Origin of the sequence: Streptosporangium sp. NPDC051022 (genome assembly GCF_040683035.1) — a bacterium.
GTDB lineage: Bacteria > Actinomycetota > Actinomycetes > Streptosporangiales > Streptosporangiaceae > Streptosporangium.
The window spans coordinates 17,200-74,344 of the sequence record NZ_JBFBCF010000020.1; the positions used below are offsets into that span (position 1 = coordinate 17,200).

At 69.2% G+C, this 57,145-nt stretch carries 52 protein-coding genes and 1 tRNA gene (1 of these 53 cut by a window edge); 21 read left to right on the forward strand and 32 right to left on the reverse strand.

Translation table 11 applies throughout. The features are described from left to right. From AB0N02_RS28390 to AB0N02_RS28425, 8 genes are all read right to left on the reverse strand, one after another. Positions 1-533: hypothetical protein (locus AB0N02_RS28390; protein WP_363952619.1), on the reverse strand; the 533-nt coding region annotated here is incomplete at its 3' end. A gap of 816 nt (positions 534-1,349) precedes the next feature. Continuing rightward, complete coding sequence (locus tag AB0N02_RS28395; protein ID WP_363952621.1) at positions 1,350-1,556, reverse strand: DUF397 domain-containing protein; 207 nt, start codon at positions 1,554-1,556, stop codon at positions 1,350-1,352. Then, positions 1,547-2,377: a helix-turn-helix transcriptional regulator gene (locus AB0N02_RS28400; protein WP_363952623.1), complete on the reverse strand. Its 831-nt coding sequence runs from the start codon at positions 2,375-2,377 to the stop codon at positions 1,547-1,549. Before AB0N02_RS28400 ends, AB0N02_RS28395 begins: the two co-directional genes overlap by 10 nt. Before the next feature lie 492 nt (positions 2,378-2,869). After that, on the reverse strand, positions 2,870-3,436 hold the full coding sequence (locus tag AB0N02_RS28405) for a cysteine hydrolase family protein (protein WP_363952625.1): 567 nt from the start codon (positions 3,434-3,436) through the stop codon (positions 2,870-2,872). Positions 3,437-3,554: 118 nt separating this feature from the next. Then, the gene (gene bla, locus AB0N02_RS28410) at positions 3,555-4,574 is read right to left on the reverse strand and encodes a class A beta-lactamase (RefSeq protein ID WP_363952627.1); all 1,020 of its coding nucleotides are present in this window, start codon (positions 4,572-4,574) and stop codon (positions 3,555-3,557) included. A gap of 341 nt (positions 4,575-4,915) precedes the next feature. Then, the gene (locus AB0N02_RS28415) at positions 4,916-5,878 is read right to left on the reverse strand and encodes a CU044_5270 family protein (protein ID WP_363952629.1); all 963 of its coding nucleotides are present in this window, start codon (positions 5,876-5,878) and stop codon (positions 4,916-4,918) included. Then, complete coding sequence (locus AB0N02_RS28420; RefSeq protein ID WP_363952631.1) at positions 5,875-6,447, reverse strand: RNA polymerase sigma factor; 573 nt, start codon at positions 6,445-6,447, stop codon at positions 5,875-5,877. Before AB0N02_RS28420 ends, AB0N02_RS28415 begins: the two co-directional genes overlap by 4 nt. 223 nt (positions 6,448-6,670) lie before the next feature. Then, positions 6,671-8,479, reverse strand: coding sequence for a glycoside hydrolase family 15 protein (locus AB0N02_RS28425; RefSeq protein ID WP_363952633.1), 1,809 nt, complete (start codon positions 8,477-8,479; stop codon positions 6,671-6,673). Between the two features lie 1,119 nt (positions 8,480-9,598). Here AB0N02_RS28425 and fxsT point away from each other — a divergent pair. Then, positions 9,599-12,016, forward strand: coding sequence for an FxSxx-COOH system tetratricopeptide repeat protein (gene fxsT / locus AB0N02_RS28430; RefSeq protein WP_363952635.1), 2,418 nt, complete (start codon positions 9,599-9,601; stop codon positions 12,014-12,016). A gap of 214 nt (positions 12,017-12,230) precedes the next feature. Here fxsT and AB0N02_RS28435 read toward each other — a convergent pair whose 3' ends face one another. The 4 genes from AB0N02_RS28435 to AB0N02_RS28450 form a co-directional block, all read right to left on the reverse strand. Beyond that, positions 12,231-12,422, reverse strand: a complete 192-nt coding sequence (locus AB0N02_RS28435; RefSeq protein WP_363952637.1) for a hypothetical protein — start codon at positions 12,420-12,422, stop codon at positions 12,231-12,233. Between the two features lie 421 nt (positions 12,423-12,843). Then, positions 12,844-12,917: transfer RNA gene (locus AB0N02_RS28440), tRNA-Lys, on the reverse strand. 229 nt (positions 12,918-13,146) lie between these two features. Then, positions 13,147-13,908 (reverse strand): nuclease-related domain-containing protein, encoded by a 762-nt coding sequence (locus AB0N02_RS28445; RefSeq protein ID WP_363952639.1) that lies wholly within the window; start codon positions 13,906-13,908, stop codon positions 13,147-13,149. 306 nt (positions 13,909-14,214) lie between these two features. Next, entirely contained in the window at positions 14,215-15,048 is an 834-nt protein-coding gene (locus tag AB0N02_RS28450) for an SDR family oxidoreductase (protein ID WP_363952641.1), read from the reverse strand. A gap of 113 nt (positions 15,049-15,161) precedes the next feature. On the opposite strand from AB0N02_RS28450, the gene AB0N02_RS28455 reads away from it, so the two are divergent. Both AB0N02_RS28455 and AB0N02_RS28460 read left to right on the forward strand, forming a co-directional pair. Then, on the forward strand, positions 15,162-15,785 hold the full coding sequence (locus tag AB0N02_RS28455; protein ID WP_363952643.1) for a helix-turn-helix domain-containing protein: 624 nt from the start codon (positions 15,162-15,164) through the stop codon (positions 15,783-15,785). Positions 15,786-15,879: 94 nt separating this feature from the next. After that, the gene (locus AB0N02_RS28460; RefSeq protein WP_363952645.1) at positions 15,880-16,476 is read left to right on the forward strand and encodes a GNAT family protein; all 597 of its coding nucleotides are present in this window, start codon (positions 15,880-15,882) and stop codon (positions 16,474-16,476) included. A gap of 19 nt (positions 16,477-16,495) precedes the next feature. On the opposite strand, the gene AB0N02_RS28465 is transcribed toward AB0N02_RS28460, so the two are convergent. Beyond that, a complete protein-coding gene (locus AB0N02_RS28465) occupies positions 16,496-17,092 on the reverse strand; it encodes a TetR/AcrR family transcriptional regulator (RefSeq protein ID WP_363952647.1) in 597 nt (198 codons plus the stop codon). 89 nt (positions 17,093-17,181) lie between these two features. Here AB0N02_RS28465 and AB0N02_RS28470 point away from each other — a divergent pair, with 89 nt between their 5' ends. After that, positions 17,182-18,315 carry an FAD-dependent oxidoreductase gene (locus tag AB0N02_RS28470; protein WP_363952649.1) on the forward strand — a complete coding sequence of 378 codons (1,134 nt, stop codon included), beginning with the start codon at positions 17,182-17,184 and terminating at the stop codon, positions 18,313-18,315. Positions 18,316-18,402: 87 nt separating this feature from the next. Here the strand turns inward: AB0N02_RS28470 and AB0N02_RS28475 are convergent, their stop codons facing one another. The 3 genes from AB0N02_RS28475 to AB0N02_RS28485 all read right to left on the reverse strand — a co-directional run bounded on the left by AB0N02_RS28475 (position 18,403) and on the right by AB0N02_RS28485 (position 20,416). Then, on the reverse strand, positions 18,403-19,293 hold the full coding sequence (locus AB0N02_RS28475) for a DMT family transporter (RefSeq protein WP_363952651.1): 891 nt from the start codon (positions 19,291-19,293) through the stop codon (positions 18,403-18,405). A gap of 166 nt (positions 19,294-19,459) precedes the next feature. Further along, entirely contained in the window at positions 19,460-19,984 is a 525-nt protein-coding gene (locus AB0N02_RS28480; RefSeq protein WP_363952653.1) for an NUDIX hydrolase, read from the reverse strand. Between the two features lie 69 nt (positions 19,985-20,053). Beyond that, positions 20,054-20,416 (reverse strand): VOC family protein, encoded by a 363-nt coding sequence (locus AB0N02_RS28485; RefSeq protein ID WP_363952655.1) that lies wholly within the window; start codon positions 20,414-20,416, stop codon positions 20,054-20,056. A gap of 258 nt (positions 20,417-20,674) precedes the next feature. On the opposite strand from AB0N02_RS28485, the gene AB0N02_RS28490 reads away from it, so the two are divergent. From AB0N02_RS28490 to AB0N02_RS28500, 3 genes are all read left to right on the forward strand, one after another. Then, positions 20,675-21,751 carry an EamA family transporter gene (locus AB0N02_RS28490; protein ID WP_363952657.1) on the forward strand — a complete coding sequence of 359 codons (1,077 nt, stop codon included), beginning with the start codon at positions 20,675-20,677 and terminating at the stop codon, positions 21,749-21,751. Between the two features lie 264 nt (positions 21,752-22,015). Beyond that, complete coding sequence (gene secA2, locus AB0N02_RS28495) at positions 22,016-24,226, forward strand: accessory Sec system translocase SecA2 (protein ID WP_363952659.1); 2,211 nt, start codon at positions 22,016-22,018, stop codon at positions 24,224-24,226. A gap of 182 nt (positions 24,227-24,408) precedes the next feature. Further along, positions 24,409-25,212 carry a helix-turn-helix transcriptional regulator gene (locus tag AB0N02_RS28500; RefSeq protein WP_363952661.1) on the forward strand — a complete coding sequence of 268 codons (804 nt, stop codon included), beginning with the start codon at positions 24,409-24,411 and terminating at the stop codon, positions 25,210-25,212. A gap of 115 nt (positions 25,213-25,327) precedes the next feature. Here the strand turns inward: AB0N02_RS28500 and AB0N02_RS28505 are convergent, their stop codons facing one another. The 12 genes from AB0N02_RS28505 to AB0N02_RS28560 all read right to left on the reverse strand — a co-directional run bounded on the left by AB0N02_RS28505 (position 25,328) and on the right by AB0N02_RS28560 (position 37,810). After that, complete coding sequence (locus AB0N02_RS28505) at positions 25,328-26,767, reverse strand: PepSY domain-containing protein (protein WP_363952663.1); 1,440 nt, start codon at positions 26,765-26,767, stop codon at positions 25,328-25,330. A gap of 361 nt (positions 26,768-27,128) precedes the next feature. Then, positions 27,129-27,662, reverse strand: coding sequence for a hypothetical protein (locus AB0N02_RS28510; RefSeq protein WP_363952665.1), 534 nt, complete (start codon positions 27,660-27,662; stop codon positions 27,129-27,131). Between the two features lie 364 nt (positions 27,663-28,026). Further along, positions 28,027-28,929, reverse strand: coding sequence for an aliphatic sulfonate ABC transporter substrate-binding protein (locus tag AB0N02_RS28515; RefSeq protein WP_363952667.1), 903 nt, complete (start codon positions 28,927-28,929; stop codon positions 28,027-28,029). A gap of 31 nt (positions 28,930-28,960) precedes the next feature. Beyond that, the gene (locus tag AB0N02_RS28520) at positions 28,961-30,151 is read right to left on the reverse strand and encodes an LLM class flavin-dependent oxidoreductase (protein ID WP_363952669.1); all 1,191 of its coding nucleotides are present in this window, start codon (positions 30,149-30,151) and stop codon (positions 28,961-28,963) included. Next, positions 30,141-31,127 carry an LLM class flavin-dependent oxidoreductase gene (locus AB0N02_RS28525; protein ID WP_363952671.1) on the reverse strand — a complete coding sequence of 329 codons (987 nt, stop codon included), beginning with the start codon at positions 31,125-31,127 and terminating at the stop codon, positions 30,141-30,143. The genes AB0N02_RS28520 and AB0N02_RS28525 overlap by 11 nt, the downstream gene beginning before the upstream one ends. Then, positions 31,127-32,155, reverse strand: coding sequence for an ABC transporter substrate-binding protein (locus tag AB0N02_RS28530; protein WP_363952673.1), 1,029 nt, complete (start codon positions 32,153-32,155; stop codon positions 31,127-31,129). Before AB0N02_RS28530 ends, AB0N02_RS28525 begins: the two co-directional genes overlap by 1 nt. Before the next feature lie 105 nt (positions 32,156-32,260). Continuing rightward, positions 32,261-32,974, reverse strand: a complete 714-nt coding sequence (locus tag AB0N02_RS28535) for an ABC transporter ATP-binding protein (RefSeq protein ID WP_363952675.1) — start codon at positions 32,972-32,974, stop codon at positions 32,261-32,263. Then, the gene (locus AB0N02_RS28540) at positions 32,971-33,819 is read right to left on the reverse strand and encodes an ABC transporter permease (protein ID WP_363952677.1); all 849 of its coding nucleotides are present in this window, start codon (positions 33,817-33,819) and stop codon (positions 32,971-32,973) included. The genes AB0N02_RS28535 and AB0N02_RS28540 overlap by 4 nt, the downstream gene beginning before the upstream one ends. A gap of 200 nt (positions 33,820-34,019) precedes the next feature. After that, the gene (locus tag AB0N02_RS28545; RefSeq protein WP_363952679.1) at positions 34,020-35,063 is read right to left on the reverse strand and encodes an NrtA/SsuA/CpmA family ABC transporter substrate-binding protein; all 1,044 of its coding nucleotides are present in this window, start codon (positions 35,061-35,063) and stop codon (positions 34,020-34,022) included. A gap of 570 nt (positions 35,064-35,633) precedes the next feature. Continuing rightward, complete coding sequence (locus AB0N02_RS28550) at positions 35,634-36,782, reverse strand: NAD(P)/FAD-dependent oxidoreductase (protein WP_363952681.1); 1,149 nt, start codon at positions 36,780-36,782, stop codon at positions 35,634-35,636. 37 nt (positions 36,783-36,819) lie between these two features. Continuing rightward, on the reverse strand, positions 36,820-37,605 hold the full coding sequence (locus AB0N02_RS28555; RefSeq protein WP_363952683.1) for a TetR/AcrR family transcriptional regulator: 786 nt from the start codon (positions 37,603-37,605) through the stop codon (positions 36,820-36,822). Positions 37,606-37,645: 40 nt separating this feature from the next. Then, positions 37,646-37,810, reverse strand: a complete 165-nt coding sequence (locus AB0N02_RS28560) for a hypothetical protein (protein ID WP_363952685.1) — start codon at positions 37,808-37,810, stop codon at positions 37,646-37,648. Between the two features lie 388 nt (positions 37,811-38,198). On the opposite strand from AB0N02_RS28560, the gene AB0N02_RS28565 reads away from it, so the two are divergent. The 3 genes from AB0N02_RS28565 to AB0N02_RS28575 all read left to right on the forward strand — a co-directional run bounded on the left by AB0N02_RS28565 (position 38,199) and on the right by AB0N02_RS28575 (position 42,016). Next, the gene (locus AB0N02_RS28565) at positions 38,199-39,314 is read left to right on the forward strand and encodes an ADP-ribosylglycohydrolase family protein (RefSeq protein ID WP_363952687.1); all 1,116 of its coding nucleotides are present in this window, start codon (positions 38,199-38,201) and stop codon (positions 39,312-39,314) included. Between the two features lie 240 nt (positions 39,315-39,554). Continuing rightward, positions 39,555-41,072, forward strand: coding sequence for a hypothetical protein (locus tag AB0N02_RS28570; RefSeq protein ID WP_363952689.1), 1,518 nt, complete (start codon positions 39,555-39,557; stop codon positions 41,070-41,072). Next, the gene (locus AB0N02_RS28575) at positions 41,069-42,016 is read left to right on the forward strand and encodes a hypothetical protein (protein WP_363952691.1); all 948 of its coding nucleotides are present in this window, start codon (positions 41,069-41,071) and stop codon (positions 42,014-42,016) included. The genes AB0N02_RS28570 and AB0N02_RS28575 overlap by 4 nt, the downstream gene beginning before the upstream one ends. Before the next feature lie 304 nt (positions 42,017-42,320). Here the strand turns inward: AB0N02_RS28575 and AB0N02_RS28580 are convergent, their stop codons facing one another. After that, positions 42,321-44,447: a LamG domain-containing protein gene (locus AB0N02_RS28580; protein WP_363952693.1), complete on the reverse strand. Its 2,127-nt coding sequence runs from the start codon at positions 44,445-44,447 to the stop codon at positions 42,321-42,323. Between the two features lie 682 nt (positions 44,448-45,129). Between AB0N02_RS28580 and AB0N02_RS28585 the strand changes: the two genes are divergently transcribed. Both AB0N02_RS28585 and AB0N02_RS28590 read left to right on the forward strand, forming a co-directional pair. Beyond that, positions 45,130-45,486: a hypothetical protein gene (locus AB0N02_RS28585; protein WP_363952695.1), complete on the forward strand. Its 357-nt coding sequence runs from the start codon at positions 45,130-45,132 to the stop codon at positions 45,484-45,486. Positions 45,487-45,597: 111 nt separating this feature from the next. Beyond that, the gene (locus AB0N02_RS28590) at positions 45,598-47,577 is read left to right on the forward strand and encodes a DUF6571 family protein (protein WP_363952697.1); all 1,980 of its coding nucleotides are present in this window, start codon (positions 45,598-45,600) and stop codon (positions 47,575-47,577) included. Position 47,578: 1 nt separating this feature from the next. Here the strand turns inward: AB0N02_RS28590 and AB0N02_RS28595 are convergent, their stop codons facing one another. Beyond that, positions 47,579-47,986, reverse strand: a complete 408-nt coding sequence (locus tag AB0N02_RS28595; RefSeq protein ID WP_363952699.1) for a hypothetical protein — start codon at positions 47,984-47,986, stop codon at positions 47,579-47,581. 122 nt (positions 47,987-48,108) lie between these two features. Between AB0N02_RS28595 and AB0N02_RS28600 the strand changes: the two genes are divergently transcribed. The 4 genes from AB0N02_RS28600 (at position 48,109) to AB0N02_RS28615 (ending at position 52,515) form a co-directional block, all read left to right on the forward strand. Further along, complete coding sequence (locus AB0N02_RS28600) at positions 48,109-48,399, forward strand: hypothetical protein (protein ID WP_363952701.1); 291 nt, start codon at positions 48,109-48,111, stop codon at positions 48,397-48,399. A 464-nt stretch (positions 48,400-48,863) separates the two neighbouring features. Beyond that, positions 48,864-49,283 carry a PPOX class F420-dependent oxidoreductase gene (locus AB0N02_RS28605; protein WP_363952703.1) on the forward strand — a complete coding sequence of 140 codons (420 nt, stop codon included), beginning with the start codon at positions 48,864-48,866 and terminating at the stop codon, positions 49,281-49,283. Between the two features lie 27 nt (positions 49,284-49,310). Next, positions 49,311-50,735, forward strand: coding sequence for an SUMF1/EgtB/PvdO family nonheme iron enzyme (locus tag AB0N02_RS28610; protein ID WP_363952705.1), 1,425 nt, complete (start codon positions 49,311-49,313; stop codon positions 50,733-50,735). Positions 50,736-52,131: 1,396 nt separating this feature from the next. After that, positions 52,132-52,515 (forward strand): VOC family protein, encoded by a 384-nt coding sequence (locus tag AB0N02_RS28615; RefSeq protein WP_363952707.1) that lies wholly within the window; start codon positions 52,132-52,134, stop codon positions 52,513-52,515. A gap of 506 nt (positions 52,516-53,021) precedes the next feature. Here AB0N02_RS28615 and AB0N02_RS28620 read toward each other — a convergent pair. Beyond that, positions 53,022-53,333: a DUF397 domain-containing protein gene (locus AB0N02_RS28620; RefSeq protein ID WP_363952709.1), complete on the reverse strand. Its 312-nt coding sequence runs from the start codon at positions 53,331-53,333 to the stop codon at positions 53,022-53,024. Between the two features lie 21 nt (positions 53,334-53,354). Continuing rightward, positions 53,355-54,170: a helix-turn-helix transcriptional regulator gene (locus tag AB0N02_RS28625; RefSeq protein WP_363952711.1), complete on the reverse strand. Its 816-nt coding sequence runs from the start codon at positions 54,168-54,170 to the stop codon at positions 53,355-53,357. Positions 54,171-54,403: 233 nt separating this feature from the next. On the opposite strand from AB0N02_RS28625, the gene AB0N02_RS28630 reads away from it, so the two are divergent. The 5 genes from AB0N02_RS28630 to AB0N02_RS28650 all read left to right on the forward strand — a co-directional run. Then, a complete protein-coding gene (locus tag AB0N02_RS28630) occupies positions 54,404-54,676 on the forward strand; it encodes a hypothetical protein (RefSeq protein ID WP_363952713.1) in 273 nt (90 codons plus the stop codon). Then, on the forward strand, positions 54,673-55,077 hold the full coding sequence (locus tag AB0N02_RS28635) for an ATP-binding protein (protein WP_363952715.1): 405 nt from the start codon (positions 54,673-54,675) through the stop codon (positions 55,075-55,077). Before AB0N02_RS28630 ends, AB0N02_RS28635 begins: the two co-directional genes overlap by 4 nt. Before the next feature lie 97 nt (positions 55,078-55,174). Beyond that, positions 55,175-55,375, forward strand: a complete 201-nt coding sequence (locus AB0N02_RS28640; protein WP_363952717.1) for a hypothetical protein — start codon at positions 55,175-55,177, stop codon at positions 55,373-55,375. A 480-nt stretch (positions 55,376-55,855) separates the two neighbouring features. After that, on the forward strand, positions 55,856-56,242 hold the full coding sequence (locus AB0N02_RS28645; RefSeq protein ID WP_363952719.1) for a hypothetical protein: 387 nt from the start codon (positions 55,856-55,858) through the stop codon (positions 56,240-56,242). A 170-nt stretch (positions 56,243-56,412) separates the two neighbouring features. Continuing rightward, positions 56,413-57,145, forward strand: partial view of a sensor histidine kinase gene (locus AB0N02_RS28650; RefSeq protein WP_363952721.1) — the 5' portion only. It continues 641 nt past the right edge of the window; 733 of the gene's 1,374 nt are visible here — the first part of the coding sequence; its start codon is at positions 56,413-56,415; the stop codon falls past the right edge of the window.

Here is a 57,145-nt window from a genome sequence, read left to right on the forward strand (position 1 = left end):
TCAGCCTTCTGCCTGGCCTCCGCCTCAGCCTCCGCCCTGTTCTTGGCCTCGGCCTCCGCCTTGTTCCTGGCCTCGTTCCTGGCCTCAGCCTCAGCCTTCTGCCTGGCCTCCGCCTCAGCCTCCGCCCTGTTCTTGGCCTCGGCCTCCGCCTTGTTCCTGGCCTCGTTCCTGGCCTCAGCCTCAGCCTCGGCCTTCTGCTTGGCCTCCGCCTCGGCCTTCTGCTTGGCGATGGCGTCGGCGAGGCTGTGGGCGTCGGCCGACGTGTCCAGGTGGAACTCGACTTTCTGGTCAAGCCTCTGCGACTGGTTCTGCAGCTGGCGCTGGAACTGACGCTGCAACTGCCGCTGGCGCTGGAACTGCTCTAGCAGCTGGCGCCGCCAACTCACATGCCCACAGCTACCGTTGCAGCCGGCCAGAGCCACGCTGGCGCCGGCCGTGGTGACGGTGGTCACGGCACCGAGGCCGACAAGACCGCCTGTCAGCACTGTGCTGCTGGCGGCGAACGCCACAACGGCGCTCTTGAGCTTGGACATTACGTGTCCCCCTTGAAAGGATCGGTTGCCCCCTGCTTCGACGTTCTCCGAATCGGCCGGAAAACGCCCCCGACGACCCTTGCGGATCACCCTGCGCCTCTTTGTTTTCCTCCCGCATCACGCAACAAACAGTGATTGTCGCTTCTTTTGCTCGATTATCTCTTTATTGATGATGTCGGACTTGTCTATTAACTTGCACATACCTACGTCAAGATGTAATGTCATCAAGTTTGCGATGTTTTCAGAAAATAGCCGCAACCGCAAACATTAAGCCCCAAATCCGACAACTCGCATTCCAGGCAAACGATCCGTCTGGGAGGACTTATTGGGGTGAGGGACGTTCGTACCACAATGCGGCCATACGCCACCGGCGAGCAGACCTGACAGCCCGATCACCCACTCCACAAAGGGTGCTTATCCCAACTAAATCGGACTAATATTGATGTGGCACACAACGGCGTAAAACACGCGCTTAGGCGCCACGCAGCCGTCCCCGATCGTGAAGGTGACGGGCAAGGGGGCAGACAGGTGACGCCAGCGGATCGGCGGACACCGCACCGGGCGAGCGCACCGGCCACCGGGCCGGGTCCGATCCGGTAAGGACAGTCGGCCAAGGTCAGAGCCTTCACACTCCGGCGGTCGGCCGTCCTCACTCGACGCGGCCCATGCACAACTCGGCGGCGCGCCATCCCGGCCCCGCCTGGAACCACTACCAACTAAAAGCCCCTGACTGGAACAAACCAGACAGGGGCCTGCGACACATCGAGGACAACACCATTGCCGGAATAAGGTGACGGAACAGGCCCCCGGCGACGGTCAGGCCAGCCGGTCGAAGTCTCCGGACTTGACGCCGCCGACGAAGGTCCGCCACCCGGCGGGGGTGAAAAGCAGCTTCGGACCGTCCGGATCCTTACTGTCGCGCACCGCGACCACCCCGGGCAGATTGCCGGCGACCTCCACGCACTGCCCACCGTTGTCTCCGGAACGCGACGACTTCCGCCACACCGTTGCGCTCAGGTCCATTTCCGCCTCGCCTCCTCAATCATTTTGAGGGACATATGGCCAGGATAAGCACAATGGCGTATCGCTTCATATCGCTTCCATATCGAGGCCACAAGGGCCGGATCCGTCGTCACCCGTCCTTCGGCCGGAGAGTCGACGTGAATGGTGTCGGGCCGACCGTGCGGGAGTTCGGCGATCATGAAGGCACTCAGCAGGCCCGCTGTGCACTCGGGGTCGACAACCTGAATGGAGACCGTAGGACTCTCGGCGATGTCCAGCAGGTGACCGAGCTGCTCGTGCATCACCTCAGGGCCTCCGACCCGGCGGCGCAGTACGCCCTCGTCGATGAGGACCAGGAGCAGGGGCGGGTCGTCCCTGTCGAGGATCCGGCGGCGTCGCATGCGAGCCTCGACGTTTCCGTTCACCTCGTCGGGGGTGGTCGCGGGGCCTCGGCTGAAGATGTGCCGGGCGTAGGCCTCGGTCTGGAGGAGGCCCGGAACGAGGAGAGGGTCCCACGAGCGGAGAACGTTCGCGGCGGGCTCGATCTCGTCGACCCAGCCCATGAACCACGTCGGCCCGCCGTCGCGGGAGGCGGTGATGCGCTGGTAGAGGCTCGCGAAGAAGGCATCGGCGGCCGTTCCGAAGAGGCGGTCCAGTTTCTCCGCGTCGGATCTCGACGGCGTGCGGGTTGCGGCCTCCAGGCGGCTGACCTGGGTCTGGGTGCAGCCAAGACGGGAGGCGACGGCGCCCTGCGACAGTTGCGCGGCCTCTCGGAGGCGGCGCATCTCGGCTCCGAAACGCGCGCGAGGGGAGCCGGGGTCGGGGAACGGCTCGACGCCCATCACATTCCTCCCGATCAGCGAAAAGCGGATTTTCCAGTTGGGCGGCAAACCGAATTCAGATCACGTCAGACCAGGGGCTGTCATTATCCGTCCTGGCCTGGATTGTGAATCCATCTCGCGTCGACCTGCCACGCAGGCAGTCTAAACACACCCTCTCCCCCTCCGAAAGCAAATATAGGAAGGCCATCCGGCGCCCCCGAAACCGGAAACAAGAAAAGCGCCCCACGGCCGGGGCGCCGTTCTCTCACGTCTTGATTCGGGTCGGCGGAGAGGTGGCACGGTGAACGGGAGGAACATGCGCCGGGTCGCGCGCCGTTCATCGGCGCCGATCCGCTCAATGCCGCCGCTCGCCGTACCGGCGCCCCGAACGACGGCAGATGCCGTGCGGAGGAAGGGGGCCGCGACCCGCCACGGCGAAGATCGAAAAACGGCCCCGGTGTGAACCGCCCGCGAGAGCGGGGCGGTTCACACCGGGGGCGAGGTTCCCGTGTCTCAGTCCGTGTCGGCCGCCGCGAAGGTGACCTCCGCCGTGGCGACGGTCCCGGCGCGGCGTCCGGGTGCGCTCTGCCACTGCCAGTAGAGGTTGGTGTGCGCGATCACCTGCTCCGGGGCGGGCGCGCCGTACTCGCTGAGGTCCTCCGTGGTGTGCGCGTCGCCGACCAGCGTCACGTCGTAACCCCGGACGAAGGCTCCATGGAGGGTGGAGCGGACGCACGCGTCGGTCTGGGCGCCCGTGACGACGACCCGGCCCACCCCGTGCTCGGCGAGCAGCGCCTCCAGGTCGGTGTCCTCGAACGAGTCGCCGTAGTTCTTGTGGACGAGGGGCTCCGAGTCTCGGCGGACCAGCTCCGGAACGTACTGCCAGCTCTCGCTGTCGCGCTTGAGCTCCTCGCTGGAGTGCTGCACCCAGAACACGGGCACGTTCTGCTCGCGGGCCCGGCCGACCAGGATGTCGATGTTCGCGATCACGCCGTCGCGGTCGTGGGCACCGGCCATCACCCCGTTCTGGACGTCGATGACGAGCAGCGCGGTGTTCGGCCTGTCGGGCAGGGTCGTCATGGGAACCTTCCGTCTCTGGTCGCGGATCCTGCTGGCGCCCCCACGGTAGACCGGGCCGCCGACAAAGACCGGGCGAAGATCGGGCCACCGGCCGCGCCGCATGGGCGGTACGGACGGGTCAGGGAAGCCTGCCGAGAGCGCGCGCGAGAACGGCGGCGGTGTCGGCGATGACCTTTTCGTCTCCGGGGGCGTCGGCGGCCAGGCGGGTGGTGTAGACGGCCATGATCAACGGCGGGGCGGACTCCGAGGTCCGGATGACGGCGACGTCGTTCGCGGCCCCGTAGGCCGTGGCGGTGCCGGTCTTGTCGCCGATGATCCAGGTTTTAGGCAGCCCGGCACGGATGCGCCCGTCGCCGGTCTTGTTCGCGCGCAGCCAACCGTCCAGCCTCGCCCGGTCCTCGGCGGCGAGCGCGTCGCCGAAGGTGAGCGCCCGAAGGTCACGGGCCATGGACGCGGGCGTGGTGGTGTCCCGCCTCTCCTTCGGGCTCCAGCGGTTGAGGTCGGTCTCCCAGCGGTCCAGGCGGGAGACCGGGTCCTTCAGCGTGCGGACGTACGCCGTCAGCCCCGCCGGTCCGCCGATCTGCTTCAGCAGCATGTTGGCCGCGGTGTTGTCGCTGCGGGTGATGGCCGCCTCGCACAGCCGGGCGACGGTCAGCCCGTCGTCGACGTGCTTCTCGGTGATCGGCGAGTTCGGCTTCAGGTCGCTCCGCTTCCAGCGGACGACCCGGTCCATGAGTCCCGGGTCGGACGTGCGTGCCCTGTGGAGCACGGCGGCGGCCGCCAGCGTCTTGAAGGTGGACAGCAGCGGGAAGCGTTCCCCGGACCGGTAGGCGACCGTCCGGCCGGTGGCCGTGTCGAGGGCGTAGGCGCCGATGCGGCCCTTGAACGACGCCTCCAGCGCGCGGAGCCTCCGGTGGGCCTCGGCCTCGCCGGGAACCGTCCGGGAGGAGGCGAGCGCGCTCCGGGGGCCCCACTCACCGGCGTCGGCCACCCCGGTGCCGGCCGCTCCGGCCCGTGGAGCCACGTGGACACCCGCCGGGACGGTGTCCGTACCGCATGCCGCGACGCCCGCCGTGATCGAGACCAGCAGTCCGGCGACCTTCGTGGCCGTGGAAAGGCTGCCCGTACGGTTTCGCATTCCATGTCCTCTCTCTCGCCCTGCGGAGGGCAAGAGCAAAGCAGAGCCGGCCGAGCGGCGTCCAATATCGACATGAGGAACGGTGCGACAGCGGTATGGATATCACTGCAGGTGAGCCGGGGGTTTCCCCTAATCTGAGCCGGAAACCGGCCCCGAACCGAGCCCTGCCCAGAGACCCGGACCGGCCCTGATCCGGGTGCCGGCCTGAAGATTCAGACCGGCTCTGATCCGGATGCCGGGTCTGATCCGGATGCCGGGTCTGATCCGGATGCCGGGCCTGATCCGGATGCCGGGCCTGATCCGGGTGCCGAGTCTGATCCGGATGCCGGGCCGGGGCGGGGTCACTCGGAGCCGGGGTCACCCGCCTGGTCGGTGACCTTCTGGGTCACGACGGCGCTGGAGCTCAGCAGGGTTCCGGCCTTACCCCGGCCGGAGTCGGCGATCAGGTAGTCGCGCGTCCCGAGGAAGGCGAGAGTGCCCTTGTCGAAGATCCATTCGACGCGCTCCCCGTCCGCGTCGAACGCCACGGCCATGCCCTCGCGGTCCGCCGCGTCCACCGAGGCGGGCACCAGGCGCACGCCGGGGATGAGCGCCGTCGCCCGGTAGAGCGCGGCACGGGTCGCCGGCGGGATGACCGTCTCGCTCATCAGGCCCTGGATCTGGCTGAAGGCGCGCAGGGGATCGCGGTCCTCCTGCCGGGCGTAGAGCCACTCCAGCAGCGCGGCCGGATCGGTCGGCAGCTGGGCCAGCCGTTCGTAGTTCAGCCCGTCCCCGGCGAGGCTCAGGGGGATGTCCCGGCCGTTCTCCCGGATGAGCCCCTCCTCGGCCACGTCCTGCGGGATCCATGTCCGCCGCTTGTGGAGGGCGATCAGCTCGACGGGACCGTCGAAGGTCTTCTGCTGCTCGGGCCGGGTGCTCGTCACCATGCTCTCGGTGTAGACGTACTGGTCCGGGCGGATCGCGACGGCCGGTTCGCGCGCGGCGGCGTCGGCGATGCGGTTCAGCGTCGCGGCGACGTCCCCGGTGGTGGCGCGCTGCACCTTGATGATCGGTGCCGGGACGTACGCGATCTTCTCCGTGGGCGCGTCGGTCCCCCCGCCCAGCGCCTGGAATCCCACGACCAGCGCGACCGCGCCGGCGGCGGCGACCGGAGTCAGCAGCGAGAGCAGGCGGATCCGCGGCCGGGTCCGGGAGCGGGTGATCTCCCGCTCGAAGTGGTTCTTCAGCTGGCGGTGCCGCATCGGCGACAGTTCCGGCTCCCCCGCTGGAAGCATGCGGGCAAGGTCCTCGATCTCGGCGTTCATCGCTTCTCCCCCTGGAATGTCCTGTGCATCGTCGTCTCGGTGAGTTCACGCAACCGGGTCCTGGCCCGCGACAGCCGGGAGCGCACCGTGCCCACCGGGATCCCGAGGGCCTCGGCCGTACCGGCGTAGTCCAGCCCCGCCCAGACGCACAGCGTGATGATCTCCCGATCGGTGTCGCTCAGCCTGGCCAGCGCCGCGCGGGCGGCCGCGAGCTTCTCGGCGTCCTCGAACCGGCCGACCACCTCGTCGGCGAAGTCGGGCACCGGGTCGCGATCCGGCAGCCGGGACAGCGCGGCCCTGTGCCGCCGGGCGGCGCGCGCCCTGTTTCGCATCACGTTGGTGGCGATGCCGAAAAGCCACGGGCCCACGCCGTCGCCTTCGGGCTTCAGCTGTCCGCGCAGCCGCCACGCCTCCAGGAAGGTCAGGGACACCACGTCGTCCGCTGCCGTCCAGTCCCCCGTGGTCCGGGCGGCGTAGCGGTAGATCGCCTGTGCGTGTTCGTCGAACAGCTCACTGAAAGCGGCTGGGTCCCCGGATCTGAGCCGGGTACGCGTTGTTCGTTGCTCCACATCCGTACCTGTCCGCCGCCTCCGCCGGGTTCCTATGACGTGCGTCACAGGACGGCCTCCGTCCCGCGCCGCCGTGCTGTACGGCCTCGGGCGCCAGGCCAGGGGCGGGCGCGCCACCGGGCGGCTCCCGGGGAACGCCCCGAGCGTCGCACACCTTCACGGCGCCCCGGATCGCGCCCTCGGTGGTGGACCGGTGAGGTCCCGCCCGCCGGGGAGGGCCGGATCACCCGCCGCCGGCACGGATGGCCTCGGCGGCGTTGATCAGGCCGATGTGGCTGAAGGCCTGAGGGAAGTTCCCGATGGGCTCCCCGGTCAGGGAGTCGACCTCCTCGGCCAGCAGGCCGACGTCGTTGGCGTAGGACGCCGCGGTCAGGAACGCCCGCGTGGCCGGCTCGCGCCGTCCGCCGAGGGCCAGGGCGTGGGCGAGCCAGAACGTGCAGAGCAGGAACGTGCCCTCGTCTCCGGCGAGCCCGTCGGCGGCGCGGTAGCGGTGCACCAGGCCGCGTTCGTCGGTCAACCGCGTGGCGACGGCGTCCACGGTGGCCAGCACCCGGGGATCGTCGCCCGGCAGGAAGCCGACCATGGGCAGCATCAGCGCGGCGGCGTCCAGGTCCTCGGAGCCGAATGCCTGGGTGAAGGCGCCCACCTCGGGATTCCAGCCGTGCGTCATGATCGCCTCGCGGATCCGCTCCCTGGTGTGCCTCCATTCGGCGACCCGGTCGGCGGCGCCCAGGGCGGAGGCCAGCTCGACGGCCCGATCCATGGCGACCCAGCACATCAGCTTGGAGTGCAGGTAGTGCCGTCCGGAACCCCGTACCTCCCAGATCCCCTGGTCGGGCTCCTCCCAGCGGCGGGCGGCCGTATCGGCCACGCCGGTCAGGAAGCAGCGGGTCAGCTCGTCGAGCGGGCGCGCGTCGCGGTGGAGCTGCCGGGCCGCGTCGAGCAGCTCGCCGTACACGTCGAGCTGGCGCTGTCTCCACGCGTCGTTGCCGACGCGCACCGGCGCGCTGTCCCGCCAGCCGGTCAGGTGGGGCAGCGGCCGCTCGCTGAGGTCGCGCTCGCCGCCGACGCCGTACATGATCTGCAGGTCGGCCCCCTGGTCGAGCTGGGTGACCGAGGCCCTGGCGAGGAAGGTGAAGAACTCGGCCTCCTCGACCTCGCACGTCGCGGTGGCCAGGGCCTGGAGGGTGAAGCTGGTGTCGCGGACCCAGGCGTAGCGGTAGTCCCAGTTGCGCTCACCGCCGACGCTCTCGGGCAGGGAGGTGGTGACCGCGGCGACGATAGCCCCGGTGGGGGCGAAGGTCAGGGCCCGCAGCACCCGCCCGCTCTGGTCGACCTCCTCCTGCCAGGGGCCCCGGTAGCCGAGGTGGGACCGGGCCCAGGAGCGCCACCCGGCGACGGTGTCCCCGATGCGGCGGTGGACGTGCCGGGATTTCCTGAGCGGCGGGTCGGGCGCCCAGCCGGAACTGACCTGCAGGGCCATGCACAGGCGCTGCCCGGCCTTCAGCGTCACCGTGGCGTGCGCGGTCGAGCCGCTCACCCGCAGGGGGACCGGGGACGACAGCGTGAGGACGTTCGCGCCCCCGTGCGCGACCAGCCCGCCGCGGACCTGTTCCATCAGCGGCCGGACGAGCCCGAACTCGGGGCGGGGCGCGTACACCGTCTCCATGGTCACCTGTCCTTCGACGCAGGTCACCTCGCGCAGCAGGAGACCGGGCGAGGCCGCGCCCAGCGCGTGGCCGCGCTCCCGGTTGCCCAGCGCGAGCGCGTCGACGAGCACCGCGGTCCCGTCCCGGCAGTGGAAGGTGGTCTCCAGCACCAGCGTCTGGTCGAGGTACCTGCGGGCGACCTCGGCGGAGCGGACGGGATGGATGGACCAGTGCCCGGCGTTCTCGTCGAGCAGCCGGGCGAAGATCGCGGGACTGTCGAATCGGGGCAGGCAGAGCCAGTCGACCGAGCCGTCCGAGGTGATCAGGGCGGCGGACCGGCAGTCCGACAGCATGGCGTGGTCACTGATCGCTCGCGTGCTCAAGGGCGCACCTCGCCAACCGCCGGGTGAGGATCACGGATCTCACGGACCCCGCAGCGGGCCCGGATTCGGCGGCCACCGGCACGGCCCCGAAGGACGGCGGACACCTCGGTGAGAGCATTCGCCGATAATGTCCCTTTCAGGCATTGTAGAACAGCGCTTTTGCCTCCTGCCCGCCCCGAACGGCCGGCCTCCAGATCGTCCCGGCCGCCGCCCTCAGGCCCCGCGGCGGGCGCGGCGTTCGCCGCCGACGGGCCGCGCCGAGCCCCGCCATGTGACGACCGGATCTCTTTTTCAAAAGGCCGGGTTCAGAACCCGGAAGCCGGAGATTTACCGTGCGACGATCGCCTCCCGCGCGTCCCGCCTTTCGTCGACTTCTGTGGAGGAACGGTTGGCTGCCCACCACGTGCTTCCCGTCCACCTGGTGACGGTTGTCTCCAGATCCATGTCGGCCAGGCCCGGCGCAGCGGAGGAAATGCTTTTCGAACTGACCGGCGAGCTGATGTTCAGCCCCTATCTCGGCGAGCACGTGAGAGCGGCCGTTCCGACGTTCTCGGACGGCACGGACCTGTTACCACCCCTGTTTACCACCCCTGTCCGACCTGACGGAGCTCCGGTCGATCCCACACCTGCGCGCGAGAGAGGACCGCACCAACTGCATCTCTCTTTTCCAGATCCCAACAGAGGCGATGGAACAGGACATGAGGGTCCTCCGTTCCCGGGACACCCATGTCAACCGGCCCATCGCGCTTCTGATCACCGACAGCGGGCCGTCGGATCACGGCCGGCGGAGATTCCACAGGAACGTGCTCGATCGGACGAGCCCCACGGTCATCGGCATCGCCCTGGGACAGGCCGACACAGAGACTCTGCGACGAGTCTGCGACCGCTCTCCACGACGCGTTCGCCGAACCTCGGAAAAGCCGCTGAGGGGTCTGAACCACCTGCTGTACGAAGCGAGATCGGCGGAGTGGAGCTGCGGCAACCGCTCGGCCGGTCCGTGGCCGCCCCCGTCCCCCGATGTCACGACGGGGCCGGCGGCACTCCGGCGGGCACTCACCGATCGCCTGACTTTCCGAATAGCATGAGATTAATCTTCACTGCCCCGTCGCGGAGAGGACTTTGGACGCGGAACTGTTCTGGACAGCCACTGGAACGATTGTCGCCTGCGCAGGGTTTTTCTTTTCCCTCCGGCCACGACCGGAAACGCGGCACGCGCAGGACTCGGCTTCCGACGACGGAATTCCCGGATCCTCCGTTTCACCGCCGGTCGGCACGCTGCCCGCCGAGATTCACGGCCGTGACAAACTACTGAAGGATCTGCAGAAAAAAGTCCGGCGTTCTCCGGATTCCTTCGTGGTGCTCGTGGGAATGGGAGGCGCGGGAAAGTCCACCGTCGCCGCCGCCCTGGCCGACCGGCTGCGCCGTAGGCGCCTGGGACGGAGACCCCACGTGTGGTGGATCTCGGCGGTCGACGTATCGACCCTCACCACGGGTCTCATCACGGTGGCACGCAGCCTGGGCGCCTCACCGGCCGACCGGACGGTCATCTCCCTCGGGAGGTCCGACGGCCCGGACCGTCTGTGGGCGCTGCTGGAGCGCAGCCGGCGCCGGTGGGTGCTCATCTTCGACAACGCCGACGACGCCGACGTCATGTCCGTCTCCGACCGGAACGCCCCTTCCGAGGGCGGCGCCCGAGCGGAGACCGGCAGCGGCCGGGCGTGGCTGAGACCCTCCCGCAGAGGCCTGGTCATCGTCACCAGCCGGAACTCCGACCGCAGGACCTGGGGACGCGACGCGCGGCTCATCCCGGTCGGCCCGCTCGACGAGACGTCGGCCGCGCGCGTCCTGAGCGATCTCGCTCCGGGCGCGGGTTCCCCGCACGCCGCCCGGGAGCTGGCGCGTCGTCTCGGCCACCTTCCCCTGGCCCTTCAACTCGCAGGGCGCTATCTCGGCTCCTCCTTCGCCCGATGGCGTGACTTCTCCGCCTATCTCGAAGCGTTGAACCGGAACGAAGCCCTCGACACGATGGGTTTCCCCGACCTGCGGGCGAACACCAGAACCCTCATCATGCGGACCTGGGAGCTCTCCCTGGACGACCTCGCCTCGGCCGGAACACCCCAGGCGCGCCCGCTGCTACGGCTCCTGTCGTGTTTCGCCCCGGTCGCCCCGGTTCCCTGGGAGATCTTGGATCCCGTCATGCTCACCGAACTGCTGGACGAGACAGGGCGGGCGGAAGGCGCCCCCCACTCCGATCCGGGACACAGGCTGGAGCGGGGACTGTGGGACCTGGAAAGACTGAACCTGATCACCATCTCGGACTCGCCGGAGTCGGACCGCGTCATCTCGCTTCATCCGATGATCACCGATATCAACCGGGCTCATCTCTCCGGCCGGAACGCGCCGGAGTCCGCCGAGCCCGACCCGGAGCTCGTCCGGCGAAGCGCGATCGACCTGTTGATTCACTCTCTGGGTCACCTGAACCCCGAGGTCGCCTCCTCATGGCCCCTCTTCGCACGGCTGGTGCCGCATCTGCAGGCCGTTCTCGAGGTCACCGCCGGGCAGGCCGGAATCTCCCGCCGCGCCGATCTCGCGGAGCTCGTGCCGCGCGTGGCGGGCGCGCTGACACTGAGTGGGGCGACGTCGCCCGGTCGGCTTCTCTGTGAGACGGCGCTCGACGCCCTTCGCGACCTCGGCGACGAACATCCGGCGATTCTCTCGATTCGCCACGAGTACGCGATGATCGCGGCACATCAGGGCCGTTGGGTCGAATCTGAGCAGATCTACCGCGACGTCCTCGAATCGCGTATCCGAGTGCTCGGTCACGAACACCCGGACACCCTCACCACCAGCCATTTTCTCGCCTGGGAAGTCGCCGTCCTCCGCGGCTTGGACGTCGCGGAGAGGATGTACCGCGACGTTCTGCAGATCCGGCAACGGGTACTGGGCGACGAACATCCCGACACTCTCGCCACCTGGCACGAGCTCGCCTGGGTCACTGCCGGCCGGGGGGAGTGGGAGGAGGCCGAAGGGATCTACCGGGAGGTTCTGAGCGTCCGGCGCCGGGTCCTGGGCCCGGACGACCCCAACACGCTCATGAGCAGTCACGAGCTGGGGTGGGTGATCGCGAACCGTGAAAGGTATGACGAGGCTCAGGTCGTGCTCGAGCAGACGCTCCGGGATCGCGAGCGGGTTTTCCACGACAAGCATCCCCGCGTCCTGAGCACACGTCACGAACTGGCCTGGGTGACGGCCCGGCAAGGACGCTGGAGAAAGGCCGAACATCTGTATCTCAATATTCTGCGCCGGCAACAGGAGGTCCTGGGAGAGGACCATCCCGACACCCTGACCACAGAGCACGAGCTCGCATGGGTGTGGGCGGCACGGGGCCGGACAGCGGAGGCCGAGCGTGGATACAAGCGGGTGCTCCTGGCGCGAGGGCGGCTTCTCGGCGAAGATCATCCCGACACGCGCACGACGTCTGAGGCCCTCACCGCACTCGGCGAAGGCCGGATCGTTCCGGCTCGGCACCTCGCCTGACGGTGGAAGCCGGTGATCCATCCTCCGTCCCTGAAAGGATCAGCCGCGAGGCCCCGGGGCCAGGTCATCGGCTCGGCCAAGGACCGCACCCAGGTCACCGCACCGTGACCACAGCCGATCTCGCCGGCCGGTGGACGGTCATGGTGTCCACGGGATCGGGGACGTGAGCGTCCGCGATGGGCCTTCTCGTGACCGCGCGGACATCACTGGCTCCTCAGGGGCGCGGGTCGACCGTGCGCAAGAGTTCCAAAAGCCCTTCGACGGCGGCGAACTGCTGCGCGGAGAGGGGATCGGGAGTGAAGTGCATCAGCTCGTTGCGGGTCTTGCGGACCTCCTCCAGGCGATCGAGGAACAGCTTTCGGTCGATGCTCCATCCGAGCTTGGCCCACCGCTCCTCCGGCCCCATGAGGAAGGCGTAATGACGATCAGATGACCGGTTTGGATCTGCTCCTTGAAACGCCAGAGCTGCCCGGCCCAGTTGCCGATGATCTTGTCTGTGACATCCGGGTAGACCTGGCGCAGCTCCAGCCGGAGCCGCTCCCTCGCCGTGCAGTGCTCTATGCTCGCGAGCTCGTTCCATCCGACGATGACCAGGCCCTGCTCGAACGCCAGATCTTCACGCTCCCCGTGCTCACCGCCCCGCACCAGCCACGCGACGGGCTTCGCCTCGGTCGAGGCATCCCTGGTCACCACGGACCGGCCGAGGATCCTCGGGGACACGGATGGTCTCCGCGGTGGCCGGATCTCCAGGCGGGTGGAGAGCGGCACGGCCGGAAAACGAACAGCGCGTCCGCGGAAACCCGTGAACGCGCTGTTCGGTCGCAATGTGCGCCGCCAGGGACTCGAACCCCGGACCCGCTGATTAAGAGTCAGCTGCTCTAACCAACTGAGCTAGCGGCGCCTGAAGCCCTTGAAGAATAGCGCAATCCGACAGGGCTTCGAAATCCGGCGAGATCACCGGGCGGACGGGCTCGCGCAAGGCGGTGAGGGGCCGCGGCGGATCCCCGGGAGGAACGCGAAGGTCCGTGGAGGGCTCCGCGTGAGGCCCGGTGAAGGCCCGCGGAGAACCCCCGCGGAGAACCCCCGCGGAGAACTTCCGCGGGGACGACGGGAGCGCGAAGGAGGAGGGGTCAGCCCATGCGGCGCAGTACGCGGGCGGCGGTTCGGGCGAGCAGTTCCACCTGGTCCTCGTCGAGCTCCATGCGCGGGCCGGCGAGGACCCAGCGTGCCACCAGGCGCGGCTTGAGCAGGGTGAGTCCTTCGGCGGTGACCGTGCGCCGGAGTTTTCCGCCGTGGACGGCGAGCAGCGGCTCGATCGTCACGGGGACGCCCGACTCGCGCGAGAGCACCTCGGCCAGCGAGTCCGCGGCCTTGACGAGCGCCTTGGCGACCGACGTGCCGTACTTCTCACCGAAGAAGAGCCGCTCGCCGTACCGGGCGATCTCCGTGTCGGGGGACCACGCCTCGTTGTCGACCACCCAGATGCCGCCGGGACCGATGACCAGGTGGTCGATCGACGCCTCACCGGGGACGGCACGGCCGTCGAGGACCCGGTAGCCGCGCCTGCCGAGCCTGCGGCGCAGCAGCCTGCCGGTGATGGTCTCACCCCGGCGCCTGCCCCGCCAGACCGCGGTGGACTCGTAGGAGTAGCGGTCCCAGAACAGGTCGGCGGCACCGACCAGGAGCCCGACGACGAGCCCGGCCAGGAAGGGGGAGGGGACGGCGAACCGGTAGGCCAGCACGAGGCCGACGACCAGGCCTCCGGCGGCCTTGGCGCCGCGCATCTTCCAGCGCTGGCCGGCCTCCTTGCGCCAGTACTGCTCGTACATGACCTGGGGCGACAACCCGTGGAGCGGGTCCTCGCTCGTCACGTAGATCGATCCGCCGGGCACAGCGAACTCCCGAGTCGAGTGGTCAGGCAGGCACGTGGATCCACGACACCGAAGATCCTTGGACATCAAATACCCACCCGGGGGGTGGGGTCATCCTGGACCCTCCAAAGGTGATGGAACTAACACAACTCGGATACCCTCCCGATGCCTTAGCCGACCGGTCGGCATGCTCGCCCCCATCGCACGATGGGGGACGGATGACCAAGGACCACGAGGCCGGTACGGCGGTCTCCCAGGCGGTCCTTCAGCCGGCCCCTCGGGCGGCCTCTCAGGTGGCCCCTCAAGCAGCCCCCCTCAGGTGGCCCCTCAGGCGGCCTCCGCCCCGGCGCCGGCCGCACCGCCCCCGAGGAGGCCCGAGGAGGTCCGCTCCACCCTCCTGGTGACCATCCGCCCGATCAGCGCGATGAGCTTGCGCGGACGCCTCGGCATGAGGTGGGCCATGCCGAAGTTGCCCGCCCCCGGCACCACGTAGCCGCGGTCACGGTCGAGGGCCCGCAGCGCGCTGCGGACCATCCGCTCCGGCGTGTTCATCCGGGCCCCGATCGCCGCCTCCCTCGTCCCGATCACGTCGAAGAACGCGGTCTCGACCGGTCCCGGGGTGACGGCCAGCACCTTCACCCCTCTGCCCCGGAACTCGCTCCACAGCGCCAGGCTGAAGTTCAGGACGAAGGTCTTGGACGCCGCATATGTCGCGAAATATGGCGAGATATGGAATCCCGCGACCGACCCCACGTTGACGACCGCGCCGCCACCGCGGGCGATCATGCCCGGGACGAACGCGTGGGTCAGGCCGACCAGGGAGACGACGTTGACCATCAGCTCGTCGCGCTCCCGCTCCGCGGGGATCTCCTCGAAGCGGCCCGCGGTCCCGAACCCCGCGTTGTTGACGAGCAGGTCGACGGTCATCCCCCTGGCCGCCACCTCCCCGGCCACCCGCGACGCGGCGTCCGGTGCCGCGAGGTCCTGACCGACGACTTCGACCCGCACGCCATACGCCTCGCGCAGTTCCCCGGCCAGGCTCTCCATCCGCCCGACGGACCGGGCGACCAGCACGAGGGCGTGACCGCGGGCCGCGAGCTGGCGGGCGAACTCCAGGCCGATGCCGGAGGAGGCGCCGGTCACGAGAGCGGTTGTGGTCATCACGAACTCCTTTGCTCGCATTCCTGTGCCGTCAAGGTAGCAGCTATGCAAATAACTGCAACAGAGATGTAGCGATTAACTCCTCAAAGGATTCAGTGCTGTAGCCTCTGGCCATGGGTACGACGGGCCGTCGGTTACGGGCGGATGCGGAGCGCAGTGTCCGGACGATCCTGGAGGCGGCCGAACGGCTGCTCAGCGAGAATCCGGGCGCGACGATGGAGCAGATCGCGGAGGCCGCCGGGGTCGCCAGAACCACCGTCCACCGGCGTTTCGCCAGCCGGGAGGCCCTCATCGAGACCATGGCGACCTCCGCGTGGCAGGAGATCGGCGAGGCCGTCGACGCGGCCAGGCCGTACACCGCCCCGCCGCTGGTCGCGATGCACCAGGCGACCGCCAACGTGCTGCAGATCAAGTCCGGCTGGCGGTTCGCGCTCGGCACCCTCCCGCCGCCCGGCGAGGAGGCCGCGCGCGTCTACGACGACGTCATGGCCAAGTGCGACATGGTGTTCGAGCGTGCGCTGGAGAGTGGGCTGCTGCGTCCCGGCACCGACCTGGTCTGGGCCCGGCAGGTCTATCTCGCCCTGATCAGCGAGGCGGTCCACGGCCCCGCGGCGTCCTCCTGTTCCCCCGCCCACACGGGCTCCGTCACCGGTGCCGACGCCGGGCCCGGTGACGACCCCGACGCGCTGGCCGCCCGGATCATCGACACCCTGCTGTACGGCCTGGCCCCCCGCTGACCCCGCCCGCCCCCTCCCCATCGCGGGGTGGTCGCGCGAGACACGCCCCGAGTGGACCTTTCAGCAGGTCACCACCGGTCATAAGGTCGTCTTCATGACCGCGTCCATGCCCGCCCCCGTCACCCTCGAAAGCGACGTCGTACGGCTTGAGCCGCTGAGCGCCTCCCACGTCCCAGAGCTGTTCCTCTCGGGCGGGGGCGACGACGAGGTGTGGCGCTGGCTGCCGGCCACCACGCCACACGGCGAGGCGGAGCTGGCGAAGATCGCGGCGGGGCTCATCCACGACCGCGACCACGTGCCGTTCGCGGCGGTCCTCAGGGAGACGGGCCGCGCGGTCGGCTGGACCACCTACATCGACACCCCGGGGTTCGCCGAGAGCATCGAGATCGGCTGGACCTGGTACGGCAGGGCCGTGTGGCGTTCGGGGGTGAACACCTCCTGCAAGATCCTCCTGGTCGACTACGCCTTCGACAAGCTGGGCGTGAACCGGGTCCAGTTCAAGACCGACGTCCTCAACGTCCGCTCCCAGGCGGCGATCCGCCGCATCGGCGGTGTCCCGGAGGGCGTCCTGCGCCGCCACCGCCGCCGTCCGGACGGCTCGTGGCGCGACACCGCCTACTTCAGCATCCTGGACGACGAGTGGCCCGCCCACCGGGCCCGCCTGACACGCGCCGCCGGCCCGGCCGTGTGACCCCGGGCGGCGGCGGGACCTACGTTTCCGGCTGTGACACGGACCCGGGCAGCATTCCCCGCAGCAGCTCACCGACGCCGAGGCGGAGATCGTCGAGGGTCGGGGCGGCCCCGGCTCCGACGATGGCGTCGAACATCACCCCCTCGCCGAAGGCGACGACCTGACGGCCGTGCCGTACCGGGTCCGGCGAGCCCGCGGCGGCGAGGATCATGACGACGGGCGCGCGGAACCGGCCGCCCGCCTCGTCGTAGACCCTGCGCAGCTCGGGACGGCGGGTGGCCTCCAGGGCGAGCTCGTAGCGGGCGACCGTCCGGCGGCGGTCGACGGTGAGCTGCACCCACAGCACCTGGGCCGTCAGCTCGACGAGCGTGTCGGAGGTGGGCGGCTCCCCGGCGTCGATGTCGAGCAGAGCGGTGAACGCGGCGGTCTCCAGCTCGGTGAGCCGCTCCAGGGCCAGTTCGAGCAGCGCCAGACGGGTGCGGGCGAGGTTGGACGTCGAGCCGGGCGGCAGTCCCGCCTCCTCGTCCACCGCCCGGTGGGTCAGGCCGCGCATTCCCCGCTCAGCCAGCAGGGTGATGGCGGCCTCCGCGACCAGCTCGGCACGTTGGGACTTCACCGTTCGATACTACACTTGTAGTTGACCCGGAAAAGGAGTAGCCTCCACCGTGTTCACGGGTTACTACATCTGTAGTGAAGGGGCGGGCCATGGCGCGCGCGGTGGTGATAGGTGCGGGAATCGGCGGGCTGACGGCCGCCGTCGCGCTCCAGCGGCGGGGCTGGGACGTGACGGTGTGCGAGCGGGCCCCCTCCCTCGAACCGGTCGGCTCCGGGCTCGCCGTGGCGGCCAACGCGCTCAAGGCGCTGGACACGCTCGGCATCGGCGACGAGATCCGCGGGCTGTCGGCGGTCCAGGGCGAGGCCGGGATCCGGCGCCCCGACGGCCGGTGGCTGATGAAGACGACCGAGGAGGCCACCTCCGCCAGATACGGCGACTCCGTGGTGCTGCTGCGCCGCGCGGACCTGGTCGACGCGCTCTCCGCCAGGCTCGCCCCCGGCACGGTCCGGCTGAACACCGAGGTGCGCGGAGCCGACCCCGGCAGCGGCAGGGTGACCACCGGCGACGGCGACCTGGAGGCCGACCTGGTGGTGGCCGCCGACGGCATCCACTCCCCCACCAGGGCCGCCCTGTTCCCCGATCATCCGGGTCCCCGCTACTCCGGGGTCACGAGCTGGCGGGTGCTCGTGCCGGGCGGCGGCGTCCCCGGCCAGACCTCCGAGAGCTGGGGCGCGGGCAGGGTCTTCGGCGTCATGCCGCTGGCCGGCGGGCTGGCCTACTGCTACGGCACCGACACGGTCCCGGCCGGAGGCGGCGAGGGGGATCAGCGGGCCGAGTTGCTGCGCCTGTTCGGCGGATGGCACTCCCCGATCCCCGAGCTGCTGGCCGCCGCCTCACCCGCGGACGTGCTCAGGAACGACGTCCACCACCTCGCGACCCCGCTGCCCGCGATGCACCGCGGCAGGATCGCGCTGCTGGGCGACGCCGCCCACGCGATGACCCCCAACATGGGTCAGGGGGCGTGCCAGGCGATCGAGGACGCGGTGGTGCTGGCCCACCTCGCGGACCGGCGGGACGGCCTCGCCGCCTACACCGCGGCCAGGCTGGCCCGGACCACGAGGATCGTGGCGAGGTCGGCGTCGATCTGCCGGACCACCCGGCTGCGCGCCCCGCTGGCCGTACGGCTGCGCGACACGATGATGACGCTCGCCTGGCGGCTGGCCCCGAAGCGCGTGACCGGAGCGATGGACGAGGTCCTCGGCTGGACGCCACCCGGCACGTGACCGAGGCGACCCACCCGCCCTCGATGCGACCGAGGCGGCCACCGGCCTCCGCCCCGCGTGACCGGAACGGCCCGGCGGCCCGGCGGCCTACGACGTGACCGTGGCGGGCTCGCGGGCGGCGGTACGGTCGCCGCCGTGATCGGGCGACAGGCGCCCCAGCGTGACGGTTCCCCAGATCAGCACCGCGGCGGCCAGGAGAGCCGGGATCACGTTGGCCACCCCGGTGGGCATGGGCTCCTCCAGCAGGACCGCCCCCGCGATGATCGAGGTGATGGGATCGACCACCTGGACCGCCGCGTACGCGATGCCGAAGTAACCCACCTCGTAGGAGCGCTGCAGCAGCACCACGGCGCAGACGAGCAGCACGGGGATCGCGAACGTGAACCACGTCAGCAGCCTGCTGAGATCCCCTTCGAGGCCGCCGCCGACCACCCGGACGAAGGTGGACACACTTGCGGTCACCGCCCCCGCGCCGACCGACAGCAGCAATGCCTTGGACGAGCCCGTGGCCTTCCGCCCGACCAGATGGGTCACCAGCACGATCAGCCCTACGCAGCCCAGGAAGCCGAACGCCTCGCCGTTCGTCATGTGCGGTGTCGAGGCGTGCGAGGGAACGAGCAGCATGAGGCCGAGCAGGCCGACCGCCACCGCGATCGACCCGATGATCTCCTCCTTGCGCGGGCGCCTGCCGTGCAGCATCGCCGCCAGCGGCACCGCGAACACCAGCGTCGCCACGCTGATCGGCTGCACCACGACCAGGGGCGCGAGGCTCAGCGCCACCGCGTGCAGGGACGCCCCGGTGAACCCGATCACCCCGCCCAGCCACCAGCGGGGCCGCCTCATCAGGCGGAGCGAGGCGCCCTCCGACACCGCCTCGAACTGCTGGAGAGCCGCTCCCAGGGCGTACCCCAGCGCGCCGATCAGAGCGATCGACATACCGACCCAGGTCATCGCCACCCACCGGAAGCGATCAGGCATGAGTAAAGAAGCGATTCACGGGTCATCCCGCAAGCTTAGAACGCCCCATGGGTGGGTAAGAGGCCGCCCAAGCAGGATGAGATCCTCTTTTTACGTGAAACGCCGCCCCGGCTCGCTCTCCGGCCTCGGATGACCTCTTCCGCCCGCCCCCGTGAGACGGCGGAAACTAGACCTCCGTGAGGACGTAGAGCAGGGCGGCGAGGGTCGTCCCGCCGACGATGTCGCCTTCGCCGATCAACCGGCGGACGTCGGTCAGCGGCACCCAGTCGACGCGCGCGGCCTCCCACTCGTCCGCGGGCGGGCCGACGCGGACGGCGCCGTCCGCGCGGAAGACATGGTGGACGGAGTCGGTGATGCCGTTGTTCGGCTCGGTGCGCAGCAGGGGGCGCAGCGGGCCCGGCCGCCAGCCGGTCTCCTCCTCGACCTCGCGGGCGGCGGCGACGACGGGTTCCTCCCCCGCCTCGATCCGGCCCATGGGCACCTCCCACCCCCACGAGTCGGTGATGAACCGGTGCCGCCAGATCAGCAGCACCCGGCGCCGGTCGTCGACGACGACGGCGCCGGCCGCGGGGGCGAGACGGACCAGACGGTGGTCAAGGTGCCTGCCGTCGGGAAGCTCGACGTCGGCCTGCCTGAGGTCCAGCCACTGGTCGGCGTGGAGCGACTGTTCGGAGTTGACCTGCCAGCGCATGCGGGGGGCTCCCAGCGTGGATGCCTGAACTCGGGGCTCCACGCTACAGGTGCCCGCGCCGGGCGGGCATCAGTCCCGGTCCGGGCAGACGCAGAACAGGTGGCCCTCGGGGTCGGCCAGCACGACCCACCTGTCCCCGTCGGGCTGGAAGTCCGGCCTGGTCGCGCCGAGTGCCAGGTAGTCCTCGACCGCCTTGCCCACGTCGGGAACCCGCACGTCGAGGTGGAACTGCTTGTCGGGCCCCGGCCAGGCCGCGGGCTTACGGTCGAGGTTCTGCTGGAAGTAGATGTTCATCGTGCCGTCGCCGATGCCGGCGTAGGTGTCCTCGGCGTACTGGATCTCGTAGCCGAAGACCGCCGCGTAGAACTCCGCGAGCCTCCTGGGCTCGGCGCAGTCGATGTTCACGGCGAGAAACTTCGCGGTCGTCGTCATGGCCTCATCGTTTCGCCCATACCTGTCAGCCGATGGCAGGTTCTCCGGCGAATCCCGGAACGGACGGGCCGGCAACGGCTGGAAGGCCCGTCGGACCTCCCGTTATGGTCGACGGGTGCGAACAATCATCATTTCCCCGCCCGCCGCCCGATAGCGGGCGGTCCTCTCTCCTGACAACCGGATCCGAGCGGTCCGGTGGGTGGCTGCCGCCCGCATACGCGCGGCCTGACGACAACCACTCATCTGGAGAGATCTTCCATGACGCATGTCTCCGTACGGCGGGGCCTGCTGTACGTGTCCGTCGCGGCGACCGCCTGGGGTACCGGCGGTGCCGCGGGGGCGCTGCTCCATCGGGCGAGCGGGCTCGGGCCCGTCTCGGTCTCGTTCTGGCGGTTCGCGGTCGGTGCGGCGACGCTGCTGCTGGCGTCCCGCCTCCTCGGCCTCGGACCGGCGTCCGGTCCCGGGCGTCCGTCCGGCCTCGGCCGACCGGCCGGTCTACAGCGGCTGTCCGCTCTCCGGCGGCTGTCCCAGCTGGGCCGACTGTCCGGTCTCCGACGGTTGTCCCAGCCCCGCAGGCTGTCCGGTCTCCGGCGGCTGTCCGAGCTCGGCCGGCTGTCCGGTCCCGGGCGGGTCGTGGTCACCGGGACGGCGATGGCCGTCTACCAGACGGCCTACTTCGCGGCGATCGCCGAATCCGGCCTGGCCGTGGCCACCGTGATCACGATGGGGGCCACGGCCGTCCTGGTGGCCACCGGCGCGCGCCTGCTGCTGCGCGAACGACTGGGCCCGGCCGGCGTGGGCTCCGTCGTGATCGCCCTGATCGGACTGGTCGCGCTGGCGCTCGACGGCGGCTCGGCCACCTTCTCCCTGCCCGGCATCGGCTGGGCGCTGCTGTCCGCGGCGGGCTACGCGGGCGTGACCCTGCTCAACCGGGCCGTCGCGGGCGAGCCGTACGCCACCACCGCGGGGAGCCTCGCCGTCGGCTGCCTCTGCCTGCTGCCGGTGGCACTGTCCCAGGGCCTGCTGCCGCTCGGCGACCCGATCACCTCCTCGGTGATCATCGTCTATCTGGGGACGATCCCGACGGCCGCGGCCTACGGGCTGTTCTTCGCCGGTCTGACGGCGGTGCGGGCCACGACGGCCACCGTGATCTCCCTCGTGGAGCCGGTCTGCGCGGCCGTCATCGGGGTGCTTCTCCTCGGCGAACGGCTGACCCCGCAGGCCGCCTGCGGATCGGCCCTGCTCCTGGCCGCCGTCGGGCTGCTCGCCCTCGACGAGAGAGGAGACGACCGGACGCGTGCCCGCCCCTCGCGCGAGAACCGGACGGGGGCATAGGAACGGGGCCGGTGCGGTCTCACGTCACGAGACCGCACCGGCCCGAGCACGGGGACAAGGACGGGGACGGGGACGGGATGGGGCCGCCCGAACGGGTCGGGTTCCGGCGGCGGACGACGGCGAGTCCGGCCGTGTCGGGATCGCGTCTCGCGACAGGGGATGCGGAATGATCCATCCGATCGGTACGGTGAGCCGAAGCCGGGGGCAGGCACCCAGGATCCGGCGTTTGGGAACGTGGGCCCTGAAACGGACGTTGGAGGGAACGTGGCCTCGATAACTCAGCTCATCAGACGATTCCTGGAGCGTCCCGGCTCGATCGATCTGGTCTCCTTCGAACGGACCGTGACGGCGGCCGGAGCCGAGGAGGACAGGCTCAAGGATCTCACCGAGCTGCCGAAGCCCTCGGTCGACGACCTGGTCGCCTTCTGCGCGGTCATGCGGGAGACCGCGCGCCGCACGCTGGACCTGCGGCCCTACGACGTGCAGCTGGTCGGCATGCTCGCCATGCTCTCCGGGAACGTCGCCGAGATGGCCACCGGCGAGGGCAAGACCCTGTCCGGCGCGATGGCCGCCGCCGGATACGCCCTGCAGGGCAAGCGGGTCCACGTGATCTCGGTCAACGACTACCTGGCCCAGCGGGACGCCGAGTGGATGGGCCCGCTGTACGAGGCGCTGGGCGTCTCGGTCGGCTGGATCGGCCAGACCTCCACGCCCGACGAGCGCAGGGCGGCCTACGCCAAGGACGTGACGTACGGTTCCGTCAGCGAGATCGGCTTCGACGTGCTCCGTGACCGGACCCGCGTCGACACGGCCGACCTGGTGGTGCCCGCGCCGGACGTGGCGCTGGTCGACGAGGCCGACTCGGTACTGGTCGACGAGGCCCGGGTGCCGCTGGTGCTCGCCGGCGCCACCGACCCCGGCGACGCGGTGCCGGAGATGGCGGCGCTGGTCCGCCAGCTGGTCAGGGGCTACCACTACGAGCTCGACGACCAGGCGCGCAACGTGCACCTGACGACCAAGGGCATCGACACCGTCGAGCAGGCGCTGGAGGTGAACCTCTACGACAGCCCCGGCACGCTGACCGAGGTCAACCTCGCCCTGCACGCGCACGCCCTGCTGACCAAGGACGTCGACTACATAGTCCGGGACGGCAAGGTCCACCTGATCAACCCGTCGCGGGGCCGGGTGGCGCTGTTGCAGCGCTGGCCGGACGGCCTGCAGGCCGCGGTCGAGGCCAAGGAGGCGCTGCCGCCCTCGGAGACCGGCGAGATCCTCGACTCGATCACCGTTCAAGGCCTGATCACCCGCTACCCGCAGAAGTGCGGCATGACCGGTACCGCGGTCGCGGTCGGCGACCAGCTCCGCGAGTTCTACGACCTCAAGGTCGCCGTGATCCCGCCCAACCGGCCGTGCGTGCGGGTCGACGCCCCCGACCGGCTGTTCGAGTACCGGATGGACAAGGACCGCGCCCTGGTCGAGGAGATCGTCGAGGTGCACGCGACGGGACGGCCGATCCTGGTCGGCACCCTGGACGTGGCCGAGTCGGAGCGGCTGTCGCTGACCCTGAGCGGCCGCGGCCTGGAGTGCGTGGTCCTCAACGCCAAGAACGACGCCGAGGAGGCCTCGATCATCGCCAGGGCCGGGGAGCTCGGCGTGATCACGGTCTCCACCCAGATGGCCGGGCGGGGCACCGACATCCGTCTCGGAGAGGGTGTGGAGGAGCTCGGCGGGCTGTACGTCATCGGCTCGGGACGCCACTCGAGCAGCCGCCTGGACGACCAGCTCCGCGGCCGCGCGGGACGTCAGGGAGACCCCGGCGGCTCGGTCTTCTTCGTGAGCGGCGAGGACGACCTGATCACGCACTACGTGGCCGACGAGTACGCCAGGGGCGTGCCGGACCACACCCTCGTCGGGCACGCCCAGCGCGTCGCCGAGGGCGTCGACATGGAGATCCACCGCAACACCTGGCGTTACACCCGGCTGCTCGAACAGCACCGGAGCCAGGTCCTCGACCTGCGTGACAAGGTCCTGCACGGACGCTCGGCGGGCCAGGCCCTCGCGTCGGCCTCGACGGAACGGTGGTCCTCGCTCGGGGAGACGGTGGAGGAGGAGACGCTGCACGAGGCCGCCCGGCAGATCGTGCTGTTCCACCTCGACCGGTCGTGGGCCGACCACCTGGCCTACCTGGCCGAACTGCGCGAGGGCATCCACCTGCGCGCGCTGGGCCGGCTGAGCCCGATCGACGAGTTCAACAAGGAGGCCAAGCCCGCCTACGAGCGCATGCTGGCCGAGATCGAGTCACGCTCGATCGAGACCTTCGAGACGGCCACGATCACCCCCGACGGCCTCGACCACGAGGAGGCGGGCGTCAAACGCCCGACCGCCACCTGGACGTACCTCGTGCAGGACAACCCCTTCGGCACCGAGTGGGAACGCATCCTCAACCGTCTGGTCACCAAGGTCCGCCGCCGCTGACCCGCCCGCGGGCCGTTCCCGCCGCCCGCCGCCGACCGCGCCCCGCGGGTCCGACGGCCGGCGGGTCCCGACGGCCGGCGGGCTTGGCCGGCGGTGCCATGTGCGTCCTGCCGGGGGCGTCACGACGCGCGTTATGTGAATGGTAATGGTTTTGCAAAGTTGATCCCGTTATCGTGATATTTGTGACCACCACCAGCGCGTCCCGCCCCGTCGGTGAACTGCTGCGCCAGTGGCGGGAACGTCGGCGGATGAGTCAGATGGACCTCGCGATCCAGGCGAACATCTCCACCAGGCACCTCAGCTTCGTGGAGACGGGCCGCTCCAAGCCGAGCCGGGAGATGATCCTGCACCTCGCCGAGGAGCTCGAACTACCGCTGCGTGAGCGCAACCACCTGCTGCTCTCCGGCGGGTTCGCACCGGTCTACGCGGAGACACCGCTCAACTCCCCGCAGATGGCGTCGGTCAGGGAGGCGCTGGGCCAGGTGCTGAGCGGGCACGGGCCGTACCCGGCGGTGGTCGTGGACCAGCGCTGGAACCTGGTCGACCGCAACCCCGCCACCGGCCTTCTGCTGCGGGGAGTGGCCCCCGAACTGCTCGTCCCGCCGGTCAACGTGCTCCGGCTCAGCCTGCACCCCAAGGGGATGGCCCAGCGGATCATCAACCTGGGCGAGTGGCGGGCCCACCTGCTACACCGGTTGCGTCGTCAGATCAGCCTCACCGCCGACCCCGACCTGGCCGCGCTCTGGCGCGAACTGGACGACTACCCCTGTGACCAGCCCGAACCCGAGATAGAACGGCCGGGCCCCGGCGACATCGTGGTCCCGCTGCGGCTGCGACGCGGCTACCGGGAACTCGCCTTCTTCAGCACGATGGCCACCTTCGGCACCCCGCTGGACATCACGGTCGCCGAACTGGCCATCGAGGCCTACTTCCCGGCCAACCCCGAGACGGCCGCCTACCTGCAGCACCAGCACCACCCGGACTGACCGTGCGCCCCGGCCGACGCTCCCGGCCAAGCGCCCGTCCCCGGAGACCACCGGGGACGGGCGCGAACCGGCCCGCGCGGCGGAGCGGGGTACGGCGCCGCCGTACCCCGCCCTGTCAGCGTGCGGACCTGACCCTGCCGAGCACGACGTCGAGCACGAGGAAGGCCAGCAGGGAGATCCCGAGCAGCGGGAGGAAGATCCCCACGGCGACCACGGCGACGGCCAGGAGCGCCACCGGCGGCCAGGGCAGCCGCCGCAGGCCGCCCCGCCCGTAGGGGGCGCCGAAACCGCGGACCGGACCGCGCAGCCACCACATCCGGTAGCCCAGCACGATGACGGACACCAGCCCCGCGGCCAGCGCGGCCAGGAGGATCTGGTTGGGCAGGCCGAACAGCAGCCCCATGTGACCGTCGATGCCCCAGCGGGTGAGCTTGGCGCCGATCGGGAAGTCGTCGAAGCGCAGCACGCCGACGACCTGCCCGCCGAGCGAGTCGACCGCCACCTGGTCGTTGCGCTGGGGCCAGGTACGGTCCATCTCCTTGACGACGTAGGCGCCACCGGGCTCGGCGGGCCAGGTGATCTCCAGTGGCCCGGACAACCCCTCGGCCGCCGCGGCCCTGACGACCTGGTCGACGCCGACAGGGGTGGCGGAGCGTTGGGCACCGGAACGGACGCCGGAGTGAGCCGAGTGGTCCCCGGACGAGGCGGGCGGCGTGGAGGGAGGAGTGACGGGTGTCGCGATGGACGTCGAGGTGGACAGGGACGGGGTCGACCAGCCCAGCGCGCCCTGGAGCACGTCGACGTTCCCTCCCGCGTACTTCGACCAGGTCAGGCCGGTGGCCGACAGGAAGAGCAGGCCGAGCACCGCCCACAGGCCGACCGAGCCGTGCCAGGACAGCGCTCGCCGAATGCCGGTGACCCCGCGTTCGGGCACGAGCGCGCCGCGCAGGCGGCGTCCCTGCCTGCGGCGGCGGCTCAGCCACAGCACCAGTCCGCCGAGGGCGACGACCCACAGCCAGCTCGCGGCCAGTTCGCTGTAGATCCGTCCCGGCTCGCCCAGATGCAGGTTCCGGTGCAGGCCGGAGATCCAGGTGCGCACCGGCAGGGCGCCCGAGCTCCCGTAGCTCTCCATCGCTCCCCGGATCTCGCCGGTGCCGGGGTGGACGAAGACCGCCAGCCGGGTGCTGTCCGCCATTCCCGGCACGTCGAGCAGGACCCGGGTGGTCTCCCCCGGTTCGGCGGCGGGCCGTACGGCGGCGACGGTTCCCTCGGGGCGCGCCGCCTGGGCCGCCGCGACCTGCTGGGACAGCGTGAGCCCCGCCGCCCCCTGGGCCGGGACCGTCAGCTCGTGGGCGTAGACCAGCCTCTCCAGCTGGAAGGAGGCCGCGTACAGCAGGCCGCTCGTCGCCGCGACGAGCAGGAAGGGGGCGACGAGGATCCCGGCGTAGAAGTGCAGGCGGAGCAGGAGCGACCGCAGGGCGGGCCAGGTACGGGAGGCCGCCGGAGGAGGCGGGGACGGCTCGGCGGCCGGCTGGATCTCGACGTCGGACGTCATGAGAGGTTCTCCGTTCACGGGAGGGCGCGCACGCGGACGGGCACGCCGCGACCCCGGCTGGGGGACATTCGGACCGCGGACCGGGAACGCCGACGGACTCGTGCCGGCCCGGAGGGCGGGGGCGCGGCCGTGGATCGGCGCACGTCACCCCTGGCGGAAAGTCCGGAGGACACGCGCGAACGGATGGCGGATACGCGTCACTCCGGTGGACCCGGTCAATCGGCACAGCCGATCAACCGGCGGAATCGGTCAACCGGTGGGCAGGTCAACCGGTGAAGTCGTCACACGATCGTCGTATGGTCGCGGAGATCCGGGCAGGACGGCTCCTGAGCGCGTACGGTTCCCGGTCGAACGACTCCGATCAGGCGACGGAGAGCGCCTCCGGCGGCCCGCGCCGGGAGACGGCCGCCGCGAGCAGCCGGGTGACGGAAAGGACTCGGCCGTCGTCGTGGACGGGCGAGGTGACGCGGGGGACGGCGGGAACCCGCCACACCAGGAGGGTGAGCACCGATGCGACGAGCAGGTGCAGGAGCGTGGCCAGGGCCGATTCCCCGCGCTCCAGCCAGTAGGCCGACAGCGACGCCAGCGCGACGTGCACCAGCAGCATGGACAGGCCGCCGCCGTGCCGGTGCTCGAACAGCACCGGCTGCGCGACCGCACCGGCGGAGAACCAGGTGTGCAGGCCGTACTGCGTGACGAAACTCGCGCCCATCAGCATGCCGAACCCGCGCTGCCGCCGGGCGAGGACGAACGCCCCCATCCCGGTCAGCGGTAGCGCACCCACCAGGACGCCCGGCGACACCGGGCCGCCTCCGGCGAGCATGTGCATGACCGCCGACACCATCACGCAGACGACCGCGAAGACCGCGGCGCGCACGAGGCGGAAGGCATGCATGAGGCAATGGTGACAGAAAGCGGCGAAAGCACCAGTCCTCTTCGGCAACGGGAACGGCTCGCGGAGCCGTTCCGGTCCACTCCGGAACGTCGCCGCGGACGGCGCGAAAGGCGAGTGCTGAGACATCGCCGCGGACAACGCGAAACGGCGAGTCCCGGGACATCGCCGCGGACGGCCCGAGAGACGGAAAGAACGCTCCGTCCTTCTTCGAGCGTCGTCCCTGTCCTTCTTCGGGCGTCGTCCCTGTCCGGAGGCCGAGGCGCTCGGCGACCCGCCCTCCGAAAACGTCCGGCCCCTTCGAAGAGGTGCGATCCCTTCGAAGGGGCCGGACGGCTTCCGCCGCCTGTTCATCCGGCTCCGGTGATCACCCGATCAGCTTGGCGATCTCCGGGTCGACGGCGTCCGCGACGGTGATCCTGCGGCCGATGAGGCCGTTGGCGTGGAAGAGGTCGGCGGCGCGCTGCTGCTCGGCGACGAACTCGTCGGTCAGCGGGTGCAGCCCGAAGGGGCGCTTGCGCAGGGCGTTCTCCCAGTGGTCGACGTCGCCGCCGTCGTCGGCCGCGAACAGTTCGGCCGCCTCGTGGTAGTTCTCCTGGATCCAGGCGTCGGACTCCTGGAGCGCGGCGACGATCGCGGCGAGCTGCTCGGGGTGCTTGTCGGCGAAGTCACGCCGGGTGAACCAGAGCGAGCGGTGGCTGAACAGCCCGTCGGTCGCGACCAGCTCGCGGACGGGCGCCTGCGCCTCGACCTTGCTGAGCGAGGGGTAGGAGCCGACCCACGCGTCCACCTCACCGTTGAGCAACAGCTCGCCCGCGTCGGTTCCGGCGTCGACGGGGACGATGTCCTTCCAGGTCAGCCCCGCCTTGTCCAGCGCGAACAGCAGCAGCGTGGTCTGCCACGAACCGTGCCCGAGGGCGACGCGCCTCCCCTTGAGGTCCTCCAGGGAGGTGATCGGCGAGTCGGCCTTCACGACCAGCCTGCCGTTCTCGTGGCGGGAGCCGGACACCGCGACGTACACGATGTCGTGCCCCTTGCCCTGGGCGGTGACCGGCGGCGTCGAGCCGGTGCCGATGAAGTCGTAGCCGCCGTCGAAGAGGTGGTCGCCGTGGACCGAGGGCAGCCCGTCGGTCGGCGCGGGGGCGTCGCCTGCCGGGAGGCTGCGCAGGTCCACCCACTCGACGTCGGGGATCGCACGCTCCAGGATGCCCCGGTGACGCAGCACCCACAGGGAGTTGTTGTGGGGGAAATAACCGACTCGGATGCTCATGAGGACGTTCCTTCCAGTAGTGATGAACCGGTCAGTGATGGATCGCCGGTGATGAACCGGCCAGAGGTGAACCGGTCAGGTGTGAATCGGCCAGGGGTGAGCCGACGCGGAGGTCGTGGCCGCGCAGCAGCGGCAGGACGTTCTCGCCGACCCGGTAGGCCTCCTCCAGGTGCGGCACGCCCGCCAGGATGAACGCGCCGACACCGAGGCCGATCAGCTCGTCGAGCCGTTCCGCGACCTGCTCGTAGCTGCCGACCAGGCCGAACGCGGGCCCGCCTCGCAGCAGGTGGAAGCCGCCCCACACGTTGGGCGTGACCTCCAGGTCGCGGTGACCGTTGATGGCTCCGGTGACGAACGACTGGCTGCGCTGCCAGCCGATGGAGTCGCCGGTGGCGCCGCGAAGCACGGTGGGGTCGATGTTGTCCCAGCCCCGGCGGATCTCGTCCCAGGCCTCCTCCTCGGTCTCGCGCGCCAGCACGTCGATCCGGACCGCGAACTTGGGCGCGCGGTCGCTGTTGGCTCTGACCTGTTCGAACTTCTCGGTGAGCGCGTGGAACGGTTCCAGCCACGACAGGTAGTAGTCCGCGTGCCGCCCGGCCGCGTCGATGGCCGCCTTGGACGAGCCGGAGAAGTAGATCTCCGGGAACGGCTGCCCGGTCAGTTCCGGGGGCAGCCCCGCCCCCTCGACCCGGTAGAAGCGGCCGTCGAAGTCGAACGGCCCGCCCTCCCAGACGCCTTTGAGCACGTCGAGGAACTCCGAGGTGCGGGCGTAGCGGTCGTCGTGGTCGACCTTGTCTCCCCACCAGAGCTGGTCGGGGCCGCCTCCCCCGGAGATGATGTTGTAGACGACCCGCCCGCCGGTGACCCGCTGCAGGCTGGCCGACATGCGCGCGGCCTGCACCGGGTGGAGGAATCCCGGCTGGAAGGCGATCATGAACCGGTAGGTCGTCGTCTCCCGGGCCAGGGTGGCCGCCGTCGCCCACGGATCGTCGGTGTTCGGGAACGACGGGAGCAGCCCGCCGACGAAACCGGAGACCTCCGAGGCCCTGGCGACGTCTCCCATGTGCTCGACGTAGCTGTAGTCGTCACGTCGCCCGTGGCGGATGCCGGGGGCCAGGCTGCCCGGCACCACCGGCGCCCACTCCCCCCGGCTGGCGACCCGTTCGCGGAGCGACGGCTGGTCGCCGTGCGTCCCGATCCGCCAGTAGACGTCAACGGACATGGGCGTCCTCCTTCACCAGTAGCGGGAGCAGCCGCTCGCCCAGGCGGTAGGTCTCCTCGATGTACGGCGCCGCCTCCAGGAAGAAGGCGCCGACGCCCCGGTCGACGTAGTCCCTGATTCCGGCGGCGACGGTCTCGAACGATCCGACCAGCCCGCCGCGCCCCCCGGCCCCCTCCGGGCCGAAGCCGCCCCACAGCCGGGTCCGCGGGTCCGGATCGGGGAAGGCCCCGGCCGTACCGCCCGCACGCGACCACAGGCGGCGCGCCGCCCGCCATGCCTCGTCGTCGTCGTCCCTGGCCAGCACCGGCAGGCGCAGGCCGTACGTGACGCCGGGGAGTTCGGCGGCCTCGATGTCGTCCTCGGGGTCGAAGACGTGGACGTCCGCGTGACGCGCGGACAGCTCCAGCGCCTCCTTCGAGGTTCCCGAGAGGTGGATCCGGGGGAACGTCCTGCCCGCCAGCGGCGACAGGAAGCCTCCGGCGAGCACCTGGTAGAAGCGCCCCTCGTAGGTGTAGCCCTCCTCGGACCAGACGCCCTTGGCGACGGTGAGGAACTCCTCGGCCCGTTCGTACCGCGCCGCGCCCTCCAGGAAGTCGCCCTGGGATCGGGCGACCGCCGGGTCGAGGTCGACGTCGATCCACCAGTCGAGCCGGTCACCGGAGAAGCGCTGCAGCGAGGCGGAGATTTTGGCCGCGTAGACGGGGGTGGCGATGCCGGGGTGGAATCCGGCGACCGCACGCAGCCAGCGGCTGCGCCGGAGCAGTCCCGCCGCGACGACCAACGACTCCTCGCCGTACGGGTCGAAGGGGGCCAGCGCGCCGTCGAAGGCCGCGATCTCGGCGGCCCTGCCCGCCTGCGCCAGGTGGTCGAAGGGGCCGAAGGCCGCCCGGGGATCGGTGACGAAGGCCGGGAAGTCCGGCCGGGTGCCGCGGCCGCCGTTCCCCCGGCTGGGGAGCGTGATGTGGAAGGTGGCCATCAGACCGTCACCCTGTCCTGGCCGGCATCCCGGTCGGCGAGCAGTTCCCTCGCGGTGGCCAGCGGCTCGTGCGCCACCCAGGCGTCGAGGTCGACGTCGGCCGCGAGGAAACCGTGGACCAGCAGGAAGTCCTTCTGGACCCGCAGCAGTTCCAGGCGTTCCGGCGACAGGTCGGGGTGGAGGGTGCGGTGGAAGTCGCCCCGGTAGGCGGTGGTGACGCCGTCGGCCCCCGAGCGGGTCTCGGCGGCCAGGATGTCGCGGACCGCCTCCAGGTTGCCCGCCGCCCAGTCGGCGGCGCGCAGCGTCTGGGCCAGGAAGGCGGCCACCAGGTCCGGGTGGTCGGCGAGCAGGTCCTCGTGCACGGTGATCGGCCGCGGGGTGCCGTTGTTGACGCGGGTACGGCGGTCCGGGTGCGCGTCCAGGTCGACGGCGACCACGGCGCCGATCTCCCTGGCCTGGTCGGCGGAGCGCGCGCCCTTGACGTAGATCGCATCGACCTCGCCGTCGGCCAGTTCCCTGATGCCGGGCCAGGACCAGGCCCGGCCGGCCGCGCCCCGCCCGACGTCGGACGCCGGCTGCTCGACCTCCACGAACGTCACGTCGTCGAAGCCGAGCCCGGCCTGGGAGAGCGCGCCCTTGATCCCGTGCAGGGCCATCGCCCTGGGGAAGCTCCGCGCCCGCGTCTCCGCCCACTTCGGCAGCGCGATCCGCGCGCCGCGCAGCCCCGCCGCGCCGGTGATGCCCGACTCCGGACGGACCAGGACGGACTGCCACTCCTCGATCCAGGTCAGCCCGATCAGCCGGGTCCTCGCCCCCTCGGAGAGGGCGGCCAGCGCGGGAACGTTCCCGCCCTCGCGGAACAGCCCGAGGAGCCGGTGGTCGAAGTGGTGCTCGGCCAGCTCGGGTCCCGCGTCCTGCAGAACGCCGACCTCGCCGAACTCCTCGTTGAGCCAGCCCAGGTTGTGGGCCAGGCCGCTGGCGGTGGGAACCGGGCAGCGAGTGAACCAGATCTTGTCGATCGTTGACACGTGCACTCCTCTGTACTGCTCTGTACTGCGCCTGTGTGCCGCGCTGTCGCGCGAAGGCTCTGTGGTGTGGGTGAGGGCCGCGGGGGTGAGGTCCCCGGGCTCGCGTCAGTGCGCGGCGGCGACACCGAGGTGGGACAGGAACAGCCGCCGGTGGGCGATGAAGGCCGGGTCGCTGCGGTCACGCGGGTGCGGAAGGTCGATCGGCCGCTCGACCGCGAAGGACCCGTGGCGCAGGACCACGATCCGGTCCGCCAGCCGTACGGCCTCGTCGACGTCGTGCGTGACGAGCACGACGGCGGGGCGGTGCCGTTCGCACAGCTCGGCGACGAGTTCCTGCATCTGAAGCCGGGTCAGCGCGTCGAGCGCGGCGAACGGCTCGTCGAGGAGCAGCAGCTCGGGGTCGCGGACGAGCGCCCTGGCCAGCGCGACCCGTTGCGCCTCCCCGCCGGAGAGCGTCGCGGGCCACGCTCGGCCGTGCCCCTCCAGACCGACCTCCGCCAGCGCGGCGAGCCCGGCGTCGCGAGCCGAGCGGGGCAGCCCGAGGGTGACGTTGGCCAGCACCCTGCGGGCCTGGACCAGGCGTGGTTCCTGGTAGACGGTCGTACGGCGGCGCGGGGCGAGAACGGTTCCCGCGTCGGGGAGTTCGAGACCGGCGAGGATGCGCAGCAGCGTGGTCTTGCCGGTGCCGCTCGGTCCGAGCAGGACGAAGAACTCCCCGCGCCGGATCTCCAGGTCGATCCCGTCCAGGACGGTCTTGGAGCCGAACGCCTTGCGCAGTCCCCTGATGCTGACGGCGGTGTCCGCCGAGACGACGCTCATCGGGCCGCCACCTGTCCGCGCCAGGGCATGGCCAGCCGCTCGACGCCCCGGATGGCCAGGTCGATCAGCAGGCCGAGCACCGCGTAGATCACGATGCACAGGACCATGTAGTCGGTGCGGTAGTACTGCTGGGCGAGGGTGACGAGATAGCCGATCCCCTCCGTGGCGCCGATCTGCTCGGCGGCGATCAGGCCGGTGAGCGAGACCGACAGGCAGATGCGCAGGGCCATCAGGATGTTCGGCAGCGCGATCGGGATGATCACCCCGAAGGCGAGCCGGGCACCGGTGAGCCCGAACCCCCGGGCCGCCTCGACGGTCTTGCGGTCCACGCCGCGGACGCCGAGATAGGTGTAGGCGTACATCGGGCCGGCCGCGGCGACCGCGATCAGAACCACCTTGAACGTCTCCTCGACGCCGAACCAGGAGATGAACAGCGGGACCAGGGCCAGGAAGGGCACGGCCCGCTTCATCTGCATGGTCGGGTCGACCAGTTCCTCGCCCAGGGCGGACAGTCCCGCGACCACGCCGAGCAGGAGGCCGACGCCGCCGCCGGTGAGCACCCCCAGCCCGGCGCGCTGGGCGGAGGCCAGCAGGTAGTCGCCGAGCTGCCCGGTGGCGACCAGCTCGCCCAGGGCTCCGACGACGGCGCCGGGACCGGCGAGGATCTCCGCAGAGACGGCCCCGGAGGCCGTGCCGTACCACCAGGCGGCGAGCAGGAGCAGCGGGACCAGGAGGCGGACGGCGGTCGAGACGGCGGGGTGGCGTCTGCGGGAGCCCAGGTAGCGGGGCGGTTCGAGGGCCGTACGCCCTTTCCCTCCCGCCGGGTCTTCGCCTTCCTCTTTCACCGGGTTCCCTCCCCGGCCTCTTCCCGCCGGATCCTCCTGCCGGTTCCCGGTCGCCGCCGGTTCCCCGTCCCGGCTCCCGGCCGCCGGCTCTCCGCCCTGGCGCGGGACCCGCCCGCCCGGGACCGCCCCGCTCCGAATCTCCTGTTCCGGGGCGTCGTCCTGCACGGACGCGGGGGCGCCCCCGGGAATCCTGTCGAGTGTCATGCGGCCGGCTTGAGGGTGAAGATGACGTCTTCCGGGTTCACGGCGGTGGGCAGCACGCCGTACTTCTGGAAGATCCCGGCCACGTCGGTCACGTATGAGGCGTCGGCGGGGGTGGCCGAGCGCGGGATGTTCGCGTATCTCGACTTGGCGTTCTCCTCCTCCAGCCGGGGGCCCGACAGGGCGGTCGGCCCCTGGGTGAGGAAGACGTTCTGGAACCTGCCGGGGTTCTGCCTGGCCTCCTCGGTGAGCTCCTGAAGGACCTTGAGGTAGACGCGGACCACCTCGGGATGCTCGGTGAGCAGCTCGGTCCGGGCGGCCTGCATGTTCAGGTCCCGGTCCTTGAGGTCACGCCCGTGGACGACGACCCGCGCGCCCTTCGCCACCACCTCCGGGTAGGCCCGCACGATCGCCCACCAGGCGTCCACCTTGCCGGTCGCGAAGGCCGAGGCGCCCTGGTCGGGGTTGAGGTAGACCCGCTTGACCTGGTCGGCCGGGATCCCCGCCTCCTGCAGGGCCAGCAGCAGCAGGTACTCGCCGCGACCGCCCTTGTTGACCGCGACCTGCTTGCCGACCAGGTCCTTGACCGTCTTGATCGGGCTGTCGGGCTTGACGACGAGCCCGTCGGTCTGCGGCGCGGCCGGGTCGGTCACCGGGTCGGTGACCGAGAAGATCTTGATGTCCTTGCCGCTGACGAGGTAGCCGAGGACCGGTGAGATCGCCCCCTCCAGCACGTTGATCGATCCGGAGCGTACGGCGTCGACGGTGGCGGTGAAGGAGGCGTACGACCCGCCCCACTGGACCGTGGCCCCCACCTCGGCCAGCCGCTTCTCCAGGATTCCCTCCTTCTTGGCCACCGCCAGCGGCCCCGAGTTCCCCGGATCCTTGATCTTGAGTACGGCCCCGCCCTTGCTTCCGGCGCCCCCGGCCGCCGCCGCTGCCGTCCTGCCGGCGCCCGTGCCCCCGCAGGCGGCGGTGAGGGCGGTGAGCGAGAGCGCCGCGACCACGAGCGCGGCGCGCGTCCGTCGACGAGATGTCCACATGATGGGTGACCCCTTTGGAAGATCGAGAGGTGAAGGCACGCGCACACCCGACGTGGCGAGGGCGCGCGGAAACGGCGACGCGCGGGACGACGACGGTGGCGGCGCGCGCGTAAGAGAGAGAAGACGGAGAAGGGAGAGCGGAGAACGAAGGGCTCGACCGGCCCGACAAGGCTCAACGCGGGAGGAGACGGAGCGCGCTCACGGACAGAGGCTGCTGTCCAGACGCATGAGATCGACGACCCGCCGAAGGGTCAGGGGGACTTGCGACACATTTCCTATATTTCAGGTAGGTTTAGTACACGTCAAGTCGCATCCCGCATGGTGGCATAGATCTCGGAGCACCGGGCCGAGCCGGGCCGGCCCGGAACACAGAACGCCCGCGGCGCCGAAGCGCCGCGGGCGAAGCGCGGACCTTCACCGCGGGCGACCCTCGAACCTTCCCGGCAGGCGACTCGCGAACCTTCCCGCAGGCGACTCGCGAACCCTTCCGCGGGTGACTCGCGAACCTTTCCGGAACGCCGGAACGCGACGGCGCCGGCGTAGGTCGCCGACGCGGGTCATCGATGTGGGTCAGGCGGCCCTGCGGTAGGAGGCGAACCGGTCGAGCAGGCCCTCGGGCGCGTCGTCGCGGAAGCAGATGGCGAGATTGTCGGCCGACTCGGCCGCGGCGGCCTCCCCGCGCGGGAACAGCGCCCGCTCGTAGGCGGTGAGCGCGGCCTCGACGTCGCCGGGGTGCGCGGCGATGGCCTCGCCGAGTTCGGCTCCGTCGAGCATGGCGAGGTTGGCCCCCTCTCCGGCGAACGGGGACATCAGGTGGGCGGCGTCGCCGAGCAGGGTGACTCCGGGGACACGATCCCAGCGATGGCCGACCGGCAGGGCGTGGATGGGCCGGGGGATCAGCGCGCCGTCGGCGTCGGCGATCAGCGCCCGAAGGCTCTCGTCCCAGCCGGCGAAGTGCTCCAGCACGGCCGCCTTGGCGGCGTCGGCGTCGGCGTCGGTGAAGTCGATGCCGGAGATCCAGTTCTCGGGGACCCTGAGCGCGGTGTAGACGTGCAGGCTGTCATCGGGCTCGCGGTGGGCGAGGAAGCCCCTGCCCTCGCCGAGCGCGAAGAACATGCCGCCGCCGACCACGGCGGCGCTGCCGGGATGGCGGACGTCGGCGTCCAGCAGGTCCGCCTCGACGAAGGACACGCCGGAGTAGACGGGGACGGCGCCGGAGACCAGCGAGCGGATCCGGGACCAGGCGCCGTCCGCGCCGACCAGCAGGCCCGTGGTGAAGGTGGATCCGTCGGCGAGGGTCACCTCGTGGCGGCCCTCCCCCGACGGGCGCGCCCCGGTGACCTTCGCGCCCCAGCGGACGGTTCCCTCGGGCAACGCGCCGAGCAGGAGGTCGCGCAGCAGGCCGCGCTCGACCTCGGGGCGCCCGTGGCCGCCCTCGTCGGCCTCCTCCAGGCGGACGACGGCGTGCCTGTCGAGGACGCGCACGGCCTCGCCACCGGGGTGGACGAGCGCACGGAACTCCTGGTGGAGACCGGCGGCGCGCAGGGCGACTTGACCCGAGTCCTCGTGGATGTCGAGCATGCCGCCCTGAGCACGGGCGGACGGGGAGGCGTCCAGGTCGTAGACGGCGGCTTCGATGCCGTTGACGTGCAGAACCCGGGCGAGGGTGAGACCGCCGAGACCGGCGCCGACGATCGCGATGGGGTGGTGGAGGTTCAAGGTGTCGTCCTTCCAGTGAGAGAGCGCGGTGACGCGCTCAGCCCGGAGAGATTTCCGAGGACGCGTCCGTTTCCGGCCTCGGGGTGTGCGAGATGCCGTTGATCAACATGTGGAAGCCCCAGGACAGACGGGCCGGCGGCGGACCGGAGAGCAGGTCGCCGGCGAGCGCGGCGATGTGCGGGTGCGTCCGGCCGGAGACACCCCGCAGGGCCCGGGTGAAGGCGTCCCATTCCTGCCGGGTGTCGGCGGCCCGGTCTCCGGCGGCGTGCTCGGCCGCGGTCGCGGTGGCGTACTGCAGCAGCAGGTCCACCCCCCAGGCCGCCTGCCCGGCCGGAACGCCGCCCTCGTCCAGCAGCGCCAGCAACGCCTCGATCAGCGCCAGGTAGTGCGTCCCGCTGGGACGGGCCACCAGCGCCGACTGCGCCAGGCCGGGGTACTCAAGCAGCACGGTCACGCAGGAGGTGAGCACGGCCTCCAGGCGCTCGCGCCAGTCGCCCTCCGCCCGCACCGGCCCCAGATCGACCGCACCGAGAAGCTCGTCCAGGATCGCGGCGTGCAACTCGGCGGTGTTGCGGACGTAGACGTACAGCGAGGCCGGCCCGGTGTCCAGTTCCTCCGCCAGACGGCGCATGGTGACCCGCCGGAGACCCTCGTCCCGCATGATCTCGACCGCGGCGGCGATGATGCCCGCCCGTGTCAGGGCCGGCTTGGCGGGGCGCTCCCGGCGACTGCGCGGCGTGTCGGAGCGGGGCGTGTCGGAGTGACCTGTCATGCCGTCCACGGTAACGAACATGTTCGTCGCGAACAAGTTCTTAACGAACATGTTCGTTATCGTGGCGCCGGAGCCCCCGCCGGAGCACCCGTTACCGCGATGCCGGAACCCCGCGGGCCCCCGGGGACCGCTCTCCCGAGGGTCGGATCAGCAGCGGGGCCTTGCCGACGACGTCGCGGGACTCGATCGCGGCGTGTACGGCGGGGCCGATCTGCGACAGCGCGGCCGCCTCGCCCAGGCTCAGGCCGTCCGGCACCGAAACCGAAACCGGGACCGGGACCGGGACCGGGACCGGGACCGGGAGCAGCCTCTCCGAGGTCAACGGGAAAGCGCGTCACGTCGCACGCGGGCGACCGTCCGGGACACGCGGGCGGCCTCCGGGAGGGGAGACACGCGACCGCCCGGTCCCGGAAGGGAGAGCCGGCCCGGAAAGGGAAACCCGGCGGGAACGCCGGAGCTCCGCGGACGGATCGGCGGATGAAATACCGCACCCAACCGGCCCCGCGAGCACCGCCGTGACCGTAGGGTTCCTCACAGACATGATGTTGACCGTTGATAACGGCGACTTCCGGCTATATCCCCTTTTCATCACCTCTCGACCGACGACGAACGCCTCCACCCGCCGCCGGGGAGGCAGGAGGGCCGTGATCGTGCGCCGTTCCGTCACCGACCTGCCGAAATACCGAAGCCGCCTGAGAGGCTGCCTGCTCGGAGGCGGCCTCGGCGACGCGCTGGGAGCGCCCGTCGAGTTCGATTCGATGCAGGCGATCCGCAGGCAGTACGGCTTCACGGGGGTGACCGGCCTCGTCCCCGACCTACGCGGCAGGACCGGTCTGGTCACCGACGACACGCAGATGACGCTGTTCACCGTGGAGGGGCTGATCAGGGCCGCCACCGCCGAGGGCGGGTTCCCGAAGAACGGGGCGAACGCCGTACGGCACGCCTATCTGCGCTGGCTGGACACCCAGCAGCACTCCTGCCCGCCTCCCCCGGACGACGTGTTCCGCAACGGCCGGCTGCGCGAGCAGGGGTGGCTCTACTCCCGGCGGGCCCCGGGCAACGCCTGCCTGTCGGGACTGCGCCAGGGGCAGGCGTTCGCCGCCGCGCCGTTCGGCGAGCCGGGACCGGTCAACTCCGGCTCCAAGGGCTGCGGAACGGTCATGCGGTCGGCTCCCTTCGGGTTCCACGCGCCGGACGCCCGGCAGGCGTTCGACCTGGCGGCCGAGTGCGCCCAGATCACCCACGGCCACCCCACCGGATACCTCGCCGCGGGCGCCTTCGCCGCTCTCGTCCACGTCGTGATGGAAGGGGGGTCGCTGACGCGGGCCGTACGGGAGGCCATGGACCTGCTGGCCACCTACCCCTCCCACGAGGAGACGACCGAGGCCCTGCGCGCCGCCGTCTCCCTGGCGGAGCGGGGCGACCCGACCCCCGAGAAGGTGGAGTCACTCGGCGGGGCGTGGATCGCGGAGGAGGCGCTGGCGATCTCCGTCTACTGCGCGCTGTCCCACCCGGAACCCGGTGACCTGGGCCGGGCGCTGCTGCTCGCGGTCAACCATTCCGGCGACAGCGACTCCACCGGCGCCGTCTGCGGCAACCTCCTGGGAGCCCTGCACGGCGAGGCCGCCCTCCCCACCGGCTGGCTCGCCCACCTCGAAGGCCGCGCGGCCATCACCGAACTCGCCGACGACTTCGCGGCCCACACGGCCGAGAACCACACGATCACCGAGGCGTGGCTCGCGAGGTATCCCCGGGGCTGACCTGGCGACCGGGCTGACCGGCTCCCGGCGACAGGAAGACGGACGAGCAGGCACCTTAAGGGCGATCTCCGCTCCCGTTCACCGTTCCGCTGAACCGGTGAACTCTCCCACCTTCTCCTTCATCCCCCTTCTTCCTTTGACAGATGCGCCGTATGCCGAAATGATCACGCCTCGCGGCAGCGTGAAACGGTCCATCTGGATCGTCGAAGGCGCCCAGCGACATCGAGGAGGGGACGTCGAGTGTCCGTGACGGAGCAGGAACTTGTCACCGAGCTTCGCGAGCTCGCCGATCATCCCCGCCTGACGGCCCGCCGAGACCAGTTATGCGACCTCGCGGACGCGATCATCGACCCCGGCAAGGCCGGGCGCTGGTGTGAGATCGACCTGTTCGCCGCCTTCGCCCCCGACGACACCATCATCACGGACGCCGAAGCGGCGAAGATCGCCTCCTCCAAGGGCAAGCCGAGACGGCGCCGAAGGCTCGGCGCCGCGGTCGGCCCCGCCCTCGTCTTCGTGCCGATCTTCATCACCTGGCTGGGGCTGATGATGGCCACGGGCGCCTACGGCGACGTCCTCGACGCCGACGGGCTCGACGCGGCCCGCCGCCCCTTCCTGGAGATGTGGCAGCAGGGCTTCGACGGCAGGCTGCCCGAGTTCTTCAAGTTCGACAACATCGCGCTGTGCACCCTCGCGGCCATCTTCTGCCTCATCGTGTGGACCGTGATCGAGAACGTCACGAAGAACAGCAGGGAGGACGCCGCGGAGCGGGATCTGGCGTACCTGCGGATACGGCTTCGCGGAGCACTGACCCAGGCGAGCCTCGTCCTCGGGGAGGTCCGGCTCTCCTCCCCGGCCCGGTTCGCGGCCGAGCTCGGCAAGACCGCCACCGACATCGGCCTCGTCGGCACCACGGCCCGCAAGGTCCACACGGAGCTGGTCGAGGCGCTCACCCTGACCCTGGAGGTCACCCGCAAGACCACGGACGCGCTGACCACCAGCGCGGTCGACGTGCGCGACGGCGTCGAGCTCCTCGGCAAGCACCTGGCGACCATCAACAGCACGTGCGACGACCTCACCACGGTGGTGGCCCGCGCCTCGGCGATGATCGACAGCGCGAGCTCCAGGACCGACCAGGCCGTGACCAAGGCCGGCAACCAGCTGTCGACGACGATCTCGCAGACCACCCTCGACATGCGCCGCGCGTTCAACGACGAACTCGTGCGGTCCATGAGGTCCGTCCAGGGCACCGTCTCCGGGCTGGACACCCGGATCGACAAGCTGGTCGACGCGACGGTGAGCATCGGCTACGCGGTCGACCGGGCGGCCGTCTCGATGGACTCGGTCGGCACGTCGACGGAGAAGGCCGTCGACCTCCTCGGCGAACGGGTCACCGACACCCTCGTCGGCGCGGCCGAGGAGCTCCGCCGCACCTTCGGCACCACCAGCACGGAGATCCGGGAGGCCCTCGGAGACTGGTCGACCGCCGCCGGCGCCCACGCCTCCCGCCTCGAACGCGCCGCCGACGCCTCGGGCGGGGCGGTCGCCCTCCTGGAGCAGACGCGGAACACCCTCGACCGGCTCCCCACCGCGCTCGGGAGCGTCCTGGCCGAACTGCCGATGAGGACGCGGGACCTCGCGGACGACGACGTCACCGACCTGAAGCACGCGATCAACCGGCTCCAGTCCGCGCTCGACACCCTCGGCTCCTCCGGCGGCGGCCAGAACGGTCCGGACACCCGCCGGAGGACCTCGAAGTGAGCACCCGCCGAAGGACCTCCACCTCCACCCTGCTGGCCGGCTGGCTCTTCGCCGACCTGCTGCTGGGGGTCACGATCATCATGCTGGGAGCGCAGGCGCCGGCCCCCTCGCACGCCGACGCTCTGGCGGAGGCCGCGCGGACCCTTCCGGAGACCGTACGGCCCCTGCCGGACGCCACCCGTTCTCCGGGGGAGGGCGAGGAGAGCCCCGAGGACAGGAACGGCCAGGAGGCCGGAGACAGCCGGGAGACCGGCGGGCCGTCCCGGGAGACCGAGAAGCCTCAACAGTCCGGAGAGAGTCAACAGGGTGGGCCTCGAAAGGCCGAGGAGACTCAAGAGGCCGGGAAACCTCGAGAAGCCGGGGAGCCTCGTGAGGGCGGGGAGTCTCGTGAGGCCGGGGAGCCTAGCCCCGCGGAGAGTCCCGGGCCCGTGGAGGATTCCGGGCGCAAGAGCACCGAGACCGATCCCACACCCGCCGAGCCGAGCCCTTCGACCTCCGCCCCCTCCCCTGTTTCCTCCACTTCCTCCACTTCCTCCACTTCCTCAGCGGAGCCTTCGCCGACCCCGTCCCCCTGCGACGACCGCCTAGGAGACGTCCAGGCGAAGCCGATCACGATCGCGTTCCAGGTCCCCCCGGCGGTGGGGGACGGGACGCTGGCCGTACAGGTCCGGCAGGAGCTGCTCAAGCACCGGGACCGCCTGGCCGGACAGCACGCCGGGATGGTGCTGACCTTCGGTGCCGACGGCGGCGCCGGGGAGGGCGTCCGCCTGGCCACCCGGGTCAACACGGCCATCCGCGAGGCCTACCCCCGCATCTTCGGCACGGCCGTGACCAGGAACTTCCACGACCTCTCCGCCCCGCCCGGCTCGATCTCCATGGAGATCTACCTCATGACCTACGGCTGCTCCCGCGCACCGGAGCAGGCGCGACCGAACGCCCGGTGACCCCTCACGACGATCGCTACTCCGGCCCGGCGCGGAAGTCCGCGCGAGCGATGCCCCTCTGCCCGCGCCTTCGCCCGGACGACCGCCCAGGCCACAGGCACTCATGCCACAGAACGGCCTTCCCAGCAGGGCCGGCGCCTTTCCGTAGAACCGGGGTCTTCCGGTAGAGCCGGGCCACGCCGTGTGATCGGCGTGGCCCGGCCCCGGTTCGGGGAATCCCGCCGGACGGCCCGATCCGGAAATCATCGCCTCACGTCATGCGATGTTCCGATCATGCGCTCCGACGGCGATGCCGCGAGTGCCGTTACGAGCCTGATCCGCCCGTCGGCGCGGAGGCACCGACCGTCAGGGGCTGCCATGCGGACCAGACGCCCTTGACACCACCGGTGACGACGCGTGCGCGCCAGTGCACCTGCCAGCCGTTCTTCAACTTGCCGGCCGGAACCTTCACCGTCCTGCCGATACCGCCGGCCTTCCCGGTCGCCTTACCCGAGAAGATCAGCTGCCCGGTCCGAGATGACTTGGCCGGGGTGTGAACGACCTCGAACTCAACCGCTGACTGCCGGGCTCCGGGACCGGACACCCACGCGGTGAGGCTCGGCGTGAGACCGGACGTCGCGCCGCCGTTCACCACCGTGGATCCGGGCACCGCCAGTTTCACGATGCCCACCCCGGGAGCGGTCAGGGAACGGCCCGTGTCCGACCGCTTCGAGACCTGTGCCCCGGCCGACGGGGCGGCCCCGATGGGGGTGTTCATGTCGGCCTGGATCTGCGCGCCGGTCTGGGCGATGTTGTAGACGCGGACCTCGTCAAGAACGCCGCTGAAGAACTCACCCCAGAAACCGTTGCCACCGATGTGCAGCGGGCCGCCGTCGTCGTAGAGGCCGCCGCTGACAGATGCCTCTTCGACTTCGTCACCGTTGACGTACAACCGCGCGACGCTGCCGTTGTAGGTGACCGCCACGTGACTCCAGGCCCCGGTGGGCAGCGGGGTGAAGCCCTCGACCGACCCCACGCTCTCCGCCCCGGTCTGCAGCCAGCCCAGGGGGGCACTGCCGTTGGAGGCGTACAGACCGTAGGCGCCGCCTCCGCCTTGGAGGTCCTTCATCAGCACGGTGCGCCAGCCCGCCACGGTCGTCGGCTTGACCCAGGCCGACAGCGTCGCAGCGGACGACAAACGCAGCGACGACGAGTGATTGACCGTGACCCAGCTGCTCGTGCCGTTGAACGACAGCGCCTTACCGTACTTACCGGTGACCCAACTGGTGTCACGAGCCGCGCCGGTGTTGCCGTGCCCGGAGGCGTCGCCCACCGTCGTACTCGTTCCCTCCTCCAGGCCATAGGCCGCGACCAACCCGGGCACCGAAGTTGGAGTGGGCGTCGGAGTCGGAGTCGGAGTCGGGGTCGGGGTCGGGGTCGGGGTGGGCGTGGGCGATTCAGTCGGAGTCGGGGTGGGGGTGGGGGACTCGGTCGGAGTGGGAGTGGGAGTCGGCGACTCGGTCGGGGTCGGAGTGGGGGTGGGCGATTCAGTCGGAGTGGGAGTGGGAGTCGGCGACCCGGTCGGAGTCGGGGTCGGAGTGACCGTCGGGGTGACCGTCGGAGTGGGGCTGGGAGTGGGAGTCGGGGCGACGACGGGGGCGTTCATGTCAGCCTGGATCTGCGCGCCGGTCTGGGCGATGTTGTAGACGCGGACCTCGTCAAGAACGCCGCTGAAGAACTCACCCCAGAAACCGTTGCCACCGATGTGCAGCGGGCCGCCGTCATCGTAGAGGCCGCCGCTGACAGATGCCTCGTCAATTTCATCACCGTTGACGTACAACCGCGCGACGCTGCCGTTGTAGGTGACCGCCACGTGACTCCAGGCCCCGGTGGGCAGCGGGGTGAAGCCCTCGACCGACCCCACGCTCTCCGCCCCGGTCTGCAGCCAGCCCAGAGGAGCACTGCCGTTGGAGGCGTACAGACCGTAGGAAGCGCCTCCACCTTGGAGGTCCTTCATCACCGCCGTGCGCCAGCCCGCCACGGTCGTCGGCTTGACCCAGGCCGACAACGTCGCAGCGGACGACAAACGCAGCGACGACGAGTGATTGACCGCGACCCAGCTGCTCGTGCCGTTGAACGACAGCGCCTTACCGTACTTACCGGTGACCCAACTGGTACTTCGAGCCGTACCGGTGTTGTTGTTCCCGGAGGCGTCGCCCACCGTCGTGCCCGTTCCCTCCTCCAGGCCGTAGGCCGCGACCAACCCGGGCACGGAAGCCGAGGACACCGAGACCGGGGCCGTTTGGTCGGTGGAAGCGGAAGCGAGCGAGGAGACAGAGGCGGCGCCGGCGGGTGCCGCCAGCAGCGCCGCGGACAGCCCGAGAACCGCCACCAGAGACGTACGGCCGTAGCCGCGGCCCGGCACACCGGCCCTTGAATTTTTGATTTTCACTCCAACCTTCCTTGTAGATCGCCACAGGACGGGGTGATCCTCACACATATCCCGCACAGGAGTAAAGGAAATATGAATGACATCCGCTTCACGTGATGACACTTTCACTTTCCGCAGTTCACAGACGAGCCATAAAGCGGATGGGGAGCGACCCGAAAAACACGGACAGCAGAGAAAGCGGGCCGGGTCAATCGATTTTCACGCGTTCCAGAAACCTGACGGCCCGTGATATCCAGTGACGCTGCGCGTACACGGGAGGACAGAATCGACATCTGACACTTCGGCGAAATCGGGGATAAGACTTCACGATTCCTGGAAACTTCGAGCCACGTATGCCCGCGGCCGCCGCACTCCACGCCTCCCTCTCCACCCGAATCCCCTCCCCCGTTTCTCCATTCGGTGACCGCCGACCGGTGGTCCAGCATGCCGACCGTCGGCGAACGCGCACATACGCTTGCACTCCCTCCAGCGGACATCTCGAATCGCCCGCTGGACGGCGTCGAAAACAGTGATCACCTGACGGCTCCAACCAGACGGGGGGGCAGGTGGCGGTCTCCAACGGCGCCGAACCCTCTTCCCCCGCGGAACACTCCGATGGAAAAACGCGGTTATGGATTCGCGGCATCACACAGCTTTGACCATGATGAAATCAGAAATCACATGACATATAGGTACAAATATGATGGATATAGACGAAATCCTGGATCACGGGCCGATCGGACGGTGGCGTACGGCGAGCGGTACGGCCATCGTGCTGGTCGGCGACGAGATGGTGTTCGCCCGGGACGGCACGGGCCGACTTTTCACCCATTCGGTCGCATTCGGTACGGAGACGCTGGAGTTCCGGTGGCGCATGCTCAGCCGGACGCGACTGTGGATCCGGCCGACCGACGCCGACGAAGACGAGGACGGCACGGTGGTGTCCGTGGAAACGCGCTCCCATGAAACCGACACCGGACGGCACACGGTGCTCGCCGAGACAGGGCAGTCCGGCTTCTGGCTCCTTCTCGACCCGCTGGAACGGATCGGCGACGACTAGTCGCCGCACCTCAGAGAAACCAGCCAGATCTCCTTTGTTCACCGCTTAATACCCTCATTACAAGGTTAGAGTGAAATAACCGAAAACAGCTCGAAGGGAATGATGGAGCCGATGGCATCGGGAACGGGGCCTCTGTCGCCGGACTTCACCGGGATCGACCCCGACCTGATGCGGGGCTTCATCACCGGGCTGGAGCGCGGTCGCGACGTGATCGGCGAGCAGTCCGAGCGGATCCGGCAGTTGCTCACGACGGCCGAGGTGTCAGCGGCGGGACTGCGGCCGATCAAGGAGATCGAAGACTGGATCGACGGCCGGCTACCCGAACTGCGCAAGCGGCAGGAGACCATCCAGGCGAGCGAGAAACTGACGCCTTGGATGCCCGGTTCGGGGCTGGTGACCTACAACGAGGGAAAAATCCTCTCCCCGGCCGAGGCCCAGCGGCAGGGCGCGGAGCTGGGCAAGCGCTTCCTGGCCATCGACCCGGCGGGAAGGTCTCTGTTCAAGGGCACCTCCCAGGACGACTATCTACGAGTTCTCCGGGAACTGGAGGCTCATAAGAACGACGGCGACTTCACCGCGGCCTTCTTCGCCGTCCTCGGGACCAAACGCACCCTGAACCTTCCCGTACTGCTGCGGGAGAACATCCCCAGCATTCCTTTCAGAGGCTCCCACGAGGAGCCCCGTCTCGGCGACGAGATGCTCCGTACGGTGAGCCAGTCCTTCGGCAGCGCGGTCACCGCAGGATCCCGCGTCCCTGGGTTCTCCGCGACAAAGGAAGCGATGCGGCGTCCCATCTCGGACGCAGAGGAGCGGTTCAAGGCGAGCCTTCTGCTGAGCGTGGGAAGGTTTCCCGCTGGGTGGCTCAAGGACACCGTACTGGCGCAGGGACTCGCGGATCCCAAGAAGATCGACGCGGGTTTCCTGCACGCCCTGGGAAACAACCCGGTAGCCGCGCGACAGGCGATCGCGGCGGTGGTCGGGCCGTATGCGAAGGACCAGTCGAAGCTGAAGACGTTCCTGAAAAACCTCAACGACCACGCTGGCGGTCGCTATCTCAGCACGGACGAGAAGAAGAACGCCTTCGGGCGCATGCTGGCCGCGGCCTCCGGCGCCTACGACGAGGAGGACGGCAAGCACAGCGCAGAATCGGCCGCGTTCGCCTTCACCGTGATGACGACGCTCGACGACCTCCAGCTCGGTCAGGAGGTCCGGATTCACCTGGCCGAGATTGCAGGCGCGTACACCACCGAGATCACCGAGGGCGCGAACATCGGCGACGCGAACATGACCGAGGACAGCGTGCTGAAATCCTCGACCTCGTCATTCGGCACAAAGTCGGCGTTCACGCTGAGCCCCAAGGACACCTACCGCTTCCTGAAGACCTTCGCCGACTCGGCCGAGGACCTCGCCCCGTTCGACAAGGGGATGGGGCGGTTCTCCCAGAAGGTGATCGCCTCCACGTCAGCGACCACCCGCCGGACCGGGGACGTCCGGCACCTGAACCGAGTCTTCCAAGCACTGGGCAACGTGCGCGGCTTCGAACTGGGCGCCGTCGAGAAAGTGCAGGGCAACCTGGACATGCTCGACAAACAACGGGAGGATGTCCTGCTGTTCATCCGCGACACGGGTATCGGGTTGGCGAACACGCTCACGGCAGCGACCCTGGCCGAAGGTTTCATCTGGCTGACACTGAGTACCTCTCTCTCCGCCCAGGGCACTTTCGGCGGAGAAGATGAGACCCGGATGGACCAGGTCAACAAGGAGGACGACGCCGAAACCCTGGGGCGCCAGCACACGTTCGCCCAGGTGCTCATGGCCAACGGATTCACCCCGAAGATGACACCCGCCGAGTTCGACGCTCTCTACTCACCCGCCGTGGCCGTCGCCGACGCACACGGTAACCTCAAACCGTTCTCAGAGTTGATCAAGGAGGGGAACAAGGGGCTCGAGTCCTTCGAGAAGTGGGCAGCCGCCAACGGCATGGGAAGCGACGACGAGCTTTCCTTGGGGCAACTATCCGATGGGATGGCGAACCGCTTCGAGGGCGGTAACAAACGGGGCCGAGAGCGCGCCTTGGCCTATGACAGCTAGCTCACGAGCTCGGGAGACACTGCGTCTCTCCTCGAACCGCGTACTGTCCGTTGGCCGGAGACTCCAAGATAATCATCGTCTTGTATTCGTCACTTTCTAGACGGATAGGTGCATTGCCACGATCTTCAACGATCCGGTATGGAGCAACTGAAGAAAGAGCACCCAGCAGAAGAATATTGAGCCCATCTGGTTCGCTCTGCGGCGCAGCGTCCTTAGCAGTGGCCCCGAAGGTCTGCTTAGCCTTGCCCTCGCCACAAGGTATGTCACGCCCACCAGGGTCGGTGACCCTGACATCCAGGGCGTGGCTTTTCTTCATCAGCTCAGTGATGTGGGCTTTGAGGGTCTTACCCGCCTCCGTCGCCGTGGGGCCACTGTCACCGCATCCGGACACCGCCAGCAACGCCGCCACGCAAACCAGGGCACCGCACCGCACAAAACGGGTCATACATTCCTCCAGGGCTGGCCGATGTGCCGTAGATCCAATAATGTCCAATAGGTCCGTCCGATGTATCGGCATCCGAAGAGAGGGATATGAATCCTCGTCCGGAGGACCTGGTTCCCAATCCGCGCCGTCAGATGTTGGAACAGACATTGGCGGAGGTCAAGGCACGGGTCGCCATCCTGGAGGCCGCGCTCGACCCGGCCCATGGGCAGTTCACCGGTCAACCTGTGTGGGTGGGGCCGAAGGCCCGGACGTTCGCCGAGGACCTCACCGCCCGCCGCGTACGGCTCCGCCAGGCGGCCAGGGCACTCGTCGAAACACTCGAAGAGGAACTCCGTTCTCTCCCGGAGAAAGTCCCGTCGTCCACCAACCGTCATTGACGCACCGAGCCGGAGCTTCGAAAACCTCCACGGCTGTCATCCTCAAGAGAGCAGAGCAGCGCATTCTCGTGATCGCCCGCTCACCCCGTCCCGGACACCCGAGACAGTAGAGGAATGCGGCGACCCAATCCCGTACAGCAAGTGCACGGGATCGGGCTATCTATGAACGACGTTCACCACGCACAGCCGGGCAGAACCGCAACGCGCTCACCGACGAGACAGGCCGCGATGGTGATGAGAACGCTGTTGTCGTCGATCATCGGCCATGTGGCGGGCCCGGTACGCGAATCCGAGGTCCGGCCGGCTGCTTCGGCAAGCGTTCTCTCGTTGTTCCACCACGGAACAGGCCGCGTACGAAGGTCGCGAAGCCGTCACCACACGGCATATGACACCGTGAACGTAAGTCTCATGAACCGTACGCACCACCTTCACCACTGGGAACACCGACGCGAAGAGGAGAGATCATGTCGAAACCGCCGCTTCCCGAGGATGCAGTCGCCTTCTTGAAGAAGCCGAACCCCGCCGTCATCGCGACACTTCAGCCCGACGGCCAGCCGGTGTCCACAGCCACCTGGTACCTCTGGGACGACGGCCGGATCCTGGTCAACATGGACGAGGGCCGCAAGCGGCTGAACCACATCCGCGACGATCCCCGGGTCACCCTCACCGTGCTCGACGGGAGCAACTGGTACACCCACATCAGCATCATCGGCCACGTCGCCAAAGTGCGCGACGACAAAGATCTGACCGACATCGACAGGCTGTCCCAGCAGTACCTCGGAAAGAAGTATCCGCAGCGGGACCGCAGCCGGGTCAGCGCCTTGATCGAGATCGACCGCTGGCACGGCTGGGGCACCTTCAAGGACAACACCCAACCCGGCTGACACCCACGCCCGCCCGGAGACCGGTCGATGACCCTGCGGGGATTCCTGGAGCTGTTCACCGAGCCGGCGCAGGTCCTGTCCGCGGAGTCGGCCGTCGTCACCAGCTCGCGGGTCTCCTTCCTGGAGGACTCTCCTCAGGTACGGCGACTGCCGGACGGCACCGCCATAGTGTCGGAGAAACTCATCCAGCAACTCCACGCCCAAGGGGTGAACCCGCCGCACGTGCCCCGTTTCTCGGCGTTGCGGCTCCAGGATCCGACCGGCGCCGGAACGCCTCTCGAACGTCGCCTCGCCCGTGAGCTGGAACTCGACGGCGCCGACCTCCCCCACCTCGCCGAGCCAGCATGGCAGCATATGGCGCGGGTGACGGCCTCGGCCGACCTCACAGAGGTCCTGCCGTCGATCATCTCCTACTTCGGCGCGGCCTTTCTCCAGGGCCGCACGACCTTCACCTTCGTGGATCTCGTCAACGACCTGGGCATATCGCTCTTCGAGGGAGGACGCCTGACCTACGACACCTTCCGCCTGAAGGAGTTCTTCCGGCCTGTCGAGTCGTCCGGGGTAGCCTTCCTTCACTCGGCCTACCAGGAACCACTGGCGGCCGAGCACCTTCGCGACCCGGGCAGCGGGGAGTCGATCCCCAAAACGGCCCCACGCCTGACCGAGCAGGTCCGGGAGTTCCTCTACCGAGGTTCTCGCCAGGTATCGCGGGTGCCCACCGACGACTGCGTCCTGCCGTCGGGTACGTATCTCGTCGGGCCGAGCCATCACCTGATGTACCGGCGGGTCGAACGGCCGGTGCGCTTCGACCGCTTCCCCGTCACGGTCGGCCGCTACAACCGCTTCCTGGAGGCGGTCCGGCAGTACGGCTCGCAGCAGTGGGACCACCCGGACAAGCCTGCGGAGTTCTCCCACGAGCCCTGGAAGGAACGGCTCAAGATTCAGGAGTACTTCACCGATCCGGCGTACGAGAACCACCCGGCGATCTGCGTCAATTACTGGAGTGCCTACGCCTTCGCCCGTTTCGAGGGCAAGCGCCTGCCGACGTCCCTTGAGTGGGAGGCCGCGGCCCGGGGTGACGACGGCCGGTTGTTCCCCTGGGGTGACGAGATCGACCTGGACATCGTCAGCTGCGCCGACTCCTGGAGCGGCCGGCCGCTGATCACATACGAGGCGTGGCGGGAGGACCTCGATCGAGGGCGACTGAGCCAGACCATGCCGGGTCCCGTTGACGCCCATCCCGGCAACGTGTCGCCGTTCGGAGTACGGGAGATGGTCGGGAACGTCTGGGAGATCACGGGGACCGTGCTCGAAGACCTCAACGAGGTGGTCATCTGCGGCGGCTCGTACGACAACCCGCACCGCGCACTGCAGACATCCTCGAAAGGGCTGGCCCAGCGCCGGGGTTGCAGCAACGCGGTCGGTTTCAGATGTGTCGAGGAGCTCGGGTGATCCCGGCCAAGCGGGGACTGCCCCGCCTGTATTAACAGCCTGGATACCGGCGCCGACCGGTGACCCACCAGTGGCTGTGGGCACCGGCCTCCCACACCACGCCGGCGGACTGGCGGCGCCAGGTGGGCCTGACCGCGAGACGGTGTCACCGGAGCACACCGGCCGGAGGCTCAGCGTCTGGGACGACAGCGGTAGCCCGGCACGTTAGAACAGCACAGACCCCCGGTGGAGATGGCTGCTCTTGGTCGACGGCCTTTCCACCAGGGGCCTTCCGACTTCTGGATCAGTGACGACGACCTTCAACACAGCCATGACCTGCGACGTCACGGTGAAATGAGCTCATCGTTCCCCGACCCCGAATACACCGCCACCCAGAAATGGTGCGCCCCTGAGCGGCAGCCCGATCCCACTCACCGGGCCGAGCGTCCAGGACGTGCACGAGGTGGCGCTACGCACCACTCAAGTGGAGGGAGACCATGTACTGCCATGGCGTTCCCAACACCGGCATAGCTGTTAGATGCACCAGTAATGGCTGTTTACGCTCGAGCTGTCCGTGTGCGAGGTTCCCAACCTCGAAACGACAGTGAGAGTGGCTTCGGTACGGTAGGCGAACTGCCTGGACGGATAGTACGTGCAATTGTAGTGCGCTTCCGATCGGGAGGCTGATCCCGCGTTGCAGCTATGCTTTGTGGAGCCTGTGCCGACCCGAGTCTCCGACCCGTCCGCGTTGATCCTATAGAGCCATGCTGTAAGGGCACAGCTGGTAGGCCTCTCGGATGTGCATCCTGTTATTTCGGCTGAGCCGATGATGTCCTTGCTTGTCGGTGTGAGGGTTACCGGTTTGTCGGTTCTGAACCAGCACCCGATACGATCAGCGGCTTGCTTGACACCATTGCCCTCTGTGGTCCCCACGAACACAGGAGGTGAAGGAATCGATACCTCACCCTCGGGGTCAGCGATTATTTCTGGAGAGATTTCTGGTTTTGGCGGCACCTCGTCCGCCGCGACCGGCGAGGCGAAACCGGCCAGCGTAGAGGCTGCCACTACGACCGGCAACGCCAGGACGAGAAGCTTTTTCCAGATTTTCAAGGGAACTCCTTTCCGGTGGACAACACCTCCAGTAAATGAGATCTCTGAGCAACCTTGACGAATTGGCGAGGTGACAAAAATCACACCCGCTTTTCGATCGCATCCCCCATGCGGAAATATTGTTACGGACTCCGACGCCCATCTTTACGACCTCTACTAAATATGCGCACCCCAATGGAAGTCGAAAGTTTCCCGCCAACAGGTAAAGTGTTTTCGTGTTGTTCATCTGAAATTTTCGGTCCGGCGCAGGGGTTACGCCTATGCGCATGAGATGCCCCACAAGCAGGGATGCATTAGCCTGACCGGTATGAGCTTGAGCTTGCGCTACCTGGTCTTCAACTGCGTTGAGCCCTACAGGCTGGCCCGGTTCTGGAGCACTGTCCTCGCCCTTCCGATAGACGGCGGCGCGGAATCCTGCTGGATCGAACTACCCGAAGGCAACCAGCCGTCACAGATACTGTTCATGCACGCATCATCCGAAATAAAGGGGAAAACCCAGCCACATGTTCATCTCAACCCTGGTGGCGGGACCCTCGCAGAAGAGGTGGAGCGGCTTGTCGGCCTAGGAGCCGTCGTCGTCAGTGAGCAGGAACGGGGGCGTGGGATCGGATGGGTGGTAATGGCTGACCCCGAAGGCAACGAGTTCTGTGTTGACTCAAGTGACGCAGAAGTGACGGCCGCCCAGGCGTAGATCCGGGAGCGGGCTGAGGACTTGCCGAAAATCAACCCGTATTCTTCGAGCCACTGTCCTGCACCGGCGCCCGGCCTGCCCAAGCAGTCCTCTCCGACCTGTTTCAGGCCACCCGCATGACCGCCAATCGAGCCATCCGGTAGATCTCCCTTCACTCGGCCAGGCCGGCTCCACCGTCACGCCCCCAGAAACGTCTCCACTCGGCATCAGACCTCACGGCCCACGCCCTCAGCACCGGCACCTGCCCGCAAAAGATCAGCTCAGCGCTTTGATCATCTAAGCCCTGAAGTGTGCGAGGCCGGCATAACTCCACACCGCCCGCGGAACCGATTGCGCGAGGTGGACGTGACACGAGGTTTCAGGAAACGGCAGCCGCCGCCGGGAACTACCTCTGTCTTCACCGCGTTCCAGGACGTCCGGGCGCCGGTACTGCGGGCGGTCAGGCGGGATGGATCAACACTGACGAGCGGCGCCCAGCCCGCCCCCCCTTCGCTCACCACACCGGGTCACATCTCGTGGCGCCCGACCAGGTCGTCGAAGCCGCCGCCCTTGATGGACGCGAGGAAGGCATCCCACTCGGAGGGAGCGAAGGCCAGGACCGGGCCGTCGGAGTCCTTGGAGTCGCGGACCAGGAAGAGATGGTCGGCGTCTGCCCCAACCCCGGCTTGGACATTGTGGGCAGCCGCAACCTCGACGCAGTCCTGACCGTTTCCGCTGAGGGAGCTTTTACGCCAGACACCGACCTCAACACAGTTCTGTCCGGCACCACTCCGGGAACTCTTGCGCCAGACGATATGAGACAGTTCTAGGTCAGACATTCCATACCCCTTTCGTAGCCGTCAGCCGAGCTGAGTGGCCACTTCCGTGATGAGGCGCCGAGAGCTATCTGGGTCCAGCGCCTTGGCGCGGAGATGGTCAAATGCCACGACATAACGGTATACATCCGCATCGCTCTCCACATAGAGGCTGTCCGTCATGTTCTCCAGGAAAACCACATCCGGGTCGGCTGGCTCCGGGAACTGAAGGATTTCGAATGCGCCGCTTGTGCCTGAATGGGCTCCGATGGCGAACGGCAGGATCTGGAGAGTGACGTTAGGCGACTCTGTTACCTCCAGGAGCCGCGCGCACTGTGATCGCATCACAGCAGATCCGCCGACGTTACGGCGAATACTGCCTTCGTCAAGGATCGCCCAGAGATGCAGGGGATCTTTCCTCGCGAGGACTTCCTGGCGGGCCATACGGATTTCGACCCGGCGCGCGATCTCGCCAGGAGGCGAGAGCAGCAGGCCTGCACGGATGACAGCGCGAGCGTAGTCCTCAGTTTGGAGGAGGCCGGGAAGAACCAGAGGCGCGAAGCTGCGCATCGAGGCAGCTTCGGCTTCAAGTCCGACGTAGGCGGCATAGTCGCCGGAAAGCTCGCTGTATGCCTGCCACCAACCTTTCTTTCGTGCGTCCCGCGTGAGTTTGAGCAGCTCATCCCGCTTGAAGCTGTCGACTTCATAGAGCTCAAGAAGGCGCCCGACGTCTTTGGGGACGACACCTACCCTCGATGTCTCGATTCGAGAGAGCTTGGTGGCTGACCAGCCGAGCCGCTCACCGACTTCCTCCAACGTCAACTGAGCACGCTCGCGCAGATGGCGCAGCTCAGAAGCCAAGCGACGCCTTCGCACCGTAGGACTTCCCGTTTGCCTCATGACCGCCTTCCCTTGGGCCGGAGCCAACAGTAGCCGCTCCTTGACGCAGAGTATCGAAGCTTCTCGAGAAGCAAATTTGCCCTTCTGGTAGCGCCAACATCCGAGATAGATGCATGCTCTAGGTGCTCACTCGATGACTCTCGGTAGGGGTGGCGGGTGTCAGGCAGCCACGAACTCGAAGGGCAGGCGGTCAGATGAAAGTGCTCGATCATCAGAGGTGGAAGGTTCAGCTCGTGGAGCTGGCGTGGGAGCTGAGCGATCTCGGCTTCGACTCCACGGTCAGGCTTCCTCGCGGCCAGCGTCCGAGCCTAGAGATCTTCATGCCGTCAGGGCGACCCGGGAGCGCCACGCCCCACCCAGGCCGTGTCTCGGTGTTCACCTGGAGTCGGCGCCACAACCAGGGGCTCCAGGTTATCGATCATGTTCGGAATGCCTTCGAGAAGATCGGGAAGGGGATCACACCATGAAGGCACTGGGGATGCTCGGACAGGTCGCACTCCCGGGAGAGGTCTCCTCCGTCCCCGTCGCGCGACGCTACGTCCGCGACCTCCTGGACTCTGTCGGCCACACCCGCAACGACGACGCCCTACTCCTCGTCACCGAACTCGTCACCAACGCGGTGCGACACTCCCGCTCGGGCCGCCCTGATGGACGGGTGACGGTGTCCGTTGCCACCCATAATGGAACGATCCATATCGATGTGGCCGATGCCGGATCAGCCGACCACCACCCCCGCCTCTGCTCGCAGGTGAGCGCCGACAGCAGTGGCGGGCGCGGCCTGTGGCTGGTCCAGGAGATCGCCTCGGCCTGGGGCTGGCACGAGATCCCGGCGGGCCGGGTGGTCTGGTTCCAGCTGACGGGAGAGTGAAACGATGATCCAGTGGGACTACCCACCCCGCTGCCTGAGCCCCCACGTCGCCTCCCCACGCTCCCACTGCGAGACGCTGACGTGGAACGCTCCAGCGATGACAGAACGGGGCCGGGTCATCCGGTGGACGTGCGAATGCGACCCGGTCTTCTTCGAGTTCGTTCAGGCGAACGGCCTGCGCTTCATCCGCCGCACGAAACGGACGTCGAAACCTCCCCTGGTCGAGGAGAGCGACCACTGGCCGGCCGCCGAGGCGGACGCCATGTGGAGCGCCCTCCTGTTCGGCCTGGTCCGCTAGACGGTCTTCGCACCGACGGACCAGCCCCACTCACCCGCCCGCCGTTCCCCGAACGCCGCCGCGCGGCATCCCCGTCACGGTGACGGTCCCGACAGAGCCCGGCCGGTCAGCCGATCGGTGGATCGGCTCAACCGAACGGCCGGCCCGGCGGTTCAGCCGCCGCTCCATGAGATCGGTCGATGCGCGCCCGGACTCGGCGCTGCGACGCTGAGGACATCGGGTCCGCGAAGGACCGGAACCGGACGGGCGAGTACGCACCGGAGGTGAGCGGGGGCGACATCCGTACGAAAGCCCTGGCACACCGGTCGGCCCGAGAAGCGACGTCAGCGGGAGAAGCAGGCGGCGTCGGCATGAGGAACAGGAAAGAGAACACGAGGAGCAGGAAAGAGAGGGAGCATCATGAACGCCCGGACTCCGCGTCTCACCGCGATATCCGATGAGGCCCTGAACCATCCGCGCAGTCTGACGGCGTTTCGCGGCATGAGGCTTCTCGTCGGCGGCTACGTCCTCATCAGTGTGCTCACTCTCGTGGCCGTCTACCTGATGCGCGACGATCCGGCGCTGGTGAACGACGCGGTCTGGGTCCGCGGCGGGATCGTCGCCGTCACCTCCGTGGTGATGCTCGGCTTCGTCGCCGGTACGTCCCGCGGCCGCCGCCGCTCATACCTCCGGCTACGGATCGCCTCGGCCATCATGGTGGCGGCCGTCGTGGTCCTCGCCTCACTGCCCGGTTTCCTACCGGTATGGATGAGGATCGAACAGGGCGTCTGCGGACTTGTCCTGACAGGTGTCGTCGTGATCGCCAACGGCAGGCACCTGCGCTCGCTGTTCACCGCCGAGCAGACCGGCGCACCGACGGACGAGTAGACCGGCCCACCGATGGATCAGCGCACCCGCGCCCTCGGCAGTCCTCGGTTCTCGTGGTGTTCACGCTCCCCCGCCCTGTTCCGTCACCGTCCCCGCGCACAGGTGGTGCCGCTCGAACCGGCCACGGCTAGATTGTTCCGCCGGGAGCGGGTGCGGTGAGGAGGGCGCGGATGAGCGGTTCGATGCCGCACTCCCGGCCGGACACGCAGGAGCGACGGTGGTCGGCGGCGGTGACCGTCGCACCGTACCTGTTGCTGGCGATCCTGAGCATCGTCACGGTGATCGGCGAGTGGTCGACGAGAGACTCCCTGCTCACCGACCTGGCCCTGTGCGTGCTGGCCGCGGCGTGGATGCTGTGGCTCTTCACGTCGCGTCCCGCCCGGCGGGAGCACCCGCCGACAATGGCGGTGTTCTTCACCGGGCTGATCGTGATCATGATGGTCCTGGTGCTCCGGGCCCCCTGGTTCGGCCTCTTCACACCCGCCGGATACGTCTACGCGTTCAGGCTCCTGCGCTGGCCGTGGCGGCTGTCCGGCGTCGCCGCGGTGGCGGTCGTGTCGGGTACCGCGCAGGCATACGCCGTGGAGAAGACCACCGTCGTCGGTCTGGCGATCTACGGTGCCATCCTGGCCGCGAACGTGCTCCCCATGTGTGGCTTCGCCTGGTTCGCCCGGCGAAGTGCCGAGCAGAACGAGCAACGCGAGCAGGCCCTCGAAGAAGCGCGCGAGGCGAACCGCAGGCTGCAGGCGACACTGGCGGAGAACGCGGGGCTGCACGAGCGGCTGCTGGTCCAGGCGAGGGAGGCCGGTGTCCACGACGAGCGGCAGCGAATGGCACGGGAGATTCACGACACCCTGGCGCAGGGACTCACCGGGATCATCACCCAGCTGCACGCGGCCGAAC

Coding starts and splice junctions, on each gene's coding strand:
- AB0N02_RS28395 (WP_363952621.1), bottom strand. CDS start 1,556: ATGGACCTGAGCGCAACGGTGTGGCGGAAGTCGTCGCGTTCCGGAGAC.
- AB0N02_RS28400 (WP_363952623.1), bottom strand. CDS start 2,377: ATGGGCGTCGAGCCGTTCCCCGACCCCGGCTCCCCTCGCGCGCGTTTC.
- AB0N02_RS28405 (WP_363952625.1), bottom strand. CDS start 3,436: ATGACGACCCTGCCCGACAGGCCGAACACCGCGCTGCTCGTCATCGAC.
- bla (WP_363952627.1), bottom strand. CDS start 4,574: ATGCGAAACCGTACGGGCAGCCTTTCCACGGCCACGAAGGTCGCCGGA.
- AB0N02_RS28415 (WP_363952629.1), bottom strand. CDS start 5,878: ATGAACGCCGAGATCGAGGACCTTGCCCGCATGCTTCCAGCGGGGGAG.
- AB0N02_RS28435 (WP_363952637.1), bottom strand. CDS start 12,422: ATGGGGCCGGAGGAGCGGTGGGCCAAGCTCGGATGGAGCATCGACCGA.
- AB0N02_RS28450 (WP_363952641.1), bottom strand. CDS start 15,048: ATGACCACAACCGCTCTCGTGACCGGCGCCTCCTCCGGCATCGGCCTG.
- AB0N02_RS28455 (WP_363952643.1), top strand. CDS start 15,162: ATGGGTACGACGGGCCGTCGGTTACGGGCGGATGCGGAGCGCAGTGTC.
- AB0N02_RS28460 (WP_363952645.1), top strand. CDS start 15,880: ATGACCGCGTCCATGCCCGCCCCCGTCACCCTCGAAAGCGACGTCGTA.
- AB0N02_RS28470 (WP_363952649.1), top strand. CDS start 17,182: ATGGCGCGCGCGGTGGTGATAGGTGCGGGAATCGGCGGGCTGACGGCC.
- AB0N02_RS28475 (WP_363952651.1), bottom strand. CDS start 19,293: ATGCCTGATCGCTTCCGGTGGGTGGCGATGACCTGGGTCGGTATGTCG.
- AB0N02_RS28480 (WP_363952653.1), bottom strand. CDS start 19,984: ATGCGCTGGCAGGTCAACTCCGAACAGTCGCTCCACGCCGACCAGTGG.
- AB0N02_RS28485 (WP_363952655.1), bottom strand. CDS start 20,416: ATGACGACGACCGCGAAGTTTCTCGCCGTGAACATCGACTGCGCCGAG.
- AB0N02_RS28490 (WP_363952657.1), top strand. CDS start 20,675: ATGACGCATGTCTCCGTACGGCGGGGCCTGCTGTACGTGTCCGTCGCG.
- AB0N02_RS28505 (WP_363952663.1), bottom strand. CDS start 26,767: ATGACGTCCGACGTCGAGATCCAGCCGGCCGCCGAGCCGTCCCCGCCT.
- AB0N02_RS28510 (WP_363952665.1), bottom strand. CDS start 27,662: ATGCATGCCTTCCGCCTCGTGCGCGCCGCGGTCTTCGCGGTCGTCTGC.
- AB0N02_RS28515 (WP_363952667.1), bottom strand. CDS start 28,929: ATGAGCATCCGAGTCGGTTATTTCCCCCACAACAACTCCCTGTGGGTG.
- AB0N02_RS28520 (WP_363952669.1), bottom strand. CDS start 30,151: ATGTCCGTTGACGTCTACTGGCGGATCGGGACGCACGGCGACCAGCCG.
- AB0N02_RS28525 (WP_363952671.1), bottom strand. CDS start 31,127: ATGGCCACCTTCCACATCACGCTCCCCAGCCGGGGGAACGGCGGCCGC.
- AB0N02_RS28535 (WP_363952675.1), bottom strand. CDS start 32,974: ATGAGCGTCGTCTCGGCGGACACCGCCGTCAGCATCAGGGGACTGCGC.
- AB0N02_RS28545 (WP_363952679.1), bottom strand. CDS start 35,063: ATGTGGACATCTCGTCGACGGACGCGCGCCGCGCTCGTGGTCGCGGCG.
- AB0N02_RS28555 (WP_363952683.1), bottom strand. CDS start 37,605: ATGTTCGTTAAGAACTTGTTCGCGACGAACATGTTCGTTACCGTGGAC.
- AB0N02_RS28585 (WP_363952695.1), top strand. CDS start 45,130: ATGGATATAGACGAAATCCTGGATCACGGGCCGATCGGACGGTGGCGT.
- AB0N02_RS28590 (WP_363952697.1), top strand. CDS start 45,598: ATGGCATCGGGAACGGGGCCTCTGTCGCCGGACTTCACCGGGATCGAC.
- AB0N02_RS28600 (WP_363952701.1), top strand. CDS start 48,109: ATGAATCCTCGTCCGGAGGACCTGGTTCCCAATCCGCGCCGTCAGATG.
- AB0N02_RS28605 (WP_363952703.1), top strand. CDS start 48,864: ATGTCGAAACCGCCGCTTCCCGAGGATGCAGTCGCCTTCTTGAAGAAG.
- AB0N02_RS28610 (WP_363952705.1), top strand. CDS start 49,311: ATGACCCTGCGGGGATTCCTGGAGCTGTTCACCGAGCCGGCGCAGGTC.
- AB0N02_RS28615 (WP_363952707.1), top strand. CDS start 52,132: ATGAGCTTGAGCTTGCGCTACCTGGTCTTCAACTGCGTTGAGCCCTAC.
- AB0N02_RS28620 (WP_363952709.1), bottom strand. CDS start 53,333: ATGTCTGACCTAGAACTGTCTCATATCGTCTGGCGCAAGAGTTCCCGG.
- AB0N02_RS28630 (WP_363952713.1), top strand. CDS start 54,404: ATGAAAGTGCTCGATCATCAGAGGTGGAAGGTTCAGCTCGTGGAGCTG.
- AB0N02_RS28635 (WP_363952715.1), top strand. CDS start 54,673: ATGAAGGCACTGGGGATGCTCGGACAGGTCGCACTCCCGGGAGAGGTC.
- AB0N02_RS28640 (WP_363952717.1), top strand. CDS start 55,175: ATGACAGAACGGGGCCGGGTCATCCGGTGGACGTGCGAATGCGACCCG.
- AB0N02_RS28645 (WP_363952719.1), top strand. CDS start 55,856: ATGAGGCTTCTCGTCGGCGGCTACGTCCTCATCAGTGTGCTCACTCTC.